Here is a 56,103-nt window from a genome sequence, read left to right on the forward strand (position 1 = left end):
GGCGGAGTAATCCGCGATATCCAGGGGGTCGGTCGCGATCATCGGTCCAGCCTATTCCCCCCCCCCCCCCCCCCACAGCCATGACCAATCGGCGGTTAAGTTAGGGGCGCCGTTTGAATAGCCTGACAGCTGTGAAACGGTAATGGTCGGGCGGGTGGTGGCGATGCCGAATGCAGTGGTACGCCGGGGACGGAATCTCTGGGTGGCCCCCCATATCTGGCGGCGGCGGCTGGTCTTCTGGGGAGGCGGGCTGACGGTCGGCGTCGCGGCCGTCCTGTTCGCCTGGGCCGCTGATGGTGCCAGCCACCTGTTCTCCCGCATCATCGCCGCGTCCCCCTGGGCAGCGCTGCTGCTGACGCCATCGGGCCTTGCCTTTTCCGCCTGGATCACCCGACGGTGGTTTCCCATGGCTGGCGGCAGCGGTATTCCGCAGGCCATCGCCGCACGCGCCACGAAGGTGCAGGACCGGCGCGACCAGCTTGTTTCATTGCGCAGCGGCATCGCGAAAATCCTGCTGACGATTCTGGCACTGGGCGTCGGCGCCTCCGTCGGGCGCGAAGGGCCGTCGGTGCAGGTCGGTGCAGCCATCATGAACCGGCTGGGCGGCTGGGTCGGCGACCGCATGCCGGGCCTGCTGCTGGCCGGTGCCGCCGCGGGTGTCGCTGCCGCCTTCAATACGCCGCTGGCCGGTCTGGTTTTCGCGATTGAGGAAATGGGCAAGGCCTTCCAGGTCCGTTCCGCCCATCTGGTGCTATCGGCCGTTCTGCTGGCGGGCATTTCGTCACTGGCCCTGCAGGGTGACTACACCTATTTCGGCCATTCGACCGATGTGCTGAACGGCTGGCGCGACTGGTCGCTGGTGCTGGCCTGCGGGGTTGCCGGCGGGGTGACCGGCGGTGCCTTCAGCTGGCTGATGGTGGCCTTCGCCTATGGGCTTCCGGGGCGTGTTGGCCGTATCATCAAGGATCATCCCGTCTGGTTCGCCGGGGGGTGCGGCCTGCTGCTGGCCCTGCTGGGTCTGGCCACCGGGGGCGCTACCTATGGCACGGGTTATGAACAATCGCGGGCGCTGCTGAATGGTGACGAGGGCGTCTCCCCCTTCTTCATGGTCTGGAAGTTTGCCGCCACACTTCTTTCCAGCATCACGGGCGTGCCCGGCGGCGTGTTCAGCCCGTCGCTGGCCGTCGGTGCGGGGCTGGGGGCGGCAATGGCTGCCCTGATCCCCACAACGGCAACCGGGGCCGCCGTGCTGTTGGGCATGGCGGGTTATTTCGCCGGGGTTGTGCAGGCGCCGGTCACCACGGTGGTCATCGTGCTGGAAATGACGGCCAACCACGCCATGGCCGCCCCGGTGATGATGGCCAGTCTGATCGGCTTTTCCGTTTCACGGATGATCGGGGCGCCCGCCATCTATCACGCGCTCGCCCACCGTTATCTGCCCAAGCCCGCAGCGGCTGGGTTGTCTGCCTGATCGGAAAGCAAAAGCCCCCTCCCGGCGACCGGGAGGGGGCTTCATTTCCGGCGCTTGCATCCGGGGTTTCGTCAGGCGCGGGCGAGACGATCCATCTCTTCCTTCACGCGCAATTTTTCCATTTTCAGGCGGGTCAGGGTCGTTGAGTCCGGCATGGGACGGCGCGACTCCATTCGCACCTCCCGATCAAGGCTTTCGTGCTTCTGACGCAGGGATTCCACACGCTCGGGGAACAACATACAGCCTCTCCTTCGGTTGGACGATGGAACTACGGACCTGTTTGTCTGAACCTGCAATTACGGCTGGGCCTGTCCTTCACATGGCTCTTGCTGACATGATCGTGACATGGAACCGTCACGACCGTACCTATGCATATGGATAGGGTGATTGGATTTTCCAGAGGGTAGATGCCCTGGACGAAACAGCCCAGTGGCGCTACATCACCTCCATGGCACACATCCTCCCACAGCCGGCCGGTTCATCCGGTCCTGACAGCGACCCGGCCCGCACCGGAGCGGCGCGACGCATGATCGTCGGCATCAGCGGGGCGTCGGGCATCATTTACGGCATACGCCTGCTTCAAACGCTACGCCTGCTCGGGATCGAATCCCACCTCGTTATGAGCAGGTCTGCGGAGGTGACCTCTGCGCACGAGTCGGGGCTGAAGGTGGCCGAGATCAGGGCGCTGGCCGATGTGAATTATGCCATCGCCGATATCGGGGCCGCCATCTCCTCGGGCAGCTTCCGGACCATGGGCATGATCGTGGCTCCCTGTTCGGTACGGTCCCTGTCGGAAATCGCGTCGGGCGTCACAAGTTCGCTGCTGACCCGCGCCGCCGATGTGGTATTGAAGGAACGCCGTCGGCTGGTGCTGATGCTGCGGGAAACGCCGCTGCATCTTGGCCATCTGCGCTCCATGGCTGCCGTGACGGAAATGGGCGCCATTGTCTATCCGCCCGTCCCCGCCTTCTATGCAAGGCCGCAAAGCCTTGACGAGATGGTGGATCACACGATCGGGCGTGTCCTGGATCTGTTCGATATCGACACGGGCCGCGTGCGTCGCTGGGGCGAGGAAGCCTGACGGGAACAAAATCCCGTCCTCCGCTGTTGATCCCTGCCATTCCCGTCAACCGCCTCCGCGAGGTCGATCATGCCCACCCGTTCTATTCACCGACTGATGCTGGCCGCCCTGCTGGCCTTGTCGCCCCTGGCCCTGACCGCCTGCGACAACAAGGGTCCCGCCGAAAAGGCCGGTGAAAAGATTGATGACGCCGCAGAAAAGGCGGCCGACAAGCTGGACGAAGCCGGCCGCGCCGCGCAGGAGAAGATCAAGGAAGGGGCCGACAAGGTGGAAGAAGCCATCGAAAAGGCCAAGGACGAGGAAAAGCACTGATACCAGTGCCAGTAAATTCTGACTCGTCAGAATTTATTGATTACAGCGGCGCGATCCGCCGCGCCGGTCGGCGCGGATACCAAGGTCAAGATTTATTGACCTTGGTATGAATTCATGCGCGGGCGCTAGCCCTCACATCCCCAGCTTCGACCGCACGTCGTAATCCTTGCCCTTCGACCATTTCTCGATAAAGGCGCTCAGTTCCGCATCGGGCTTGGCCGGCAGCATCACCACCAGCTTCACATACTGGTCGCCCGTCACCTTGCGTTCCGGGTTGGCGATGCCCTTGCCCTTCAGGCGGAGCGTAGTGCCGCTGTTGGCGCCGGCCGGCACCTTCACGGCCACCTGGCCGTCCAGGGTCGGCACCTTGATGGCCGCACCCAGCACGGCTTCCTGCAGGGTCACCGGCACCTCAATATGGATGTCATCATCCTTGCGCGTGAACAGCGGATGGCTGTCCACATGCACCTCGATGATGGCATCGCCGGCACCCGCACCACCCAGGCCTGGCAGCCCCTGGCCCTTCAGGCGCAGCTTGCTCTGATCCTTGGTGCCGGGCGGGATGTTGACGTCGATATTCTTGCCCGTGGACAGGGTCAGGCGGCGCTTGGCCCCCAGACAGGCATCAGCGAAGCTGACCGTGACGGAATAGTTGACGTCGCTGCCCTTGGCCTTCACGCCCGATCCGCCGCCCGCCGAATAGCGGCGCTTGCTGGCCCCGAAAATATCGTTGAAGAACTCGTCCGCGAACGGGTCATCCTCGCCGCCACCCGGACGGGTCCCGCCACTGCTGCGCGCGCCACCGGCACTGCCACTGGTGGCGCGGTTGGCATTCTGCCAGGCCCGGCGGAAGGTACGGTCCGGCCGCTCCGCCCCACTGGCATCGATCTCACCCTTGTCGAAGCGGGCCCGCTTGTCCGGGTCGGACAGCAGGCTGTAGGCGCCATTGACCTCCTTGAACTTCTGCTCGATGTCGGGTCGGCCAGGGTTCAGATCGGGATGGTACTGCTTTGCCAGGCGGCGAAAGGCCTGCTTGATGTCGTCGGCGGAGGCGCTTCGCATCACGCCAAGGACAAGGTAGGGATCGCGCATGGTCACCAGGAACAACAGGGGAAAACCTGCCGCATCCTACGCCCCAGCGACCCGGGGTCAAGCACGCCCGACAGTTTGCAGGGGACGCATACGTATAAAAAGGCCGCGCCGAACGGATTGTCCGGCGCGGCCCCAGCCTGATGGTGTCAGAAGTGACCGGTCAGCTGACGATCTTCCAGCTGCCGTCCGGCTGCTGGCAGGCCCGGCCGAAGGCCTGTTCGCTGCGACCGCCGACGATGATCGTCTGCTGGTATTCGCGGCAATAAGCACCGGTACCGGCCTGGCGGCCTTCCTGGGTCGGCGTCACGATGACGCGATTATTGTTCTGCGGGTTGTCCCAGACGATGGGCTGGTTCAGCGGCGCGTTAAAGGAAGCGTAGGTGTTACGCTCCAGCGCGGCCTGGTCGGCCTTATCCAGCGAGGCGCCCACTTCCGAACCGATCAGGGCCCCCAGCACAGCACCGGCACCCGTGGCCCACAGCTTGCCCTTACCGCCGCCAATCTGGCTGCCGGCCAGGCCGCCCATCAGGCCGCCGATGACGGCGCCACCGGTCTGCTTGTTGCCGCCCGTGGTCTGGCATCCGGCCAGCAGGGCCACGCAGGTGGCGGCGACGAGGATCTTGCGAATCATTTCATGACACCTTTCGAAAACATGCGTTCCCCCAATATTTCGCCGCTGGGCTGATCGGCCCGCGGACGGGAGCCATGCGGGGGACGGCATGGACATTCATCCGATGCTCTTTATCTTCGACATTAATTCGGGCGCAACTATGACGAAGATCAAGCCATGACGCTGGAAACCGCCACCGACCCTTTCGCGCTGTTCCGCACCTGGTTCGCCGAAGCCGAAGCAACCGAGGTCAATGACGCCAACGCCATGAATGTGGCGACGGTCGGGCCCGACGGGCGGCCCACCATCCGGGTCGTGCTGCTGAAGACCCTGGATGACCGGGGTTTCGTATTCTACACGAACACCCAGAGCCGCAAGGGCGTGCATCTGGCCGCCCATCAGGTGGCGGGCATCAATTTCCACTGGAAATCGCTGCGCCGGCAGGTGCGGGTCGATGGGACGGTGGAGCCGGTGACCGCACAGGAAGCGGATGAATATTTCGCCAGCCGTCCGCGCGGCAGCCAGGTCGGCGCCTGGGCCAGTCAGCAATCGCGCCCGCTGGACAGCCGCGCCACCCTGGAACAGGCCGTGCGCGATGCCGAAGCGCGGTTCGGTGACGCACCCGTGCCGCGCCCCGGCCATTGGTCGGGTTATCGCATCGTTCCCGACCTGATCGAATTCTGGCAGGATCGGGAGTTCCGGTTGCATGACCGCATCACCTTCACCCGGTCGGGCACCCGGTCGGATGAAGGCTGGGTCAAGGGCCGGCTTTATCCCTGAACAGGCGAAGATCATGGCGATAGTCGACACGGCGGCGGATAACCACAATACCGACCGCTACCGTCGGTTTGCCACCTATGCCAGCGTCACGGTCGCCGTGATCCTGATCGCGACCAAGCTGTTCACCTATATGGCGACGGGCGCCGTCGCCATCCTGTCCTCGCTGATGGACAGTTCGGTGGACCTGCTGGCTTCCATCGTGACCCTGCTGGGCGTGGCGCAGGCATTGCAGCCGGCCGACCACACCCACCGTTTCGGCCATGGCAAGGCGGAACCGCTGGCGGCCATGGCACAGGCTGCCTTCGTCGCCGGATCGGGCGTGTTCCTGGGCTATGAGGCGGTGGGCCGCCTGGTGGAACCGCGCCCCGTGGCGGAGGCGGAGCTGGGCATCGTGGCCATGCTGTTCGCCATCTTCATGACCGGTGTCTTGCTGGGCATCCAGCGCTGGGTCATCGCCCGGACCGGATCCATGGCCATTGCCGCCGACAGCATGCATTACAGCGGCGATCTGCTGATGAATTCAGCCGTCATCGCCGCCCTGGGCCTGACAGCCTGGACGGGCTGGGCCTATTGGGATCCGATTTTCGCCTTGGGCATCGCCGCCTTCCTGGTCTGGGGGGCTGCCAATATCGTCAAGGCGGCCCTGGGCGTGCTGATGGACCGCGAATTGCCGGACGAAGATCGGGACCGGGTGAAAGAGGTCGTGCTGGGCCATGCGCAGTCGCGCGGCATGCATGATCTGCGCACCCGGTCGACCGGGATCGGGCGGCATATCGAATTCCATCTGGAACTGGACCCGCAACTCAGTCTGGCGGCCGCCCACGACATCACGGACGAGATCGAGCGTGATCTGCGCCTCGCCTTCCCCGACGCCGAATTCACCATCCATCAGGAACCGGCGGGGCTGGAGGATGAGCGGCTGGACAACCGGCTGCGCCCCTGAGCCGGTATACAATGGCCCGTCCGGCAACCGGATGGAAGCGTGTCATTCCGGTCACGCCCCGGCCTAATCACGCGCGGCCCCGCAGAAAAGGGGGCCTGGCGCACGGCGGCCATGACGGATTCGTGATGCCTCCTGTGTGCAACATCACAGGATAACCGGCAGTGTCGCCGTTATTTTTCTGGAACCTTCGCCGCATCTGTCGGAATGTGTCCGCCGATGCACGGGGGCGTCGATGGCGGGGCCCAATGCCCGGCCGCAGGGGCGGATCATGGAGTTCAAGGTCAAGTTCTGGGGCGTGCGGGGCACTTTCCCTTGCGCGTACCCTTCCCACCTGGGTTACGGCGGCAATACCAGCTGTGTCGAGGTGACGGTCGGCGACCGCACCCTGATCCTGGATGCCGGCACGGGCCTGCGCGGCCTGGGCAAGCATCTGCTCCGTGACAATATCCGGCACGCCAGCCTGCTGCTCAGCCATGCCCATTGGGACCATATCAACGGCTTCCCGTTCTTCGAGGCGGGTTACCGGCCCGACTTTTCCCTGGATATCTTCGCCCGCGACCTGACGGGCTGCAACTGCATCGGCGAGGTGCTGACCAGCTGCATGGAAAAGCCGCTGTTCCCCGTACCGCTGACCACCATGCGGGCCCGCCTGGGTTTCCAGAACCTGCATGCCGGCGACCAGATCGACCTGGCCCCCGGTCTGGTGATCAAGACGGGTGAATTGAACCATCCGGGTGGTGCCGTCGGCTACCGCATCGAATATGGCGGCAAGGCCTTCTGCTATGTCACGGATACGGAGCATGTGGCCGGCCAGCTGGACCAGAACATCCTGCACCTGATCGATGGTGCCGATATCGTGGCCTATGACAGCTCCTACACCGAGGAGGAATATGCCACCCGTGTCGGCTGGGGCCATTCCACCTGGAACGAGGGCGTGAAGCTGGCGCGGGAAGCCGGGGCCAAGCAGTTCTGCCTGTTCCACCACGATCCGGACCATGATGACACCATCATGGCCGGCATCGAACGCGATGCCCAGCGCGCCTTCCCCGGTGCCTTCGCCGCCCGTGAAGGCGTGACGCTGGACATGCTGAACCTGTCGGCGGATGCGGCGGCGGCCTGAACTCTATCCCGATACCGCCATCAAGGCCCGCTCGGCGCGGTCCATATCCTGTGCATCCACCCAGATATGTGGGGCCAGACGCAGTACCCCCAGCCGGTCACTGGCGTAGAGCCCGTGGCGGTTCAGCCGGGCGATAGTGTCCGGGGCCACGCCGCCCGGCCAGCGCAGGCCCAGAATGTGCGGCACCCGGAAGTGGCGCGGCAGCAGCTGCCAGCCTAGGTCGGCCGCCAGATCGGCCAGCCGTTCCGTCTTCGGCGCCAGATATTCCGCCACCCGCGCCGGCTGCCAGTCGCGCACCAGTTCCAGACAGGTGCCGGCCATGGGCATGGCGATGGGATCATTGCGTTCACCCCGGTCATAGCGGCGGGCGCCGGGCGCGGGTGTGCCATCGGGACAGTTGTTGGAGTTCATCTCCATGGGCAGGCCGCCCTGGCGGTGCGGTGCCGCATAGAGGAAGGCCGTGCTGTAGGGACCGGCCACCCATTTATAGGTGGGAAAGGCCAGGAAATCCGGCTGCCACCGCGCGACATCGACCGGCATGGCCCCCACCGCCTGGGTCGCGTCGATGATCAGGGCGGCCCCGGCGGCATGAACCATCGGCGCGATCCGGTCCAGATCGATCAAGGCGCCGTCGGCCCAGTGCAGCGGCGTCAACGCCGCCAGCGCCAGGGGCGGCGCCCCGGGCCGCTCGATGGCCTCCAGTACCGCCGACGTCCAGTCGCCATCGGCGGGACGTGGCACGATATCCAGCACCAGCCCCTTTTCCCGCGCCAGCCGGTCGACGGTCAGCGCCACGGAGGGGAATTCATCCTGCACCCGCAAGACCCGATGGCCGGGGGCCAGATCCAGATTGCGGACCGCCACGGCCATGGCGCCGCTGACGGCGCTGACGATGGCGATGTCCGTGGCTGTCGCGCCGATCAGGTCGGCGGCGGCGTTCCGCGTCCGGTCGACCCAGTTCTGGTCATGATCGCGCGGGTGGCACCAGGGATGGCTTTTGGCCGCCACGCCCGCCTCTCCGGCCCGGCGCACGGCCATGGGCAGCGGCGCATAGGCCGCGGCCTCGAAATAGGCAATATCGCGCGGGATTTCGAAAAGATGTCGCTGGCTGGTCAAGGCATTCATCGGGGGCACCCTTCAGGTCACCACCAACCTTGCCATGCCCGCGGGCCGGCACCAAGCTAGCGGACGGATATTGCGCCGATGGCGCGACACCCCACCTATGGGGAAGGATCACCAACGGGAGTGCCCCATGCCCTTCATGGACCGGGACAATTTCATCGCGCTGCTGGAACGGCTGGGAGATGGGGACGATGACGTCGCCCTGGATGCTGCCCGCACCATCCACGCGCGCGTCGCCGATTCCGGCTTCGGCTGGACCGACCTGCTGGTGCCGGCGCCCAGCGACGCGGCGGCTGACACGCCGCAGGCCGCCCCGGTGCCGCAGGCCGATCCGCCGCCCGCGCCGACGCTGACCGTGGATGGGGACATCATCGCGGTCCTGGACGGGCTGCTGGCCCATCCGGAGATTTCGACCGACACAAGGCTGGATCTGCAGGCCATGAAGGACGATGCCGAATCCGGCAGGCTTGACCCCGGGGACGAGCGCTACGCCCGTGCCCTGGCCGTGCGGCTGTCGGGCCATCCGTGACCATCAGGCGCCGGGATCACACCAGCTTCTGTGCCTCGGCCGCCGACTTGATGGCCTTTTGCAGCTTCTCAAAGGCCCGCACCTCGATCTGGCGGACCCGTTCGCGGCTGATGCCGTAATGCTGGGACAGGTCCTCCAGCGTCGTCGGCTCGTCCCGCAGGCGGCGTTCGATCAGGATGTGGCGCTCACGCTCGTTCAGGCCCTTCATGGCGGTGGCCAGCAGGGCCTTGCGCTTGCCCAGCTCCTGTTCCTCGCCGATGCGGATTTCCTGGCTTTCGCGCTCATCCACCAGCCAGTCCTGCCACTCGCCCTCGCCATCAATGCGCAGCGGCGCATTCAGCGAATGATCGGCAGCGGCCAACCGCTGGTTCATGGAGACGACATCGGCCTCCGGCACGTCCAGGGTGGTGGCGATCTTGGTCACCACCTCGGCCGGCAGGTCGCCATCATCGATGGCCTGCATCTGGCCCTTCAGCTTGCGCAGATTGAAGAACAGCTTCTTCTGCGCGGCCGTGGTGCCCATCTTCACCAGCGACCAGCTGTGCAGGATATATTCCTGGATGGCGGCACGAATCCACCACATGGCGTAGGTGGCCAGGCGGAAGCCGCGATCAGGCTCGAACCGCTTGACGGCCTGCATCATGCCGACATTGCCTTCGGAGATCAGTTCGGACACGGGCAGGCCATAGCCGCGGTAGCCCATGGCGATCTTGGCCACCAGACGCAGATGGCTGGTCACCAGACGGTGGGCGGCCTTTGTGTCCTCATGCTCGCGCCAGCTTTTGGCCAGCATGTACTCCTCGTCCGGTTCCAGCATGGGGAACTTGCGGATTTCCTGGAGATAGCGGCTGAGGCTGCTTTCGGAACTGACAACAGGAATGGCGGGAACAGAAGCGGCCATGGTTAACCCCCTTGCATAAGGCTGGTCGGCATCACCGGCCCGATTGGCACCGGCAATGATGGAAAGTCCGGACCGGACACGCGGAGCGTCCGTCCAGCTGAGGCCCGGATGTCACACGCGGGACGCATCATAGCACCTCCAGCGCCTGAATTAAGCCCTTGAAATCATCCGGTAACACAGTGGTGAAGCTGACCTTCGCCCCCGTGGCCGGATGGATGAATTCGATCGAAGCGGCGTGCAGGGCCTGACGCGGGAAATTGTCCAGCGCCTGCTTGGCCGCATCCGACGTGCCGCGCGTGCGGCCCTGCCGGATGCGGCCATAGACGGGATCGCCCACCAGCGGATGGCCCACATGGGTCATGTGAACGCGAATCTGGTGGGTGCGGCCCGTCAGCAGCTTGCATTCGATCAGGCAGGCTGCCGGGCCCAGCGGGCGCACGGTGGTGTAGCGGGTGATCGCCACCTTGCCACCCCGGTCCAGCACGGCCATGCGCTTGCGGTCGGTCGGATGGCGGCCGAGATTGGCATTGATCTCTCCGGCGCGCGGATTGGGCACGCCCCAGACCACGGCCTGATAGGTCCTCGACAGCGACCGGTCGGCAAACTGCGCCGAAAGGGCCTGATGCGCGCGGTCGGTCTTGGCGACCACCATCAGGCCGCTTGTATCCTTGTCCAGGCGATGCACGATGCCCGGCCGGCGCACGCCACCAATGCCCGACAGCCGGTCGCCGCAATAATGCAGCAGGGCGTTGACCAGGGTGCCGTCGGCATTGCCGGCGGCCGGATGCACCACCATGCCCGCCGGCTTGTCGATGACCAGCAGGTCCGCATCCTCATGGATGATGGACAGCGGGATGTCCTGCGGCACGGGCAGGGCCGGCGCGCTGGCCGGGACATGCACGTCATAGGTCTGGCCGGCTTTGACCCGGCGGGAGGCGTCGTCTATGGTCAGTCCCGCTTGGGTGACCTGACCCTGGTCGATCAGCGCGCGCAGGCGGGACCGCGACAGGCCCTTATCGGCCAACGCATCCGCCAGCGCCTTGTCCAGCCGATCCCCGTCCTGTCCGGCCGCGATCACGGCCTGATGCTGTGACGGGCCGGCGACATCGGCCGGGGCATCGGGGGCGGCGGACAGGAATTCCTCGTCGCCCAGATCGTCATCCAGGTCGAATTCCAGCCCGGCGGGCGGGGTATCCGTCCGGCCGGTGGCCTTCAACTGGGGATTTGCCGAACGTGCGCGCACTGAAATCCGTCCTTGTCCTGATGGCCGTGGTCATCGCCGCCGGCTTCGCCTTCATCGGGTATGAAGTCTATAAACGCAGCACGGACCCCGATCATCCGCGCACATTTTCCGAACGGTTCGGTACCAGGCCGAAGGCCGAGGCACCGGCCGCCGCTGCGGCACCCGCGGTCGTGACCCGCCCGGGAGTGCCGGCGCCTTTGCCTGCATCACCCGTTGCGCTGCCACCGGGCGCCGTGCTGTTGCCCGGCCTGGCTGCGGTTGATGGCCGCATCGCCGTACAAATCCGCTTGGCCGACGGGCGCACACAGGTGCTTCTCGTCGATCCGGCCACGGGCGACAATGCTGTCCTGGTGACAACCGTGCCGTGATGCCGGTCACATAAAAGCGCAAAACCCGGGTGAAGGGACGTTAAATGAATTTCATGTCCGATAATGTGACCGGTGCCGCCCCGCAGATCCTGGAAGCGCTGGTTGCCGCCAATCAGGGTACGGCCCCCTCCTATGGTGCAGATGAATGGACGCATCGTCTGACCACGCGCCTGTCCACCCTGTTCGAACGCGACGTCGCGGTGTTCCCGGTGGCCACGGGCACGGCGGCCAACGCCCTGTCGCTGGCGGCCCTGACCCCGCCCTGGGGCAGCATCTATTGCCATGCCGAAGCCCATATCCAGGCCGATGAATGCGGCGCGCCGGAAATGTTCACCGGCGGGGCCAAGCTGGTGCCGCTCGCCGGCGACCATGGCAAGATCGCGCCCCAGACCCTGTCGGACGCGCTGGGCCGCGTGCATAAGGGCTTCGTCCATGCTGTGCAGCCGGCGGCCCTGTCCCTGACCCAGGCGACCGAATGCGGCACGGTCTATACGCCCGATGAACTGGCAGCATTGACCGCCATCGCGCGGCGCCACGGGCTTTACGTGCATATGGACGGGGCGCGCTTTGCCAACGCCATGACCACGCTGGGCTGCTGCCCGGCCGACGCCACCTGGCGCGTGGGCATCGACGTGCTGTCCTTCGGCGCCACCAAGAACGGCGCCCTGGGCGCGGAGGCCGTGGTGTTTTTCGACCGCGGCCTGACCGAGAATTTCGGCTATCGGCGCAAGCGGGCGGCGCACCTGTTCTCCAAGATGCGGTTCCTGTCGGCGCAGCTTGAGGCCTATCTGCAAGATGGCCTGTGGCTGCGTCTGGCCGGCCATGCCAACCGCATGGCCCAGCGTCTGGCAGACGGCCTGTCGGCCCTGCCCGGCGCGGCGCTGGCCCATCCTGTCGATGCCAACGAGGTGTTCGTTTCCCTGCCCGAGCCCGTCATCGCGGGCCTGGAAGCAGCAGGCTTCGGCTTTTATCGCTGGGACGGGTCGGTGGTGCGTCTGGTCACGGCCTGGAACAGTCAGGAGGCGGATGTGGACGCGCTTTTGGGGGCGGCAAAAAAACTGGCGGGGCTTTGAAAAAACTTCTTGATCAATCCCATCGCCTCGCCTAAAAAGCGCGCCTCGCACGGCTCTAGTCCCCATCGTCTAGAGGCCTAGGACACCGCCCTCTCACGGCGGTAACAGGGGTTCGAATCCCCTTGGGGACGCCATCTCTTTGACCGTGCGTTAATCCATAGAAATTATGTTGTCCTTTGTGAGCGCGCCTTGGCGTGCCCCCCGCATTTCCCATTGGGGCTGGCGCGACCGAAGTCGCTCAGTGCTGATCCGGCCAGAAGTCGGCATCCATGATCTGGTCAAAGGGCCACGGGCAGTCCACGGGGAAGGTTTCGACCGCAAATCCGGTTTCCGCGGCTGCGCTGTTGCGGGCACGCATATAGGCGGCGGCCAACGTCTCGCCAATCCTCGCTTTCAGGCTGGGATTGTCGGCAAGATGGTCCGTCACGTCCAGGCGTTGGTTGCGGATGGATGCTTCCCAACTGGCGCCACGCCGTGCGGGTTGATGATGCCACTTCAGCAGGTGCAGCAGCAGGACCGTAAGGCGGCTGAGGAGTTCGCGCTTCTCGGTCTTGCCCATGCTCTCGATTTCCTCCGCGATATGCTCAATGTCCGCCACCGAGAGCTTGCCGGCGCGCAGCAATGCCGCCTGTTCGTTGGCCCACGCGTAGAAATCCGTCTCGTAGAGATTTCCGCTCATGCAAACGCCTCCCTCATCTGAAACGAACGGCATTATAGTACATCCGCTGGCGTATTGGACGATCGCTTCAATTGATGCCAGGAGAAGTGCTCACCCCGTCACACCCCACCCAGCACCCCTGTCCGGTACAAAACCACGGGCAGCCCGCCATGCAGGACCGATCCGCCCACCGGCAGGAAGGGCAGTTCGGTGACCTTGGCGAGTGCGGGTTCGTTGGTGATGACGCCCACGCGCCAGCCGCGGAAGCGGTTCAGCAGCACCTTGCCCAAGGTGCCGTAGAGACCATAGAGCTGGCGGGTGTCGCCGATGCGGCCGCCATAGGGCGGGTTGACGATGACCAGGCCGGGGGGACCTTCGGGCGGGTTCAGGTCGCTGATGGCGTGGCACTGGAAATGGGTCAGGGCGGACACGCCGGCCCGCTCCGCGTTGGCCGCGCTCATCTTGATGGCGCCGGCATCGCGGTCGCTGCCGCAGAAGCGCACGCCCGGCGGCGGGGTGGTGCCGGCCCCGGCTGTCCGCATCGCGTCCCAGGCAGCCGGGTCGAAATTGGCCAGAGTCTCGAACGCAAAGGAACGGGCGCGGCCGGGGTTCAGGCCCAAGGCAATCTCGGCGGCCTCAATGACAAAGGTGCCGGACCCGCACATGGGGTCGACCACGGGTTCCGTGCCGGTATAGCCGCACTGGCGCAGGAACATGGCGGCCAGATTCTCCCGCATCGGGGCCTTGTTCACCGCTTCCTTGTAGCCGCGCTTGTGCAGCGCCTCTCCCGATGTGTCGATGCTGAAAATGGCCAGATCATCATCAATGCGCAGCTTGACGACGATCTCCGCCTTGTCGTCGATCGGCGCGCCCAGCGTCTCCTGGATGGCGCGGGTCACGCGCTGGGCGGCGGCACCGGCGTGATAGATGCGGGATTTGTTGCAACTGGCTTCCACCCGCACCGGCTGGTCGGGGCGCAGGAAGTCGGCCCAGGGGAATTTGTGGGCACGCTTGTCCAACTGGGCCAGATGCATCGCCCGGAAGGACCCGATACGCGCCAGCACGCGGGCAGCCCCGCGCAATTGCAGGTTCGCGCGCCAGACATCGGCCCAGGTGCCGCGCGTGGTGACGCCGCCCTTGCCCGGCTTGGGATCGGCAAAGCCCCGTTCCCGCATTTCCGCCGCCAGCGGAATTTCCAGGCCCGGTGTCGTCACCACATAGATTTCAAGATCGTCGGTCTGTTCCATGGCATCTTCATATCCCGGCGGCAGGCCGGGCGGCGACCGCTTTCTTGCCATGCCGGCCCCCGCAATGACGAAGCCCCGCCGGCGGGGGGCGCCAGCGGGGCTTGGGAAAGGGATGCTTGCGTGGCGTCAGGCGGCGCGGATGCCCGCCAGGAAGTCCACGATTTCCTGGCGCAGGGTGGCGGCATTGCGCGACAGGTCGCCCGATGCGCCCAGCACGCTGCCCGCCGCCTCACCCGTCTTCTGGGCGCCGTGGGTGACCTGCGCCAGACCTTCGGAAACGGACTGCGAGCCCTGGGCCGCCTGCTGGACATTGCGGGCGATTTCCGCTGTCGCCACACCCTGTTCCTCCACAGCCGCGGCGATGGTGGTGGCGATCTCGCTGACACGCTCGATGGTGCGTCCCACGCCGGACATGGCCTGGACCACGGCGTTGGTGGCGCCCTGGATTTCCGTGATCTGGCTGGAAATGTCCTCCGTGGCCCGGGCGGTCTGGTTGGCCAGGCCCTTCACCTCCGACGCGACCACGGCGAAGCCCTTGCCGGCCTCTCCGGCACGCGCTGCCTCGATCGTGGCATTCAGCGCCAGAAGGTTGGTCTGACCCGCGATCTGCTGGATCAGGCCGACCACATCGCCGATGCGCCGCGCCGCATCGGCCAGACCGCGCACGGTATTGTCGGCGCGCGCCACCTCGCCCACGGCGGTACCCGCGATGGCGGCACTTTCCGTCACCTGGCGGCCGATCTCCTGGCTGGACGATGCCAGCTCCTCTGCTGCCGCCGCCACCGTCTGCACGTTCGCGGAGGTCTGCTCCGACGCCGCCGCCGACGCCGCCAGTTGCTGGCTGGTGTCGGACGCGATGCCCGACATGCCGTGCGCGGTGCGGTCCAGGTCCTGGGCGGAATGGCCGACCGACGACAGAACGTCGGCCACCTGCCGTTCGAACTGCGCAATCAGTTGCTCAACACGGGCCACGCGCTGCTCGCGGGCCTGCCGCTCCAGCCGCGCCGCCTCCTCCAGACGCTGGCGCTCCAACGCCCCCTCCCGGAACACCGCAAGACCGCGGGCGATATCGCCCACCTCGTCCGTGCGGTCGGCACCGGGAATGGCGACAGCCAGGTCATTGGCGGCCATACGGCCGATAATGTCGGTCAGGCCACCCAGCGGCAGCACGACGCGGCGGGTGAACAGCGCCCCCAGCCCAACGACAGCCGCGGCGACGCCCAAGGTCAGCAGCAGAACGGCGATCAGGTTGTTCCGTGCCGCCGCCATCTCTTCCGTCAGATAGAGATCGGCCTCGCCGAAGGCGGCGTCGCGGATCGACATGATGCTTTGCAGGTAACCCGTCTGCTGCTTGCGGAACGGCACCAGTTCCATCGACTGCTTGCCATCGGCGCGGGCGGCCGCTTCCACATCCTTGAACAGGGCCTGTCCCTTGGTGAAATACTCCTGATCCACCGTGGCCATGGATGCCGCCAGGGCACCGGGATTTTCCGTCTGTGCGGCCTGTTGCTTCAGCCGGCGCCAGATCTCGTCAATGCGCGCGCCGAGATCAACCAGCCTTTCCAGACTGGCGGGTGTGGCCGTCGTCGTGGCCGCAACAAGATTGGTCATGGCCAGCCCCTTGTTGCCGGCCGCCGTGCGCAGATCCATGGCCAGCCGGGCGGTGGAAATGTAGTCGCCGGCCTGGGGACTGCCGGCGGCGATCGCCGTTTCCAGCCGGTCCAGCAATGGGGTGAGTTCGCCCACCATGCGGGCGGCCGTCGTGGCGTAATCTTTCACGAAGGCGGGGTCACGGTCGGCCTTCGGTTTGGCAATCTGCGCCCGCGCCTGGGTGCGCAGGGCCAGCAGCCGCTCCTTCACCGGGGTGTACAAGGACATGTATCTGGCAGCTTCCGGCAGTCCGGCCAGTTCCACATCCATGCGCTTCAGACCCGCCTCGGCCTTGGCTGACAAGGCTTCCAGCTCCTGGCGGGAAGCATCGGACATCGGCAGGTCGCTCTGCAGTGCCACGTTCAAGGGACCACGCTCCAGCGTCAGCCCCTCCAGCGCCAGGGCGACACCCGTCAGGGTTTTGACCTGGTCATGGGCTGCACTGGCATCACGATATCGGCCGAACTGTTCGCCCACCAGGAACAGCCCCATGGCAACCGCGATGGCCCCCGCGACAGACAGACACAATATGAACAGCGATTTAATGCGCATGCCGATCCCCTTTTCTGAGCGGGAAGGCAATATCAGCCAAGAGTTTATTATAGATTAACCGCTAATTACATATGAGAACACCGCCATATTCATTATGCATCCCAATGATGGTTCGAAATTCCGCCATAATATTCCAGACAATTTTAGGCACATTGCATGATACCGGTGTCATTTCGTAAATGGCAACGCACGTCCGACCAGAAGGGTGATTTTATTGCAACTTTCCATTAACGAAAGAAGGATAGTTTCCACCCGGAAATGGGTGGCGTGATCAGGGCCCTTGTCAGAGAAATAACAAACCCCGCCATCCGGAGATGGCGGGGTTGTCGATAAAGCAGCCTTTGACCGGACGTTACTGCGTCGTGGTGGCCGTGCTGGTGGTCGTGCTGGTGGCAACCGGCGGGCCGGCTTCATCATCGCCACCGCCCACGGTCGCGGCGATCACGCCGGCAGCGGCAACGGCGGCCACGCCGGCCATCGGCACCAGATTGCCGGAAGAGAAGAAGCTGGCCTTCTGCGCACCGGCGGCGGAGCCACTGACCTTCGGCGCATTCGACGGGGCGGCCTGACCGGCCGGAGCCGACTGGGCCAGGGCCGTGGCCGGCGCGGCGATCAATGCCGCGGCCAACAGCAGCGTAGTGGTAAGACGGGTCATCGTCATGCATCCATAAAAATCAAAAGGGCGCCCCTAAGGCGTTAACCTAACGCCCGGGCACCCTGAAGGGGAAGAGGAAAGACAGTGGTAATTTCAACGGGTCGGATATGCGCCTCCCGTTGGCGACGCGGGGTGGACAGGGGATAATCCCCATCCACCCCGGGTCATTACCATCAGGTCAGGCGGGCATCCCGGCCAGACGGGTGCAGACGTTGGCCACCAGGATCTGGCGGGCGCGCTCCACAATATCGTCCATGCTGGGCGTGCGGACGAACATCTTCGACGCGCGCTGGCGCAACTCGTCGGTGGTCGGCAGGTGCGGCAGCTGGATATTGGCGACCATGGCCTCCAGCCGGACCTTGGCGTTCTCATGGGCCTGGCGCACGCGCTCCTCAATCTCCGCCATGGTCGGGGTCTGGGCCAGCGCCTCACGCACCTGGGCCGTCAGCTTTTCCACCTGGAAGCTGGCAGCCAGCTGGGCGGCGGCAGCCTCGATCACCTTGGTGCCCAGGCGCTGTTCGTTGCGCACCACCGAGGCCGGCGGCTCGTGCACGTCCCAGACCAGACGCAGACCCTGCATGATCTTGATGATGTAGTAGGAGGTGTCGATCTCCCACCAGCGGAAGCCCTGGCGGGCGGCCGACTGATAATGGTGATGGTTGTTGTGCCAGCCCTCGCCCATGGTGGCGATGGCCAGCAGCCAGTTGTTGCGGCTGTCGTCACCCGTCAGATAGCGCGGGCGGCCCATGACATGGGCCAGCGAATTGATGCAGAAAGTGGCGTGGTAAAGGGCCACCGTGCTCCAGAAGAAGCCGACGATCAGGCCGCCCCAGCCGAACAGGGCCCAGGTGGCAAAGCCCAGGATGATGGCCGGGAAATAATAATGCCGGTCCAGCCAGACCAGTTCGGGATACTTGGTCAGGTCGCCGATGGTGCGGTAATCGGCCTTTTCATGCTTGGCCGTGAACACCCAGCCCAGATGTGCATAGAAGAAGCCCTTGTGACGCGGCGAATGCACGTCCAGTTCCGTGTCGGAATATTTATGGTGGTGGCGATGGGTCGCCGCCCACCACAAGGCCCCGCGCTGGGCCGAGCTTTGCGCCAGGAAGGCCAGCAGGAACTGCACGACGCGGCCGGTCTTGTAGGACCGGTGGGAGAAGTAGCGGTGATAGCCGCCCGTGATCCCGAACATGCGGGCACCGTACAGGACCAGCGCCAGCACCACATGCTGCCACGCCACCCCCGTCCAGATGGCGCCCAGGCAGGCGACATGGACCAGGATGAAGGGGATCATGGTGCCGTACTGAATCTTCTCATCCGCCGGGTTCGGGGCGGGTTCAGCGGAAGCAGCGGGGCGCGAGGCGGGTTCGCGTCCGGGATGGGCAGGCGAGGTCACTGATCGGAGACTCCGTACAGAAAAGACGCGACATCATAGCATGAGGGGCCGGGGCAGCGGTTGAGCAAAATCAATCGGCGGTGCTGAAACCATCTCTTTCGGACGGGTTCTTTCGGTCAGGCCGAGCCATGGTGCGGCGCATCCTTTTCTCTGCCGCAATGCACAGAAATTTGAACGAATTCAAAAACAAAGCTAGCATCCGCCCAGCCGGAACGAACCGCAGGAAAGCGACGCATGACCAGGGACAGCCAGCCCACGACCACCGCCCGCCCGCCGGCGAAGGACACAAGGTCGCGGCGCGGTTTCCTGGGCGTCGCCGCCGCGGCGGCCGTGGGATCGGCAGCCTCCGGCATTTCCATGCCCAATGTGTCGCGGGCCGAAACCGTGACCCTGCGGTTCCAGTCCACCTGGCCCGCCCGTGACATCTTCCACGAATTCGCCGGGGACTATGCCGCCACGGTCAACAGCCTGGCGGGCGGCCGGTTGAAACTGGACATGCTGCCGTCGGGCGCTGTCGTCGGACCGCTGCAATTGCAGGAGGCGGTGCTGTCCGGCGCGCTGGATGGGGGGCACGGCGTCACCGCCTATTGGTACAACCGCCATCCCGCCTTTTCCCTGTTCGGCACGCCGCCTTCGCTGGGCTGGAAGGCCAACCACATGCTGGGCTGGATCAAATATGGCGGCGGGCAGGCGCTGTATGATGAACTGGTGCAGCAGGTGTTGAAACTGGATCTGGTCGGCTTCCTGTCCGGCCCCATGCCCAGCCAGCCCCTGGGCTGGTTCCGACGGGAGGTGAAGGGGCCGGAAGACCTGCAGGGCATGCGCTACCGTACCGTGGGGCTGGCGGCGGATCTGTTCCGGGAAATGGGGGTGGCCGTCACCATCATGGGGCCGGGCGACATCGTGCCGGCGCTGGACCGGGGATTGCTGGACGGGGCGGAATTCAACAATCCCTCCTCCGACCGGGCCTTGGGCTTCCAGAATGTGGCCCCCACCTACATGGTCGGCAGCTATCACCAGTCGGCCGAGATGTTCGAAATCATCTTCAACAAGCGTCGCTTTGACAGTCTGCCCGACGAAATGCGCAACATCCTGCGCGTGGCGGCCGAAAGCGCATCGGCCGACATGTCCTGGAAGGCCATGGATCGCTATTCCAAGGACCTGGAGGCGCTGAAGGCCGAGGGCGTGAATGTGGTGAAGACACCCGACAGCGTGCTGGAGGCCCAGTTGGCCGCCTGGGACCGGGTCATCGAAGCCAAATCGGCCGATCCCTTCTTCAAGAAGGTGCTGGACAGCCAGAAGGATTGGGCCCGGCGCGTGCTGGGTTACGAGAATGCGTTCGAGGTACGCACCGATCTGGCCTTTCGGCATTTCTTCGGCTGATACGGCGGCGACTGCCGCCGCGCGGCAGGTGCCGCGTAGCCAAGCCGTCGGATGGCGGCGCCCGGCGCCTGAGGGAGGAGCATGACGGCGGGATCACCCCGCCTTGACCAGCCCGTGACCGCCCAGCGGCACCGTCTCCGACCGGCTGTCGAAGCCCGCAATCATCGGCCGGCCCTTGGCGATGGCCGCCTGTACGCCCGGCAGCTTCAGGCTGGCCGCGTGGCTGTCGCGGCTGTCCCACACCTCCGTGATCCACAGGGCGTCGGTGTTGGTGGGGTCGGCCGCGATGACATAGGACAGGCAGCCTGGCATGGACCCCGTCCCTTCCAGCAGGATCGCTGCCAACTCGTCGCGCTTGCCTGGAACCGCGATCATGCGGCCGATCAACCCATACATGCCGTTTTCTCCCGCGCCTTGTGCATTTCCGACCAGTGCCATGGCCGCACCCGATGCCAGTACGGTGCGGCGTGTCACATCCAGACCCATGGCTTGCCCCCCAATCCGACCCGATGGCAACCCGCAGATTTCCCGATCCGGGCAAGCCGGGCAAGATGCAATTTCTATCGTTGAAGTTGCATATTCATATTACCTATACTAATTAAATCTGCGATGCTTCTATAACCATACCAGAGGGGATAAGATGGTTCGGCAAGGCGATGATGATAACGCGCAGGATGTCTCGGTGGATCGCTGGTCCTGGCTGGCCGGCACCTACTGGTACGTACCGACGGAATATCTGCTGGCCATCGAACAGAAGAATATAAGCAGCCCCAGTTTCACCCAGGTGCAGGACCAGACGCTCTGGTATTTCACCGAGTTCAATGCCGGCTACCTGATCGGCCAATGCGCGGCCAGCATCAATGGCGGCGATCTGGGATATCAGAGCATTGTCGGGTCGGTGACGCCCGATGGCGATGTGCGCCTGTCCTTCTCCCCCGTGGGCGGGGTCGATCTCAGCCTGACCAAGGGTGTGTCGACAGACAGCTTCATCATCGGCCAGGGCCGCATGACCAGGCATAAGGGCCAATGGGCCTTCCTGATGCAGATGACGGCCGGCAGTGCCGCCGCCAATCTCAGCCACTGGGCCTATATGATGCAGACCAGGCCGGGGGAGCCGTCCTGGACCCACATCCCCGGCCTGCCCGACACCAGCGTGGATCAGGCCTTCGCCGATTGGGGGTGAGGTCAGGCGTCGACCAGTTCGATCCGCAGCCGCTTGCCAACCGCACTGGCCGCACGCTCCAGCGTCAGCAGCGTGACGGAGCCGTTGGCCGGGTCCAGCAACCGGTCCACCGCCGTCCGGCTGGTGCCCATGCGCTCCGACATTTCCGTCTTGGTCAATTGCTTGGCGTCCATGGCCTGGGAAAGCTGCCAGGCGATGACGCGCTTCAGCGCGCGGGCGTTCACACGCTCCAGAATGCCTTCTTCGGCCAGGAAGTCGTCGAAGGACGAGCCGATATAGGTGCGCTTTTCTTCCATAATTCTACCCCTCGCCGACCGACGCGGGGGCATTGGAACCCGCACGTCAGAGTGTCCTCATCCGGTCCCGGGCTAGATCAAGATCCGCCTTGGGCGTCTCCTGGGTCTTCTTGATGAACCCGTGGAGCAGGACCATCCGCCCGTCATGCACGCAAAACAGGACCCGCGCGATGCGGTTCCGGAGATGCGTAGAAAAACTTGGGAAGAAATTATAGAATCAGCCACTCGAACTGGAGGGAAAGACCTTGGCTTCTAAAGATTCCAACTTAACGACCGTGGTCTTGGGCAACGAGTTTGATAGAAATTTGCAGGAAAATCTTTTCCATGTTCTCTCATCATTAGGCGCAAAGAGGCTGGGGGAATACAGTAACGTTGTTGCTGGATCCCAGGAAATTGAGTACATATCAGTTAAAATTGGAGATTATACAGTGCAAATCGAAGCGGAAACATACATTGGCCTATCTATAAGTGGAGAGAAAGATATAGTGCTAAAAATTAAAGGGCTTTTGGGCAGTTCATGATTTTCAGAATATTATATCATACGCACTTCAAACAAGCCTTCCCCTTAAGACCACAGGTCGGCATGTCAATCGGCCAGCCGAATTCGACTATCCTGATATCTTTGCCGATCAGTTCGCTATCAGGTTTCCCCAGCTCACGCAGCCAATCGCGCAAAGGCTCTGGGCCGCTGGCTAACGCATAAAAATGTGCCGGCAGACGTTTCGCGTTTGGTCGCATTTCTATCTCCGCAAATGAGCGGATGTAGAATGAACCAAATTTGGCACACATTCAAACCAAAAAAAACCTAGCGCACCTTAGACGCCCTTTTAGACCTTGAAGGCTGGTTATGTCAACATTTTTTACAAAAAGATTTGTACAAACGGCCTTGTATCAAGCTGAAGCAAACGAAACCCGGTTGACGGCAAACCGTGTACCGACCAGTCACTGACGCCGCCAGCACAGCGAAAGCCCCATCACGCCCGCGCCGCCGCCTTGCTCTCCACGCCCAGCGCCTTCAGGGCCGTGGTGACGATGTCGCGGGCCTGGAGGGCGGCCTGTTCGTACTGTTTCACCGGGCTGTCATGGTCCTGATAGAGGTCGGGCAGGACCATGGGGCGGACCTTGCAGCCGGCATCCAGCAGGCCGCTGGTCGCGAGATGATGCAGGACATGGCTGCCGAAGCCGCCGATGCTGCCTTCCTCGATGGTGATCAGCACCTCATGCCCGCGCACCAGCCGTTCCACCAGCTCCATATCGATGGGCTTGGCGAAGCGGGCATCGGCGACGGTCGTGGACAGGCCCAGCGCCGCCAGATCCTCCGCCGCCTTGGACGCTTCGGCCAGACGCGTACCCAGCGACAGGATGGCAACCTTGCTGCCTTCCCGGATGACACGGCCCTTGCCGATGGGCAGGGGCACGCCCTGTTCGGGCATGTCCACACCCACGCCTTCGCCACGCGGATAGCGCACGGCGATGGGGCCGCCATCATAGGCGGCACAGGTGGCGACCATATGGACCAGTTCGCCCTCATCCGCCGCGGCCATCACCACCATATTGGGCAGGCAGGCCAGATAGGCCACGTCAAAGGCCCCGGCATGGGTGGCGCCGTCCGCCCCGACCAGACCCGCACGGTCGATGGCGAAGCGCACGGGCAGGTTCTGCAAGGCCACGTCATGGACCAACTGGTCATAGCCGCGCTGCAGGAAGGTGGAATAGATGGCGCAGAAGGGCTTGAACCCCTCCGTCGCCATGCCGGCGGCGAAGGTCACGGCATGCTGTTCGGCAATGGCCACGTCGAAGGTGCGCTTGGGGAACTTGGACGCGAACAAGTCCAGCCCCGTGCCCGACGGCATGGCGGCCGTGATGGCGACAATCTTTTCGTCCTTTTCCGCTTCCTTGATCAGGCTGTCAGCAAAGACGCGGGTATAGGAGGGGGCGTTGGCCTTGGGCTTGGCCTGGGTGCCGGTGATGACGTCGAATTTGCCCACCGCATGCAGCTTGTCAGCCGAGGCCTCGGCCGGGGCGTAGCCCTTGCCCTTCTGCGTGACGACATGGACCAGCACGGGACCACCCTGCGGATCGTCGCGGACATTTTCCAGCACGGGCAGCAGATGGTCCAGATTATGCCCGTCGATGGGACCGACATAATAGAAGCCCAGCTCCTCGAACAGGGTGCCGCCCGTGACCATGCCGCGGGCATATTCCTCCGCCCGCCGAGCCGCGTTCAGCAGCGGGCGCGGCAGATGTTCAGCCACCTGCTTGGAGAAGTCACGGAAGCCGCGATAGGATTTGGACGAGATCAGCCGCGACAGATAGCCCGACAGCGCCCCCACGGGCGGGGCGATGGACATGTCATTGTCGTTCAGGATGACAACCAGGCGCGATTGCAGCGCCCCGGCATTGTTCATCGCCTCATAGGCCATGCCGGCGGACAGGGCCCCGTCGCCAATGACGGCCACGACATTGTTGGTCTTGCCAGCCAGATCGCGGGCCACGGCCATGCCCAGCCCGGCGGAGATGGAGGTGGAGCTGTGGGCCGTGCCGAACGGGTCGTACTCGCTTTCCGACCGCTTGGTGAATCCCGACAGGCCACCGCCCATGCGCAGGGTGCGGATACGGTCGCGCCGGCCGGTCAGAATCTTGTGCGGATAGGATTGGTGGCCGACATCCCAGATCAGACGGTCATTCGGCGTGTCGAAGCAGTAATGCAGGGCGACCGTCAGTTCGACCACGCCCAGCCCGGCACCCAGATGCCCACCCGTCACCGACACGGCGTCGATGGTTTCCGTCCGCAGCTCGTCGGCCAACTGGCGCAACTGATTGGGGGCCAAACGGCGCAGATCGGCGGGGGTCTTGACCTGGTCCAGCAACGGCGTCTTCGACTGGGACATCGTCCCTACCTCACTCATTGTTTTTATGCGCGCCGTTCGACGACATAGCGTGCCACCTGGGCCAGCATATCCGCCCGTTCCCCGAAGATGTCCAGGTGCTGCGCCGCCTGATCGGCCAGCCGCCGCGCCTGGTCACGCGCCCTCTCCGCTCCCAATATAGAGACGAATGTGGCTTTTCCAGCGATGTCATCGCGGCCGACCGGCTTGCCCACCTCATCCTGCACGCCTTCCACGTCCAGGAGATCGTCGGCAATCTGGAAGGCCAGGCCCAGATCATGGGCATAGGCCTGCAACGCATGGTGCTGCGGCGCGCCGGCCCGGCCCAGGATGGCGCCCGACACGGCTGAAAAGGCGATCATCTCCCCCGTCTTCAGGCGCTGCAGGCGGGTGATGGCGCCGATATCCAGGGGCGTCGTCTCCGCGATCAGGTCCAGCATCTGACCGCCCACCATGCCGCGCGGGCCCGATGCCTTGGCCAGCGCCGCCACCAGCTTGCAGCGGACCTGCGGGTCCTCGTGCGTTTCGGGGTCGGCCAGGATCTCAAACGCCTGGGTCAGCAGGGCGTCGCCGGCCAGAATGGCCGTCGCCTCGTCAAATTCCAGGTGAACCGTCTTGCGGCCGCGGCGCAGCTCGCTGTCATCCATGGCCGGCAGGTCATCATGGATCAGGCTGTAGCAATGGACGAATTCCACCGCCGCCGCCGTACGCAGGGCACAGGCCGGGCTGACCCCGAACATGCGGGCACTTTCCATGACCAGGAAAGGACGCAGCCGCTTGCCCCCGCCCAGACAGCCATAGCGCATGGCATCGAACAGACGGGCTTCCATCAGATTGGTGTGCGGCAGCAGCACCTCGATGGCAGCCTCCACCTGTTCGACGGTATCCGCCATGGCGGCGGTCAGGGTCTTGGGCAGGGAGGGCATGGCGTCAATCCAGTCGGGCGGGTTCGGCACCAATCGTGCCGTCGGCGGCGATGGTGATGCGGTCCACCTTCGCCTGCGCTTCACGAAGCTTGGCCTCGCAATGCCTCTTCAGCCAGGTACCGCGCTCATAGGACTGGATGGCATCATCCAGTTTGGCCTTGCCTTCCTCCAGCTGGCGGACGATCCGCTCCAGCTCGGCAAGCGCGTCCTCAAAGCTGAGGGCGGCAATATCTTGGGGAAGGGTCTGGTCGGTCATGGCATCGGCACTGTCAATCGGAAGGCGGGACTGTATGTCCCCCGGCCCGCCGGTTCAAGTGCCACGCAGGGGTAGGCAGGACATACCAGCGGCCATTGTTCCGGGCCGCACTATTCGGAACTGCACACGGCTCCGCAGTAAAGTCCCAAGGCCGGCGACTGCCGGCCAGCGCCCGCGTGGGCGCGTGAACCAAGCCGCCGGATGGCGGCGCCCGGCGCCTGAGGGAACATAAATTACGCCACCATCAGCGTCTTCACATGCGCGGCCGTACTGTTGGCCAGGGCCCGCAGGTCGTAGCCGCCCTCCAGCACGGAGACGATGCGACCCTTGGCATGGCGGTCCGCCACCTCGATCAGCTTGCCCGTGATCCAGGCGAAATCATCCTCCGTCAGGTCCAGCCCGCCCACGGGATCGCGCATATGGGCGTCGAAGCCGGCGGAGATCATGACCAGTTGCGGCTTGAACGCATCCAGGGCCGGGATCAGCTGGCTCTGGATGGCGTGGCGGAATTCCGGGCTGCCGGCCATGGGCGGCAGGCAGGCATTGACGATATTGCCAAAATCCCCCTTCTCCTTCACCGACCCGGTGCCGGGATAAAGCGGCCATTGGTGGGTGGAGCCATAGAACAGGTCGGGGTCGTGCTGGCAGAAGGTCTGGGTGCCATTGCCGTGATGCACATCGAAATCGATGATGGCGACCCGGCGCACGCCATGTTCCGCCCGCGCATGCGCCGCCCCCACCGCGACATTGTTGAACAGGCAGAAACCCATGGCCTGATCGGGTTCGGCATGGTGTCCGGGCGGGCGCACGGCACAAAACGCGTTGCGCGCCTCCCCCCCGCAGACGGCATCGACGGCGGCGACCACGGCGCCGGCGGCACGCAGGGCGGCCCGGCCCGTGCCCGGCGACAGCACGGTGTCCGCATCAATGCTGCCATGACCGTCGCTGGGGATGGCATTCAGCAGGGCCGTGACATGGCCGGCCGGATGCACGCGTTCCAGCTGTTCCCGTGTCGCCAGCGGCGCATCCCGCCGGTCCAGGAACATGAAAGCCTCATCCTCCAGCGCCGACAGCACGACACGCAGCCGGTCGGCACATTCGGGATGTCCATAGCCGGTATCGTGGCTGAGGCAGTCGGGATGGGAGAAAAGCAGGGTGTTCATGCGGCGCCAATTCCCCAGGTCATTTCCTCTTACCGTCCATCCGCTTCTTGGGAGCGGCAGGTGCGGTCATGCCATCATGGGCGGCGCCGACCGAACTGTCATTGCGCCAAATCATCTGTCCGGCGCATGACCACCCCGACGGATGCGGAACCGTACCTCTTGCCCGTGGGGCGTGTCACCCACGACGTCCGTCGACAATAGCGTGTGACCGCCTTCACGGCAGAAGGTTTCGAAATCCTTCGGCGCCGCCTTGTCCGTGGCCGTGACCGCCAGCACCTGCCCGTCCTGCATGGCGCGCAGGGCCTTGGCCGCGCGCAGCACCGGCATGGGGCATTTCAAGCCCGAACAGTCCAGCGTGACATCGTCTGCCGCGTCTTGTTCAGCCGACATCGCCACCCCCGCCGCTGCGCAGGCCGGCGACGCCGACACAGAGCCAGCCCAGAATAAAGGACAGCCCGCCCACGGGCGCCACGGCCCCCAGGGCCGACGGCCCGTACCAGCCCAGCAGATAAAGCGCGCCGGGAAACAGCAGGCAGCCAATGGCAAAGCACAGGCCGGCCGCCGTCAGCCAACGCGCCTGCCGCGCCAGCATCCGGCGCAGCGGCACCAGCGCCAGGATGGCCAGCGCATGCACCATCTGATACTGGCTGGCTGTCTTCCACAGATCCACGGCATGGCCGTCGCGCACCACCGCCAGCCCATGGCTGGCATAGGCCCCGGCCGCCACCGCCACCGCCCCGAACAACCCGGCCAGCAACATCAGCCTTGCGGCCACGGGATCGGCGGCGGACGAAATCTCCTGGCTCAAAACGAACATCCTTCGGCTTTTACCCTCACCCTAAGCTGGCATGCCGGACCGGGGGTGCCAAGGGGATGGGTTGTCGCGTGGGGTGGGCCGGGCCGGCGCTAGCCGACCCGGCATCAGCCTTTGCCGGGCTGCGGCCGAAGCCTCCCCTGGTGTCAGCTATGCAGGCCGGGTGCTTCCTGCCCGGTGCGCGCCACATATTCGGTGTAGCCGCCGCCATATTGATGGATGCCGTCCGGCGTCAGTTCCAGCACCCGGTTGGACAGGGCTGCCAGGAAGTGCCGGTCGTGCGACACGAACAGCATGGTCCCTTCATAACCGGCCAGGGCCGTGATCAGCATCTGCTTGGTGTCAAGGTCGAGATGGTTGGTCGGCTCGTCCAGAACCAGGAAATTCGGCGGGTTGTACAGCATGATCGCCATCACCAGCCGCGCCTTCTCCCCACCGGACAGGACCCGGCAGCGCTTTTCCACATCATCACCGGAGAAGCCGAAACAGCCGGCCAGTGCGCGCAGCGATCCCTGGCCCGCCTGTGGAAAGGCGCTCTCCAGCGCCTCGAACACGGTCTGGTCGCCGTCGAGCAGTTCCATCGCGTGCTGGGAGAAATAGCCCATCTTCACGCTGGCACCGACATTGACGGTCCCGGCATCGGGCTGGTCGACACCCGCGATCAGCTTCAGCAGCGTCGACTTGCCGGCACCATTGACGCCCATCACGCACCAGCGTTCCTTGCGGCGGATGGTGAAGTCGAAATCCTGATAGATGGTCCGGCTGCCATAGCCCTTGGACATGTTGCGCAGGACCGCGACATCCTCGCCCGAGCGCGGGGCCGGCGGGAACTCGAACATCACGGTCTGGCGACGTTTGGGCGGTTCGACGCGGTCGATCTTGTCCAGCTTCTTGACCCGGCTCTGCACCTGACTGGCGTGGGAGGCGCGGGCCTTGAACCGCTCGATGAACTTGATCTCCTTGGCCAGCATGGCCTGCTGGCGTTCAAACTGCGCCTGCTGCTGCCGCTCGTTCAGCGCCCGCTGCTGTTCGTAGAAGGTGTAATCGCCGGAATAGCTGGTCAGCGACCCGCCATCGATCTCGATGATCTTGTTGACGATCCGGTTCATGAACTCCCGGTCGTGCGAGGTCATCAGCAGGGCGCCGTCATAGCCCTTCAGGAACCCTTCCAGCCAGATCAGGCTTTCGATGTCGAGATGGTTGCTGGGTTCGTCCAGCAGCATGACATCGGGCTTCATCAGCAGGATGCGGCCCAGCGCCACGCGCATTTTCCAGCCGCCCGACAGCGCGCCGACATCCTTGTCCATCATCTCCTGGCTGAAGCTGAGGCCGGCCAGCACCTCCCGCGCGCGGCCATCCAGCTCATAGCCACCCAACTCATCGAAACGCGCCTGGACCTCGCCATAGCGTTCGATGATGGCGTCCATCCGGTCGGCCTGGTCGGGGTCGGCCATGGCTTCTTCCAGGCTCGCCAGTTCCTTGGCCACTTCGCTGACCGGTCCGGCGCCGTCCATCACCTCCGCGACGGCACTGCGCCCGGACATTTCGCCGACATCCTGGCTGAAATAGCCGATGGAAACCTGCTTTTCCACCGACACCTGACCGGTGTCCGGCTGTTCCTCCCCCGTGATCATGCGGAACAGAGTGGTCTTGCCGGCACCGTTGGGACCGACCAGCCCCACCTTCTCCCCCCGGTTCAGCGCTGCCGAGGATTCCAGGAAAAGGATGCGATGACCATTGTGCTTGCTGATATTTTCAAGACGAATCATGGGAGGCCGGGTTCCAGGGGCAGGATCGGCCCCCTTATGCCACAAGATGCGGCACACGCCAGTGCCCTGATCGGCCCCCGGCCCTGTATGTTGGTTCTGGCCCGGCTCCCTTCATTCCAGGCAGCGCAGCCGAGGACCCATTGCGTGCCGGTGGGCTGCCTTCATCTGCCCCGCGGGTTCCGATGATGGCCGATCGGTCGTGAACATGAAAAGGGCGGCGTCCCCATGATGGGAACGCCGCCCTGAACCGGAACCGGGCTTGGGGGGGGGAGGGTACGCCCGGTGCCGGGATCTGTGGCGGATCAGGCCGCGCGGGGCAGGTCGGCCAGGACCAGTTCGGCTTCTTCAAGCACCTCGATCGTCAGGACGGGTTCATCCTTCACGGCCGCACCGTCGCGGGCTTCCAGCACAACGCCATTGACCTTCACCTTGCCGCGCGCCGGGACCAGATAGGCCAGGCGGTCACCCAGCGCGTGGGTCAGCACCGTGCCCGCCGGCAGAACGCCGCCCAGCAGGGCCGCATCCTGATGGATAAACAGCGCACCGCTATCCTTGTCCTGTTCCCGGCCGGACGCCAGGACGCGCAGCTTGCCTGCTTCATCCGTGCCCTTGGGGAACCTGGCCTGTTCCCAGCGGGGCTTCACGCCGCGCTTGTTGGGGATGATCCAGATCTGGAACAGCGTCGTCTCACCCGGTTCCCGGTTATATTCGGCGTGGACGATGCCGGTGCCGGCGGACATGACCTGCACGTCGCCCGCCTCGGTCCGGCCCTCGTTGCCTAAGAAATCCTGGTGGGTGATGGCGCCTTTGCGGACATAGGTGATGATTTCCATGTCCTGGTGCGGGTGCGGGTCGAAGCCCGTATTGCTGTCGATGGTGTCGTCATTCCACACCCGCAGCGGTCCCCAATGGACCCGCGAGGGATTGTGGTAACCGGCGAAGCTGAAGTGGAAATTGGCGCGCAGCCAACCATGGTTGGCCTTGCCCAGGCCGGCGAAGGGGCGATGTTCGATCATGACACTTCTCCTGTGCGGCTCCCGACGCGCCGTCCCGGAATGGCGACGGCGCGGGGACCATGGGTCATGGAAAGAGTACCGAAGGTCATCCGAAGATGACCTTCATAGGCCGGCGACCGCCGGCCCGGCGCATGAGATACGGCGTTACGCCGACAGCTTGGCGGCCAGACGGGCGACGTGGGCGCCCTGGAAGCGCGCACCGTCCAGTTCATTGGCCGACGGCTGACGCGAACCATCGGAATTGGCGATGGTGGTGGCGCCATAGGGGCTGCCGCCGGTGATTTCGTCCATGCGGCCCTGGGCACCGAAGCTGTAGGGCAGACCGGCGATGACCATGCCGTGATGCAGCAGCGTCGTGTGGAAGGACAGCAGGGTCGATTCCTGGCCGCCATGCTGGGTGGCCGTCGACACGAACACCGAGCCGACCTTGCCGATCAAGGCACCCTTGGCCCACAGACCGCCGGTCTGGTCCAGGAAGTTGCGCATCTGGCTGGCCATCATGCCGAAACGGGTCGGCGTGCCGAAGATGATGGCGTCATACTGGGGCAGTTCGTCCACGATGGCGACCGCGGCGTCCTGGTTCAGCTTGATGCCGGCGCGCTGGGCGACCTCGTCGGGCATCAGTTCGGGAACGCGCTTCACCACCACTTCGGTGCCCGGAACGGACGCCGCACCCTCAGCCACGGCCTTGGCCATCGTCTCGATATGGCCGTAGGAGGAATAATAGAGGACCAGGATCTTGCTCATGTTCCGCGCTCCATTGTCTGGCGGTTGCGTTGTTTGCTGAGGGGAAGATAGGCCGTTGCGGACAGTCCGATAATGACGCAAATTCGGATAGCTTTGTTCCGCCCAGCGGGACAATGGAGGGGTAAGCAAGGGGGACCGGATTGGACCGGCTGGAAGATCTGCGGCTGTTCACGCTGGTGGCCGACGGCAAGAGCTTCACCAAGGCAGCGGAAAAGCTGGGCCTGTCGAAATCGGCCGCCAGTCGCCGCATCGGGGAACTGGAGGCCCGGCTGGGGGCCCGCCTGTTCAACCGCACCACCCGCCACATCAGCCTGACCCAGGTGGGCGAAGGCTTCCACGCGCGCGTGGCCCAGGCGCTGGAAGCGCTGGAGGAGGCGGAACGGTCGGTGGCCAGCCAGCACCAGGCCCCGCGCGGCACGCTGAAACTGGCCGCCCCCATGTCCTTTGGCTTCGTCCACCTGTCGGGTGCCATTGCGGATTTCATGGCGCTTTACCCGGAGGTGGCCGTCGATATGGACCTGTCCGACCGCTATGTCGATCTGGTGGAGGAAGGGTATGATCTGGCCGTGCGCGTGGGCCGGTTGAAGGACAGTTCGCTGGTGGCCCGCCGGCTGTGCCCGGCCCGCGCCGTCATCTGCGCCAGCCCCGCCTATCTGGCCCGGCGCGGCACGCCGCAGGACCCCGCCGATCTGGCCGATCATGACTGCCTGATCTACACCAACGTGCCCAATCCGGAACAATGGACCTTCCGGACGGCGCCGGGGTCGGAAACACCCCGCACCGTGCGCATCACCGGCCGCCTGCGCGCCAATAATGGCGATGCCCTGCGCGAGGCGGCGATCCATGGTCAGGGGCTGGCGCTGTTGCCCACCTTCATCGTGGGGGACGCGCTGTCGGCAGGGCGGCTGGTGCCGGTGCTGGATGCCTTCCTGATGCCATCCGGGGCCGTTCACGCCGTCTATCCCGCCAATCGCCATCTGAGCCCCAAGGTCCGGGCCTTTGTCGACTTTCTGGCCGGGCGGTTCGGGCCCGTCCCCTACTGGGATGCAAGTCTGACCATCTTCAAGGGCGGGTGAGTCGGGGATGATTGCTTCACAAAACCTTCACGGCTTTCTGTCATCCCTTTGCCACCAAACCTTCCGAATGGGACGTTAGCTTGGATCGGCACCAGTCATCCGCATCGCCCGTCGGCGGTGTGAACGACGACGCAGCCTGGACGGCCGCGCGCCTGTGCCGTACCGTCCCCGCGGTCCGGCCCGATGCCAGTTGCGGTTCCGTGGCGGAGATGTTCCAGCGCGACCCGGGTCTGCCGGGCGTTGTCGTCCTGGGACCGGATGGCTGTCCGCTGGCCCTGGCCGACCGCGCCACCTTTCTGCTGCATTTTTCCCAGCGCTATGGCCGTGACCTTTACGCCAAGCGGCCGGTGACCCATCTGGCCGACCGGCAGCCGCTGCTGGTCCCGCAGGTCACGGGTCTGTCCGACCTGAATGCCCTGATCGCCGAACGCAAGCCAGACGCCCTGCATCGCGGTTTCGTGCTGATCGACGCTGATGGGGTCTGTGCCGGCATGGGGCTGGGCATCGACGTCATGCGCCTGACGGCCGAACAGATGGCCCTGACCCTGGAACGGCTGCGCGCCACGCAGCGCGACCTGATCCAGGCGGAAAAGATGGCAGCCCTGGGCGGGCTGGTCGCCGGCGTGGCGCATGAGATCAACACACCCCTGGGCGTGGCCGTCACCGCCGCCAGTGCCTTTGCCCATGACACGACCCGCTTCGCCGACGCCTACCGCACCGGCAAGCTGAAACGATCGGAGCTGGAGGATTATGTGGCATCAGCCACGGAGGCGATGGATTTCGTGATGGGCAACATCACGCGCGCCGCCGATCTGGTCCATGCCTTCAAGCAGGTGGCCGTCGACCAGACCACCGACCAGGTCCGCCGTTTCGACCTGGGCGACTATCTGGGGGAGGTGCTGCGCAGCCTGCTGCCGCAGCTGCGCCGCCTGCCCCACCGGCTGGAATCCGATCTGGCCGACAATATCAGCGTCGACAGCACGCCCGGCGCCATCGCCCAGATCGTCACCAATCTGGTGATGAACGCCCTGACCCATGCCTTTGCCGGGCGCAGCGGGGCCGGCACGATCCATGTCGGCCTGCGCCTGTCGCCCACCACATCCGGATGGGTGGAACTGACCGTCAGTGATGATGGGGCCGGCATCGATGCCGCCATCCTGCCCCGCATCTTCGACCCCTTCTTCACGACAAGGCGCGATGCCGGGGGGACGGGCCTGGGCCTGCATCTGGTCTATAACCTGGTCACCCAGCGCCTGGGCGGTCGCATCGACGTGACCAGCCAGCCGGGCCAGGGCAGCCGCTTCACCATCGCCTTTCCGCGCAAGTCACCCGCCTGACGAACCGCCGGCGCGGTTCCCGCCGCGTCAATAGCGTCGACGACGGCACGCCCGTCAGCCCACCCCGATCAGCCGTCCCGCCATCTGCGCCGGCATGGGGCGACCGTAGAGATAGCCCTGCAGGAAACCGCAGCCCAGACGCGACAGTTCGTCGGCCTGTTCCTGGGTTTCCACGCCTTCGGCCACCACTTCCAGGGCCAGTTGCTGGGCCAGCGCCAGCATGGTGCGCAGGATGGTCCGGCTTTCGAACCGTTCGATCATGCTGGCCACAAAGGCGCGGTCGACCTTCAGGAAGTCGAACGGCAGGGTCTGAAGGTAGGAAAGGTTGGAATAGCCGGTACCGAAATCATCCATGCACAGGCGGATGCCCAGATCGCGCAGGCCAGACAGGATCTGCGCGGCATAGACGGGATCACCGATGATGATGCTTTCCGTCACTTCCAGCTTCAAAAGCGTGGGGTCGACGCCGCTGTCGCTGATCACCTGGCGTACATGGTCCAGGAAGCCCGGTTCGGACAATTGCGCGGCGGAGATATTGACACTGACCCAGACGGGCCGGCCGGCGGTACGGGTCCAGCGCGCCGTCTGCAAGGCGGCCTCGCGCATGACCCAGGTGCCGATGGGCACGATCATGCCCGTTTCTTCCGCCGTGGGAATGAAAGCGGCGGGGATGACCACACCGCGCGTCGGATGGTTCCAGCGCACCAGTGCCTCGAACGCCACCACTTCCCGCGTGGCGGCATCCACGATGGGCTGGTAATGCAGTTCGAATTGCCCCTGCTTCAGCGCCGTGCCCAGTTCCATGGACAGGCCCAGGCGGCGGCCATCGCTCGTTTCCGCGCCGATCACCACTTCCTGCAAGCGGCCATAGGCGCGCTTGGACGCCTGCATGCTGGCCTCTGCCCTTGCCAGCAGTTCCTCCCCATGGCGGCCCGTGCAGTTGCACCAGGAAAGGCCCGGCGACGACATCGGGTGCATCTCCCGCCCCGTCAGCATCAGCGGTTCGGCCACCGCCGCGACCGCCCCCTGCACCAGCATCCGCGCCGCCGGCAGTGCTGGCGAGCCGGGCAGCAGGACCGCAAACTGGTCGCCGCCTGTGCGGGCGCAGACGGCATCGGGCCCCAGCGCCACCGTCAGACGCTGTGCCGTGGTCACCAGCAGCCGGTCGCCGGCCGCCACGCCCAGTTCATGGTTGATGTCGCGGAAATGGCGCAGGTCGATGATGCCGACAGCGACACTTTCCACCCCGCCACGCTGCAACCGGCCCAGCCGTTCATCCACGGCCTGGACAAAGCCGATGCGGTTCAGCAGGCCCGTGGCCCGGTCATGGGTGCGGTCGCGCGACAGCTGCGCCACCAGCCGTGCATTTTCCAGCGCCACGGCCACCGTGCGGGCGAACAGGGCCATCATCCCGGCATCAGGCGCGCGGCCTGCCGACAGCTGCGACAGGTACAGCACGATGGCGGCATCGGCCGACAGGGCCGTGGCGATGGCCTGCCAGTCGCCGGCGCCGATGGCGCCGTCCTGCGTCAGGGCACGGGCCACGCGCTGCCCCACCTCCGCCGGCACCAGACTGGACAGGCTGCCGGGTGACATCACGGCCCCGCCCTCCCCCACCCCGGCCAGCAGGCGCGGTTCGCCCACCGGTTCCCCTTGGCGCATGTCGCTGCGTACCAGCAGGGCAGCCGTACCGGCACCGGCCAGACCATGCAGCGCCTCCACCACCGAGGCGGCCAGACTGTCGCCGTCACGCTCGCCGAACAGGCGGGTGGTCGCGTCAAGGATATGGGTCAGGCCGGCACGGTGGGCCTCCAGCGCGCGTATCTGTTCATAGGCGCGCAGCGCCGTATAGACCGATGTCCACAGGCGCCGGGCCGTCAGTTCATCCTTGGCGCGGTAATCGTTGATATCGTAACGCTCTACCACCTCCCGCTCCGGCGCCTGGCCGGGCTGGCCGGTGCGCAGGATGATGCGGACATGGGTGTTGCGCATCTCCTCCCGCACGGCGCGGGCCAGATGCAGGCCGGAATCATCCGTCTCCATCACCACATCCAGCAGAATCAGGGCGATGTCGGGATATACGGCCAGCATCTGCCGCGCCTCCGCCGCAGAATAGGCGGACAGGAACAGCAGCCGCCGGCCCGAGTGTTCCATGTCGCGCAGCGCCAGCTTGGTGACATTGTGGACCGATGGATCATCATCGACGATCAGGACCAGCCAGGGCTGCAAGATGGGTGTTGACGGCGCCGGTTCCGGCTCCGCCGCGAAATCAAGCAGATCGTCCACCATCCGATCGCCCCCCAACCGGCCTTGGGCCGTCCATCCACCGGACCGCCTGTTCCGTGCCCGGAACAACCGTCACTTATCATTGTGATCCATATGTCTGGGAAGCTACGCCAACGCTGTGCGGGCGGCAAGCCCGGCGCAGGGGCGCCCTTCGTCGAATGCCGGGCAGCCCCACTGGCATCTCGGCTGGCATCCATGCCATGGTGTCGGCGCCTGAACCTTCTGCCGATGGCCGCCCCGTTCCATGGATGCCTTGATCAACACGCTGCTGGCCGTTGCCGGACTGCTGGGTCTGGTCAGCCTGCTGCCGCCGCTGGCCAAGCGGCTGGGCCTGCCCTACACCGTCACGCTGGCAGCACTGGGCGTGGGCATCGGCCTGCTGCTGCATGTGGGCGGGCCCATGATCAATGGTACCGGCCCCATCACTGCCTTCATCCGCGCCGTGGGCGACGTCGAACTGACATCCGCGGCCTTTCTTTACATCTTCCTGCCCGTGCTGCTGTTCGAAACGGCGCTGGGCGTGGATGTGCGGCGCATGATGGACGATATCGGTCCCATCCTGCTGCTGGCCATCGTCGCCGTGCTGGTCTGTACAGTGATCGCCGGTTTTGCCATGTGGTGGGTCTGGGGCCTGTGGCACGGCATGCCCACACAGAAGGCGCTGATCATCTGTCTGCTGCTGGCCAGCATCATCGCCACCACCGACCCGGCCGCCGTCGTCGGCATCTTCCGCGACCTGGGCGCGCCGCGGCGCCTGACCATCCTGGTCGAAGGCGAAAGCCTGTTCAATGATGCGGCCGCCATCGTGCTGTTCACCCTGCTGCTGGGCATGTTGACCCAGGGCGGCGAACCGAACCTGGGGGCAGCCGCCGTCGATTTCATCTTCAAATTCGCAGGCGGCATCGCCGTCGGCTGGGGCCTGGGCTGGCTGACGGCCCTGGTGGTGACGCCCCTGCGCAACCAGCCTTTGTCGGAAATCACCCTGACGCTGAGCCTGGCCTACCTCTCCTTCATCCTGGGCGAACATTACCTGCATGTGTCGGGCGTGGTGGCCGTGGTGGTGGCTGGCCTGGTGACGGCGTCCGCGGGGCGCACCCGCATCAGCCCGGAAAGCTGGTCGGGACTGGAGAAAGTGTGGAGCCAGCTGGGTTTCTGGGCCAATTCCCTGATCTTCCTGTTCGCCTCCATGCTGGTTCCCCCGACGCTGATGAATGCGAAATGGAGCCATTTCGCGCTTCTGGGGGCCCTGATCGTGGCGGCGCTGGTGGCGCGCGCCCTGGTCATCTTCGGCATCCTGCCGGCCCTGGCCTGGATGGGAGCCAGCGACCGGATCAGCCATAAATTCCGCATCGTCATGACCTGGGGCGGATTGCGCGGGGCCGTGTCGCTGGCCCTGGCCCTGGCCGTGACTGAACATAACCAGCTTGAAGACTATATCCAGGAGCATGTGGCCGTCGTTGTAACCGGCTTCGTGCTGTTCACGCTGTTCGTGCAGGGCACGACCCTGCGGCCGCTGATCCGTGTGCTGGGCCTGCACAAGCTGTCGCCCGTGGAACAGCATCTGCGCAACCGCGCCGTGGGTCTGTCACTCAGCAATGTTCGCCGCGACCTGGAAAGTGTCGCGAAAAGCTTCGGCTTCGACGTGGCCCATGCCGTGGAGCCGCTGCTGGAACGTGGTGCCGAACTGGCACAGGAACAGCTGGATCTGGACAGCCGCTATGGTGCCTTGTCACTGGAGGATCAGGTCTATATCGGCCTGTCGACCCTGGCCCGGCATGAGGAGCAGCGGTTCCTGGCCTATTTCCGCGACGGGATCATTTCCCGCCTGTCGGTGCAGACCCTGATCGTGGCCGCCGGACGCCTGCAGGACGCCCTGAAGACTGGCGGCGCAGAAGCCTATGACCGGGCGGCCGCCAAGCAACTGCGCCCCGACCGTGCATTGCGGCTGGCCTTGTGGATGCACCGGCGCTTCGGCCTGGAACGGCCCGTGTCGGCCCGCCTGTCAGAACGATATGCCATGCTGACGGTGCTGCGCTTCTGCCTGAAGGAACTGGGCCAGTTCACCGACGACCGGCTGGTCCCCATGCTGGGCAAGCAGGCGGGCGAGGCCGTGCGCCGGCGCCTGAGCATGCGGCTGACCATCGTGGAGGAAGCGCTGGACAGTATCCGGCTGCAATATCCAGCATATCTGGATTCCGTGCAGTCGCAGTACCTGATCCGTGCCGGCCTGCGCATGGAGGAACGGTCGACCCAGACGCTGTTCGACGAGGCGCTGATCAGCCGCGAGATCCTGAACGATCTGGAGCGCGACCTGAAGGAGCGCTGGCAGGACGTCAGCAGCCCGCCGCAACTGGACTTGGGCTTGGCCACGCACGAACTGGTGGGGCGCGTGCCGCTGTTCAATGGCTTGGCGCCCGACCGGCTGGCCCGTATCGAAAAGCTGCTGAAGCCCCGGCTGTACTTTCCCGGAGAGGTCATCGTGCGCCGGGGGGAACGGGGCGACACCGTCTATTTCATCTCATCGGGTGCCGTGGCCGTAGCCGTGCCGGGGCTGGAAACGCCGATCCGCCTGGGCACGGGCGACTTCTTCGGGGAAATCGCCCTGGTCCTGGAACAGCCGCGCAATGCCGATGTCCGCGCCATCGCCTATTGCCAGTTGCTGCTGCTGGACAAGCGTGACTTCAACCGGCTGTACAGCACCGATCCGGACCTGAAAGCCCATATTGACAGCGCCATCGAACGCCGCCTGTCGGCCTGACCACCCTGCACCGCCGCCGGTGCCATCATTCCAGATGGCCATAGCGCAGCGCCCGGGCCCAGTTGGCCGACCCGCGCGAGGCCGCCTGCACCGCCGCTGCCTCCCAGTCATAGGGCAGCGCCACCATCCGGGCCTGCCAGCGCCCGTCGCCATCCCGTTCCAGCAGGGCATAACGGGCGTGCGGGCTTCGCGTCTGATGGACATGGCCGAAAAGATGATCGTCATAATAGGCCTGCAACCCCACGGACCCGGGATTGACCACCAACCGCCCGTCATCCAGCCACAGGGCGCGGGGCAAATGACTATGACCGCACAGAATGGCACGCGCCGGCCCATCCCCCGCCAGGGCCGCCACCCGATCGGGCGATGCCGGCCGGCTGCCCCATTCCCTCACCTCTTCCAGCAGATAGGTGATGTCTGTCGAAGGCGTGCCGTGGCAGAGCCGCACCTCGCCGTCCAGCAGCACTGCGCCCGCCGGCAGTCCCGCCAGCCAGGCCCGGTGCGCATCGGTCAGCACCTCGTGGGCATAGCGATCCGATGGCCCCATACGGCCCGGCGGCAGGGTCAGCAGCTGCCGTTCATGATTGCCGGCAATGTGCAGGATGTCGCGCGACGTCAGCATGTCCGCTGTTTCTGCGGGCCAGAGCGGTCCTGAGAGCTTGTCGCCCAGGTCGACGATCAGATCGGCCCCACGCGCGTCAATATCGTCCAGCACGGCGCGGAGGGCGGGCAGATTGCCATGGATGTCCGACATGACGGCGATACGCACGGGATAGGGTCCCCCTGACGGTGGCAGGCCATCTTCAAGTCAACCGCGCCGGCTGCCGAGCCCTGCCGGGCCGCCCCTCAGCGGATGGAGCGGAAGAAACGCAGCAGGTTCTGCATTTCCGTGCGCAGCGCCTCATCCTCGCGCAGGCGGGCCTGCAGAGCAACGTCGCGCTTGGCCAGGAACACCACCTGTTCCTTGGGCGGCAATTGTCGATAAGAGGGCTTGGGCGCGATGGTACCGTCATCCTGGATGGTGGAGATGAAGAAGCAGGCGCGCATGAATTTGGAAAACAGCTTGCTGCTGCTTTCCGGCGGCTCACGCGACAGGATGGCGAAGATGTAATGGGCGCGGAAAAAATAGTAGCTGTTATAGATGCGCTGGACCATGGCGAACTGTTCGGCGGGCGCACTGGCCTTGGACAGAAGCTGCTGATCCTTGAACCCGGCAAAGAAATGGTTCGTCGCTTCCTTCGCGAACATCATGGGCCGTTCGCGCGTAGCGCTGATGCGCTTGCGATATTCGATCAGGAACCGGCCGATCAGCGTGTGGATCAGCCGCCGCTCCGCCTCCAGTTCCCCTGGCAGGGTCATCAGGAATTCGATTGAGGACATCAGTTGCAGGGGATGGCTGATCGAGCCGCGCTTGCCGCGGCCGCGGGCCAGCAACGAGTTCTGCAGGTTTTCAATCACCTCATGCGCTTGCCAGCGCAGCCGCACGGAGGTGGGAATGGACGTCAGGCCGCTGGCCTGCAGGAACAGACGTATATGATCGCGCCAACCCTTTTGCGGAAGCTGAACATATTCGACATCGGCCAGTTTGATCGGCGATCCCAACACTTCCGGGTCGGGCGGCTGCGGCCTGAAGTCCAGGCTGCGCCCGTAGACGACCCCCCTCAACTTGCTCTCCCGTGCCGGCTCCATGGCCTAGATGAACCCGCTGTGTCCGGCAGCCATCTCTGGACATGGCCATGCGGAACAACATTAACGCATTGTTATTATCACTAATCCAAAAGGAATACATCAATTTCCAGCACGCGATGATTTCATCGATGCAGGGACTTTCCCCGTGGCGCGTATCAACAATGAAGGCGGCTGAACGAGCGCATGGACGCTCCGGCCTCCTCTTCCCGACGCTGGTTCCAGCCGGCGTTCCACCGCCCTGACGGAGTTGAAACATGTCCTTGAACACACGCGCCCTGGCCGCCCTGTCGCTGGCCACCCTGCTGGCCGGCACCAGCTTTGCCTTCGCCCAGCCCATGGGCCCGGGCGGCCCCGGCGACGGTCCGCGTGGCCCCATGTTCCAGGAAATGCTGGATAAGTACGACACCAACAAGGATGGCAAGCTGGATGACAAGGAACGCGCTGCCATCCGCGCCGATCACTTCAAGAAGCTGGACAAGGATGGTGATGGCAAGGTGACCCGCGCCGAATTCCCCGCCGCCATGGAAGCCGCCCGCGAACAGCAGAAGCAGGACCATATGCTGGCCATGTTCGACCAGATGGACGCGAACAAGGACGGCACCGTCACCCAGGCGGAATTCGATGCCTTCAAGCCGCCGCGCGGCGGCGACCACCCGTTCATGGAGCGGATGCGCGATCGCAAGGGCGACAAGTAAGCGGTCGCGGCAATGACCATGACGGCCGGCCTGCCGCAACGTAGAGTGGGGACGGTGGACGGGCTTCCGGGCGAGGCCCGGACCCGGACGTACGACAGGCGGGACGACACGGTGGAGAACTGGACGGACGAGGCGCTGGTGACGCGTGTGGCGGCCGGGGACCGGCGGGCCTATGGCCTGCTGGTCGACCGGCACCTGGACCGCACTGTCACCATTGCCCGCCGCATCCTGGGCAACCAGGCCGATGCGGAGGATGTGGCGCAGGAGGCGTTTCTGCGGCTCTGGCGCCACGCCGACCGTTTCGATGAACGCGCGGCGAAATTCGCCACCTGGTTCTACCGGGTAACGACCAACCTGTGCCTGGACCGGACGCGACGGGCGCCGATGGCACCGCTGGACGCGGCGGGCGATCCTGCCGACACCACGCCAGGGCAGGAGGACGCGCTGGCCGACCGGCGCACCCGCGCCGCGGTGGCGGGCGCCGTCGCCGACCTGCCGGACCGGCTGCGCGCGGCGGTGACCCTGACTTATGAAGCGGGCCTGTCTAACGCCGAGGCGGCCAAGGCGCTGGATATCAGTGTCAAGGCCCTGGAGAGCCTGCTGGTCCGCGCCCGCCGGACCTTGCGGGAGAAACTGGCGGGATGGGCCGGACGGGAGACGGGACGATGACAGAGATGAGCCACAGGACAGATCGGGGGTGCCAGCCATGACACCAGACCAATTCCAGACCCTGCTGGACCGCCACGGCGCCCGGCCGGAAGACTGGCCCGACACAATGCGCCGCAAGGCCACAGCCGCCCTGGCACAGGATGCGCAGCTGCGCGCGATGCTGACGGCCGAACAGGTGCTGGCCGAGGCCCTGGCCAGCCTGCCGCCCGTCACCGCATCGGCCGACCTGCGCCGGGCGGTCCTGGACATTCCCATCGACAATCCGCGCCCGGCGGGCCGCGCCGGTCTCTGGCGCAGCATGGCGCTGGCCTGGCGTCGCTGGACGGCCGGCATGGCCACGGCCACCGCCGCCGGCCTTCTGGGTTTTTTCCTTGGGTATGGCCAGCTGGTCGCCCTGCCGGCCACGGCCGGTGAACAGGTTGCCAGTGACGATCTGCTGTCGCTGCTGAACCAGCAGACGGCGGAGATCGATACGGCTGAGTTGGAGAGCGCGCCATGAGACGATCCACCCTGATCCTGTCGATCCTGCTGGTGGCCTCGCTATCGGTCAATCTGGCCGTCGCCGGCCTGATGATCGGCCACCGCCTGCGGGGCGGCGGTCCGCCGGGCGGCATGCCTGACCGGCTGCTGGGCCTGGTGCCGGAAGGGCTGCGCCCCGGCATCCATGAAGCCATGCACCCGCGCGACCCCGCAGTACGCCAGCAGATGGACGCCTTGCGTCAGGCGCGGCGGGATGCCGTGGAGGCGCTGCGGGCCCGCCCCTTTGACCGTGCCGCGGCCGTGAACGCCTTCGCGTCCCTGCGGGAGGAGACTTCACGGGCGCAGGAGAAGCTGCACCAGACCATCATCGACCGGATGGACAAGGCCCAGGCTGAAGGCAAGCTGCCCCCGCCGCCCGGCCGGGGTGATCGTCGGGGCGGGGAGCCGCCCGAGCCGATGGATGGACCGCCGGACGCGGCACCGCCCCCGCCCCCGCCGCCGCCGGAACGCTGACCCGCCCGCCGGGATCGGCAGACAGGAGGAATGCCCATGGCCGCAACCTTCGCCCCCCGCGTCCTGGCCGCGCATGCGCTGTCCCGCTTCGGTCAGGGAGCCGGACCAGAAGAGTTGGACCGGGTGGCCGCCGATCCCCGTGGCTGGGCAGAGGCGCAACTGACGCCCCGCCCGCTGCCGCCATCCCTGGCCGAACAGGAGGGATCGGCCATCCGTGTCGCGGAATTCCTGGCCGCCCGCAAGGCTGGCGCCGCGGCGCAGGAGGAACTGGCCAAGACCAGGGGGCGCGAGCGCTACCGCGCCGATGCCGTGCTGCGCACCCGGCTGGCGGCGACGTCTGAGGCGCCGTTGCAGGAACGGCTGGTGCATTTCTGGTCCAACCATTTCACCGTTTCCAACAAGCGGGCGGGCGTCGGCCCCATGGGACTGCCGTTCGAGACGGAGGCCATCCGCCCCCATATCCTGGGCCGGTTCCGCGACATGGCGCGGGCGGCCATCCTGCATCCGGCCATGCTGATCTATCTGGACAATGCCAGGTCCGTCGGTCCCGACAGCAAGGCCGGCCAGCGCCGCGACAAGGGGCTGAACGAGAATCTGGGCCGGGAAGCGCTGGAACTGCATCTGCTGGGCGTCGACGGCGGCTATGGTCAGGCCGATGTCCAGGCCATGGCCATGATCCTGACCGGATGGGCCGTGGATGGCGATGGCGGCGCCTCCCATTTCAATCCCAACCGGCACCAGCCGGGCGACAATATCCTGCTGGGCAACCGCATCGTCGAAGGCGGTGTGCAGGAAGCGGCGATCGCCATCGATCTTTTGTGCGCACAGCCGGCCACGGCCCGGCATGTGGCCGTCAAGCTGGCCCGCCATTTCGTCGCCGACGATCCGCCCGCGGACGCCGTGGCGGCGCTGGAACGCGCCTTTCGCGACAGCCATGGCGATCTGGCCCATGTCACCCGCACCCTGCTGCGCCTGGATGCCGCCTGGGCCCAGCCGCTGGGCAAGGTCCGGTCGCCCAATGACTTCGTCATCGCCACCCTGCGCGGCACGGGCATGGAGGTGCCGGATCAGCAGGTGCTGAACAGCCTGTCGGTGCTGGGCCAGTTGCCCTTTGCCGCTCCCTCCCCGGCCGGATGGCCGGACAGTGCCGCCGACTGGACCGGGCCGGACGCCGTGCTGCGTCGCATCGACTGGTCGCTGGCCTTCGCACAGCGCGCGGTCGGGCGCGTGGATGCCAGGGTGCTGGTCGATACGGCCCTTGGCGGACTGGCCGACGACGGGTTGCGCCGCGCCGTCGCCAATGCCCCCAGTGCCGCAGAGGCCCTGGCACTGGCGCTGTCATCCCCCGCCTTCCAACGGAGATAGGTCATGCTGAACCGACGTCATCTCCTGGCCCTGGGCAGCGCCGGCCTGTTGAGCGCCACGTCCCCCCGTCTGTCGCTGGCAGCGGCCGGGACCGACCGCCGACTGGTGCTGATCGTGCTGCGCGGCGCCATGGACGGTCTGGGCGCAATCGCCCCCTATGCCGATCCGGATTACAAGGCGGCGCGCGGTGCCCTGGCCCTGGCCGAGCCGGGCCAGGCGGACGGGCTGCTGGATCTGGATGGCCGCTTCGGCCTGCACCCAGCCCTGGCACCACTGCAGGGCTGGTGGCGGGAAGGCCGGATGCTGGCCGTCCACGCCATTGCCACACCCTATCGCGAGCGCAGCCATTTCGATGCCCAGGACCTGCTGGACAATGGCGGCACGCAGGCCGGCGGCCGCAGCGGCTGGCTGAACCGGGCGCTGGCCCGGCTGGATGGCGGCGGCCAGGGGCTGGGTCTGGCGCTGGGCCAGGGTGTGCCGCTGGTGCTGCGCGGGTCCGTGCCCGTCGCCAGCTGGGCACCGTCTCCCCTGCCCGAAGGCGGGCCCGACTTTATGGAGCGCGTGGCCGCCCTTTATCATGCCGACCCCGTGCTGGGGCCGGCCCTGGCGGCCGGTCAGGGGGTGACGCAGATGGTGGATGGCATGGAAGGCGGCCGCCCCCGCGACAACAAGGACCGCATGGCGCTGGCCACCACGGCCGGGCGCATGTTGTCCGATGCAGACGGGCCGCGCGTGGCCACGCTGGAACTGCCGGGCTGGGACACGCATGTTGCCCAGGGCACGGCCAAGGGCCGTCTGGCCAATGCGCTGGGCGATCTGGCGGAAACCATGGTGGCCTTGCGCGGGGCCATGCAGCCCGTCTGGGACCGGACGATCATGGCCGTGGTGACCGAATTCGGCCGGACCGTGCGCATCAACGGGTCCGGCGGCACCGATCATGGCACGGCCGGTGTGGCCCTGCTGGCCGGCGGGTCAGTGCAGGGTGGACGCGTGCTGGGCGACTGGCCCGGCCTGCGTCAGGACAAGCTGTATCAGGGCCGCGATCTGGCCCCGACCACCGACATGCGCGCGCTGCTGAAGGGAATGCTGTCTGCCCATCTGGGCCTGTCAGCCAGGGACCTGGACGCCGCGATCTTCCCCGATGCGCGGGACGTGCCGGCACTGCCGGACCTGATCCACGCGTAGCGCTGGTATTTTCACAGTCATGATCAATATTTGTGCATTCTGATTACACATGAACGTCCTTTCAGTTGATACTGCATGGCTTGTATCGGCACTTATGAAATAATGTGTATATATTCATCTCAAATTTAATTCAAAACTCATCCCCATGCCGGACAGGGGCCCCCTACCGGGTGTTTGCGCCACCCGAAAGGGGAACCGCATGTCTGCAATACTACGTCGTAGTGATCGGAGCCGATCACCGGGCTTCAATCGCCAGCGCCGCCATCCGGCGGCTTGGCCGCGCCTCCTTACCGCCGCACTTCCTCTGCTGGCCGCCCTGCTGACGAGCGGTTGTACGAAGATCGTGATCTCCGACGCCGTTTCGCTTGAGGAGAGCCACGCGTCTTACAGCAGCCACTATGTCTTCCTGCGCCCGGTTGTCTTGGCGCCCGGGGCCGCCACGTCCCCGGTCAGCGCCCGGATTGAAGGGTTTGGTCTGGTCAGCGGCGGACTGGCCGGCAGCGGCATCACACTCGGCTGGCGGCGAGAGCAGACCGTCTTGCTGGGCAATGCCGAGGATTGCCGTGTCGTCATCTTCGTCGATGACGCCAATGCCGCCAACGCCGTGACAAGTGCACTTGCAGCCTGCGGTCATCCGGCCGGGGCTGTCTGCATCAACAAAAATACAGGCAGATGGAGAGCAGAATGAAAATTGTCGGGAAATATTCATGTCTGGTTTTGCTCATGCCGCCGCTGATCCTGGCCGGCTGCGCGCCGAAAAATGAATCGGCGCTGATCTATTCCTCTGCCATGTCCGGCGGGTTGAACCTGCAGACACCGAACATGACTGATGGACAGGTCAAGATCACCCTGGGCTACGCCACCAACGATTTCGCCTATGTTCCCGTCGCCGCAGGCTATGGCTGTGAAATTCCGGAGGAGGGGGAGGAGCCCGACAAGGACAAATATAGGGGATCAGGAAAATGCAAAGGTCTTGAGCGCTTGCACGGCGACAAGACCGATGAGAAATCGGATGAAGTCGGAAAGAAGATGCACGAGGATGCCTTGAAAGAGGCACGGCTGCGCGCGGAAAAGCTTAAAGAGGCCGAAACAAAATACGGCCGCGCAAGAACGGACCAAGATACAGCAAAAGAAGCACTTTCAGGTATTCTATTAGATACAGATCAATATCAATCAAATTCTGAATACATATCGTCAAAGCTTCCGATATATAACAACATACTCAAATGGCTTAACGAAAAATACGGAGTATCCGCAGACTGCAGAAAATTAATAAAGCCAGATGAAAAAATTACGATTCCCGAAAATCAGATAACGAATATTGCAAAAACCCGAATCAACATCTCCAAATCTCAGCTTGATGAAAATGAACATGATAAGGAAGTATACAATCTTGTCTATGTATGTGCAAAAAACAACCTGGATGAAAGTACGAAAACCGCCAGCTCATTGAAATTCGATATGCAAAAGGCGGAAGAAGAACAGAAAGCCAGCGAGAACTATGTCAAGAACATCGCAGCCACAACAGATAGCAACAGTAAGCGGAAGGACGCCTATTCGGTTTTTGGCACATTCGAGCATAATGGAAGCGCAAGCCCGCCTAGCGGCGAGAACAAGAATGGCGCCGCGGCGAGCCTGACGGCAGGCAAGATCTTCGCCACAGGCGTTGCAGCGCAGAACTTGACTGAAGGCATCCAGGCACATCTGCAACATGCCTGCGTGGAACAGGTTCGCTCCGTCGCACCGATGATCAAAGACGACAAGGTACGGTCGGACTTCGTTTTGTCGCTGGTCACCCAATGCCTGTCGAAAACACCCCCAGCGGCCACACCGACACCTATCGCGTCAACACCCACTGTGCCGACACCCACTGTGCCGACGCCTGTCGCGCCACAACCCGCGGGCTAGAGCGAAATGAAAAGCGCTGGATCGGCTGCCTGATCCCGGCGTTCCGCGTCGGGCATCGCCAGCCGGTTTGCCTCGAAACGGTCAGCCGGCATATGATGGTGGCGACACCCACCATCATATGCCGGCCATGCCCATCACGCCCCCCGCCGCCGACGCCATCTCCGCCTGGACTGACGTCTATTTTCAGCGCACCCGAGCGATTGTGGAGAGGTTCGGTGACAAGCCTGTCACCTATGCCATCTTCATGCGCCGGCCCGTGGTCTTTGCGCCCCGGCTGGCGCTGGACTGGTTGCGCGCCGTGGCGGCCGAACGCGGCTTCGCGCCGGACATCCAGCTGAATTATGAAGAGACGAAGTGGGTCGGCGCGGGCGAGCCGATGATGTGGATCACCGGCCCCTTCAGCCAGATGGCGGAGCTGGAGACCCTGTTCCTGATGAAGCTGGGTCCCGCCTGTGTCGCCGCCTACAACGCTTATATGATGTGCGCGGGCCTGCCCAAGGTGGCGTTCCTGGCCATGGATGCCCGCCATTGTGCGGGCACGGAGATGGCGGAGATCATGGCCTATGCCGCGTCGGTCGGGTCCGCCCGCGCGCGGCGGCGCGACGGGGCTGTGGGCTTTGTCGGCAATGCCACCGATGCCACGGCCCATTATTTCGGCCGCGACAAGGGCCTGGGCACCATGCCCCATGCCCTGATCGGCTATGCCGGCTCCACCGTGCGCGCGGCGGAGATGTATCACGAGACCTTCCCCGGCCAGCCCATGACTGTACTGGTCGATTATTTCGGGCAGGAGGTGACGGATGCGCTGTCCGTCTGCCGCCGCTTTCCCGATCTGGCGGCGCGCGGGGAACTGTCCTTGCGCATCGACACGCCGGGCGGGCGCTTCCTGGAAGGGCTGGATCCGCCGAAATCCTATGCCGTGCTGGACCGGCATGCGCCCGACGCCATCCGCGGCTATCGTGACGAAAGCGAACTGCGCCACCTGATCGGGGCTGGCGTGTCGGCGGCGGCCATCCATTACCTGCGTGAACAGCTGGATCAGGCGGGCTTCACGGGTGTGAAGATTGTGGCCTCCAGCGGCTTTTCCCCGGAGAAATGCCGGGTCATGGCCGACGCCCAGGCCCCCATCGATGTCGTTGGCACCGGCAGCTACCTGCCCGACAAATGGTCGGAGACCTATGCCACGGCCGATATCGTGGAATATGACGGGGTGAAGCGGGTGAAGGTGGGACGGGAATTCCTGCTGCGGCGGTGAACCGGGCAGCAAAAAGGGGGACGGTCGCCCGCCCCCCTTTCACGTCAACGCGATGATCGGACGGATCAGAACCCGACGCGCAGGCCAGCGCCGACCGTGTAATCGGGCTTGTCATCCTCGGCAAACAGCGTGTCGCCATTGATGAACAAAACCGTGGTCGGCGACAGCGAGACGCTGAGACCCAGACCGGCGCGCACCCCGTCGGCCTTGGGGTCCGGCAGGATGGCGCTGACCACGCCCAGCGGACTGTTGCGGCGGTTGGACAGCACCGTCGTATAGCGCTGGCCCTCATCCTTGATCAGGTCTTCCTGATAAGACAGCCGCAGTTCCGGGACGGCCACGGTGCCATTGCCCAGATCGACGCGGGTGGAGACATGACCGCCGACCGACAGCAGGAACTGCTGTTCGGTAAACTCCGGATGGTCCAGGTTCAGGTGCAGGGCGCCGGCCTCGTTCCAGGCATCCAGCGTCACCCGGTCATAGATCATCGACACGATGGGGCCATAGCGCCAGTCACCGGCCGTGGCCACGGAGCCGAATTCCACCGCGGCATGATGGCCTTCGCCCTTGGTGTCGCCCGTGGCGGTCAGGCCATAGGCGAAGGTGTTGCGGCGGACATCATCGACGGACAGATCGACATAGCGATAGCTGGCATCGACGAACAGGCCCGACGGCGTGGACAGCGTGGCATAGGGACCGACGGCCCAGGCCTTGGTCTTGGCCCCGCCCAGCGTGCCGAACTTGCCATCCGTATCGGCATAGCCCAGCGCCAGACCGACGCGGACCGTATCCGACACGGCATAATCGCCGCCGACACCGACGGACCAGCTTTCCGGCTTGGACAGGCGGTCGCCGCCCTGATCGTCACGGGCCAGCGCCCCCCAATTGCCGCCGGCGGCCAGTTCAAAGCTGCCTTCGGCGCGGGCGGCCAGACCGGCACGGATGGCCTGGGTACGGCCCGTCTGGTCGGCAGCGGCGGCCCCCTGTGCGGCCAGCCCGCTTTCGCCCAGCGCCTGGCCGATGGCGGCACCAGTCAGCCGCTGGCTTTCGCTGGCCAGCGGATCGACATAGGTCGGCAGGGTCAGACGGTAGGCCAGCAGCATCGTGTCATTTTCGACACTCGAGGCGTCCTTGTAGGCAGCGCCCACCTGATAGCCGTTCTGGGTCACGAAGTCGTTGTCATTGCCGACGAACAGGAAGAAATCATCCAGCTTGGCGGCGTCCAGGGCGGGCACCAGGGCCAGCGCCTCCCACTTTTCCGACAGGCACTGGGTGGCGCAGTTGGGATTATTCTTGCCACCATTGACCAGACCGAACTTGGACAATTGCGACGCGTCGTTGATGTCCACGAAGCTGGCGAACTGCACCGGCTTGATATCGGCCACCAGCACACCCTTGGGCGCGATGGAGGTGTTGTTGTCATAGGCCGTGCCGGCAATGTTGGTGGCACCGGTGATGTCGATCAGGTCGATGCGGCGGTAATAGCTGGTCGGGCTGCTGTCCGGCGTCGCGCCGGAGCCAAAACCATTGCCGTCGCGCGACAGCAGCAGGAACTGGGTATTGTTCAGCGCCAGCAGTTCCGACTGCGCGGCCACCCGGTTCAGCGCCCCCGTCGGGTTGCCGTCCTTGTTGTACATGGGCAGTTGGATGACATATTCGCCCTTCAGCACCGGGCTGCCGCTGCTGGAAATGTCATAGGACAGCAGGCGGGTGTTGCGGCGGGTGGTGTTGGTGCTGCTGATATCCAGGTCCTGCACGGCAGCCGATTGCAGCGCCACCCACAGGGTCTTGCCATCGGCGGCCAGTGAAAGACCTTCCAGGCCCTGGTTGTTCTGCCGACCCGTTGTCGGGTTGGCAGGCGTACCCTCGGCAGCGGCGAAATTCAGGCTGCCATTGCGGGTGGGCAGCAGGCTGGCCGGCGGGGCGATGGCAGAGATCAGCTTGCCGTCGGCCGTGAAGTGATAAATGTAGGGGCCATATTCATCGCTGATCCACAGCGTGCCATCGGGGGCGCGCACGAACCCTTCCGGGTCCAGCGCCAGCCGGCCGGTGCCGGTCAGCGGCAGGTTGGGCAGGCCGCCGGACGCCGGGCGATAGGTCGAAGCCTTGCCCGTGGTCGCCGGGTCCAGGCCGCTGAACGGCGTACCGGCATTGTCCACGAGCTGGATCGTATCGACCAGTTTCAGGCCGATCTGGTTCTGCGGCGCCGCCGCCGTGCCCGTATAGGGATTGAAGGTCAGCGACAGGATATTGTAGCGGGGAATGTAATTCGTGGTGCTGGCGACATTGTAGCCACGATCCGGCAGGGCATAGAGCGTGCCGGCATAGGAACCGTCGGCATTGCGGTGCCAGGTGTGCAGGTCGATCTGCATCGACGACACCGACCCGAACGTTTCCCCGAACTTGTCCCGCAGGGACGCCGACAGTCGGCCCACACCCTGCAGACCCTGGTTCGTGAAGGTGGTGCCGTTCAGTGTGACGTTCGTCGCCGTCTGCGCCATCGCCGGCGCGGTCAGGCAGAAGGCGCTGGCCAGCAGTGCCGTGCGGAAGGAATTCTTCATTATGAGTGCCCCCTGGTATGAAAACTTGTCCCCAGGGGGGGATATCCGCCGCCCATGACAGAGCGGTGCCAGTCACGCGACAGAATTGTTACCAACCCGCTGAACCACACGAGAATCCGTTGATTTCCGCGGACTTGCGCCGTCGTAGCGGTTCAGTGCTGCACCATGGGCATGACTGCTCACCCATCCGGCGCCCGTATCAGAATTTCAGCTTCGTGCCGAAGGTCAGCTTGGTACCGGTATCTTCCTGCCAGCTCATATCGGCGGACAGGCGCATGCGGTCGATGCGGATCAGCGGCATGGGTGCCTCCAGCCCCACGGAGCCGCTGGTTTCCCCCACCTGCGCCTTCATGGAGGACAGGCCCGTCAGGCCGGCAATGACGCTGCCGGCGGCAGGCCGGTATTCCATGCCCAGATTGGGCAGGGGCCGGGCCGTGCCCAGATCGGTCATGCCGGCGGTCAGGCGCCACCCGGTCTGGCCGCTGGCACAGACGCTGCCCCAACTGCCCTGGACGCTGCCCTTCATGGCGCCGAAACCACCGCTGACATCGCCGGCAATGCTGTTGGGCAGCCAGTTCTGGTCGCAGCCGCGCGACAGACGCAGGGTCTGCTTCACCTCTTCGGTACCCAGGCGCATGCCGACCTTCGAATTCAGGCCCAGCGCCGACAATTGCGCATCAGCCTTCAACCCCGCCGCCTGATAGGCGCGTGGGTCAGCCGCCAGCTTCACCGGCGTGGCCGCCGCCACGGCGGACACGACCGGAACCTCCGGCACTTCCCCCGACAGCCGCGCCAGCGCACCGTCATAGATCCGGCCCAGCCATTCGCTCAGCGTCGCCATCATGGCCTTGCGGCCTTCGGCATGTTCCGTGACGGGCGCCGGCTCCGGGACAGCGCTATCGAATCCAGGGACCTGATAGGCACCGGGCAACAGGGGGCCGTTATATTGGGTGGATGGTGGGGTCACGCCGTTGAAGCGCACGGCGAAAATGGTCGGCGCCTCCATCGGGGCCACCGGCACGGCATTCTTCGTACTGGATGTCGTCGTCGCCAGGACAGGGCCAGCGGACAGGATCGCGGTGACAAGGATCAGACCAGCCCTGATACGCATCATCCCTCCTCCCGACCGCTGAAGACCCGCGCAATCTAACCGATCATCCGGGTGGCGGGTTGTGACCTTCGTACCCTGCCGCCTGGAAGATTGATTGATATGATAATACGGCACGATGATGGCGGCGCAACCCTTTACGCCAGCTTTACGGAATGAAATTACCAATCGCAGGGCCAGAAAATGGAAAGGGCGGACCAAATGGCCCGCCCTTTCCCCATTCCCGTCCCGTTGAACAGGCGGTCAGTTGTCGCCCATCTTCAGGGCGGCGATGAAGGCGCTCTGCGGGATTTCCACCTCGCCGAACTGGCGCATGCGCTTCTTGCCTTCCTTCTGCTTGTCCAGAAGTTTGCGCTTGCGGCTGATATCGCCGCCATAGCACTTGGCCAGCACGTCCTTGCGCATGGCGGCGATGGTTTCGCGCGCCACCACCTTGGCGCCGATGGCCGCCTGGATGGGGATCTTGAACAGGTGGCGGGGGATCAGGTCCTTCAGCCGCTCGCACAGCTGGCGGCCGCGATATTCCGCCTGGCTGCGGTGGACGATCATGGACAGGGCGTCCACAGCCTCCCCGTTGACCAGGATCGACATCTTGACCAGATCACCCTCGCGATATTCTTCCAGCTGATAATCAAAGCTGGCGTAACCGCGACTGATGCTCTTCAGCCGGTCATAGAAGTCGAACACCACTTCGTTCAACGGCAGCTCATAGACGATCATCGCCCGGCCGCCGACATAGGTCAGGTCCTTCTGCACGCCGCGCCGTTCGGTGCAGAGATGCAGCACGCCGCCCAGATATTCATCGGGCAGCATGATCGTGGCCTTGATCCACGGCTCTTCGATATGGTCGATCTTCACCACGTCCGGCATGTCAGCCGGATTGTGCATTTCGATCACATCGCCATTGGTCATGTGCATCTTGTACACGACCGACGGGGCCGTGGTGATCAGGTCCAGGTCGAATTCGCGTTCCAGACGCTCCTGGATGATTTCCAGATGCAGCAGGCCCAGGAAACCGCAGCGGAAGCCGAAGCCCAGCGCCGCCGAGCTTTCGGTTTCATACTGGAAGCTGGCATCGTTCAGGGCCAGCTTGCCCAGGCTGTCACGCAGATGCTCGAATTCCGCCGCATCCGACGGGAACAGGCCGCAGAACACGACGGGGATGGACGGCTTGAACCCGGCCAAGGCCGTGGGCGCCAGCCGGCGCTCCTCCGTGATCGTGTCGCCGACCTTGGTGTCGCGGATATCCTTGATAGCGGCCGTGACGAAGCCCATCTCGCCCGGCCCCAGCTTCTCCATCGCCACCTTCTTGGGCGTAAAGATACCGACGCGGTCGATGTCGCGCGTGGCGCCGGTCGCCATGAAGCGCACCTTCTGGCCCAGCTTCAGCTCGCCGGCGAACACGCGGACCAGGATGATGACGCCCAGATAGGCATCGTACCAGCTATCCACGATCAGGGCCTGCAGGGGCGCGTCCTTGTCACCCTTGGGCGGTGGCAGGCGGGTGACGATGGCCTCCAGCACGCCTTCGATATTCAGACCGGTCTTGGCCGAAATCTCCACCGCGTCCGACGCATCCAGGCCGATCACATCCTCGATCTGCGCCTTCACGCGCGGCACATCGGCGGCCGGCAGGTCGACCTTGTTCAGAACGGGCACGATCTCGTGATTGGCATCCAGCGCCTGATAGACATTGGCCAGCGTCTGCGCCTCCACCCCCTGGGACGCGTCAACCACCAGCAGCGAGCCCTCACAGGCAGCCAGCGAGCGCGAGACCTCATAGGCGAAGTCGACATGGCCCGGCGTGTCCATCAGGTTCAACTGATAGGTCTCGCCATCCTTGGCCTTATATTCCAAGCGCACGGTCTGCGCCTTGATGGTGATGCCGCGCTCCCGCTCGATATCCATATTGTCGAGCAGCTGTTCCTTCATATCGCGCGCCTCAATGGCGCCGCAGAATTCGATCAGACGGTCCGCCAGCGTCGACTTGCCATGGTCGATATGGGCGATGATGGAGAAATTACGGATCTTCGACAGGTCGGTCATGGACTCTAAGCGCCAGGATAGAGGGTTGGGCGCGAAGATAGGGGGACAGGGGGCGGAAGGCAATGATTGCCGTGACTCCAGGCGGACAGGGGTGGTGTGCGGGGGCAGAAACCTAACGCGGGGCCCCTCGCCCGGCGTTTTTTCAGGCGGCACGTCTGTCATCGCCGCCGCCATTGTCACACGCCCGATAGGGTGTAATAATTTGATGAATTACAGCCAAATGAAAAACTTGACCCAAGATCGGGACGCAGATTGATGATTCTTTTCAGGTACAGTAACGAAGACCTGATATCCTTGCTTCACCCGACCTATCGGTTGAGCTTTGTAAAGCATGTGCCGGCGATCAAGGTGGCGGGCAGGCGCGTTCTGGCGGCCATGTGCCTGCTTAATCTGCTCGGTACGGCCTTGGCCCTTGTCCTGGCGGCGGATGAAGGCGGTTTGGAAGCGGCGGGCCTGGATATCCTGCTGGCCGCTCTCTACCTCGCCATCATGAATGGTAATGTCGGCCTGTTGGTGCTGCGCACGCGCCAGATTCCACTGCATATGCGCATTCAGGTTCTGCCGATACCCCGCCTGATCCTACTCTATCAGGCCACGGTCCCTGCGGCCTTCATGGCGGGCGCGGTGACGTTGATTTTCGCCGCTGATGGCTTGGTTTGGCAATTGCTGGCGGCAGCACCCGCCCTGTTGATAGCGACGATCACGGTTCTCACTGTGAAGAACCATCGTCGGGCCTACCAGGGCGGGCGCTGACAGCCCCTACTTCCCCTGCCCCCTCAGCATCGCCTTGCGCTTCTCCGCCAGCGGCGAGACATAGCCCGGCACTTCCGGCGGCACATCCTCGGCATAGGCTTCCAGGGTGCCGCGCACGCCTTCATCCGGGCCGTCGGTGGGCTGTTCCAACAGGTCGGGGCGGTCGCGTTCCACGCGCTTCAGCACGGATTTGGGGATATCCTCCACCGTGCCGGTGATCTTGTAGCTGTGCATGCGGCCCATCAACACGCCGTTCACCCCGCTCTGCCCCATGCGCATCCAGGGCCACCAGGGGGCCTGGCGCATGAAGCCGGCATGGAAGCGCGCACTTTCCACAGAGCGGTCGTCGATCTCCGCCGTAGCTGTGAAGATGGTGAAATGTTCGGACGGGTTGACGCGCCGGCCCGTCGATGCCTTGGGCCAGCCTTCCGGCGTCACCGGGTTGGTATATTCATGGGCGTAATCCCAGCTCAACAGATACTGGTCGCCGATGCGCTGCCAGGGCAGCAGGAAGGGCTTGCCCTTCTGGGCCTTGGCGTCGCCCTTGCTGCCCTTGTCATTATTGACCGTCTCGCTGTCGCCGACCTTGAACACCTTCTGTTCCAGGGTCAGGGTGCCGCGCCAGCGGTCGTTCAGGAAGGGGAAGACCTCCACCCGCTCTCCCGTCCAGGGATTGTCCCAATGGTCCAGGATTTCACCCGTCGCCAGGTCGGTGAAATAGCCGCATTCCTTGCCCAGCACCTTCAGCGACCCGTCGGGCTGGACGATGTTGCGGTTATTACCGAAGCCGCAATAGCCGAACAGGGGCACGGCGCGCTTGTCGCCGACAATGGCGTATTGCACGCCCTGATAGCCCGACAGCACCGATTTCGGGCCCAGCGTGCCCCACATCTTGCCAAAGCCGTACAGGTTCTCCCGCGGGTCGGTGATGTCCAGGGGGCGGATATCGCCCTTGGCCCTGGCCGTGGCGCCCAAGGCCGGCATCGGTGCCGCCATGGCCGCCGCCCCCGCCAGCCCGCCGAACATCGACCGGCGCGACAGGGATCTGAACATCATTTCCTGGATCATCGCTGTACCCGTTTATTGGTTATCGACAAGGGTTGAGGAAACCTTCGGGCCGATGGTTCAGGGAACGAAGCGTCGGGTGGGCTCCTATCCGCAGGGCGGGGAAAGGG

The 56,103-nt window shown here is 64.8% G+C and carries 54 protein-coding genes, 1 tRNA gene and 1 pseudogene; 26 read left to right on the plus strand and 30 right to left on the minus strand.

Features of this window, described 5'->3' with window-relative positions; all coding sequences use genetic code 11:
* Positions 1-202: 202 nt before the first annotated feature.
* Positions 203-1,471 carry a chloride channel protein gene (locus ACODTW_RS17820; RefSeq protein ID WP_488947407.1) on the plus strand — a complete coding sequence of 423 codons (1,269 nt, stop codon included), beginning with the start codon at positions 203-205 and terminating at the stop codon, positions 1,469-1,471.
* Between the two features lie 71 nt (positions 1,472-1,542).
* Here ACODTW_RS17820 and ACODTW_RS17825 read toward each other — a convergent pair whose 3' ends face one another.
* Positions 1,543-1,710: a YdcH family protein gene (locus ACODTW_RS17825; protein WP_488947408.1), complete on the minus strand. Its 168-nt coding sequence runs from the start codon at positions 1,708-1,710 to the stop codon at positions 1,543-1,545.
* Positions 1,711-1,997: 287 nt separating this feature from the next.
* On the opposite strand from ACODTW_RS17825, the gene ACODTW_RS17830 reads away from it, so the two are divergent.
* Both ACODTW_RS17830 and ACODTW_RS17835 read left to right on the plus strand, forming a co-directional pair.
* The gene (locus tag ACODTW_RS17830) at positions 1,998-2,552 is read left to right on the plus strand and encodes a UbiX family flavin prenyltransferase (RefSeq protein WP_488947409.1); all 555 of its coding nucleotides are present in this window, start codon (positions 1,998-2,000) and stop codon (positions 2,550-2,552) included.
* A gap of 69 nt (positions 2,553-2,621) precedes the next feature.
* Positions 2,622-2,864 (plus strand): hypothetical protein, encoded by a 243-nt coding sequence (locus ACODTW_RS17835; RefSeq protein ID WP_488947410.1) that lies wholly within the window; start codon positions 2,622-2,624, stop codon positions 2,862-2,864.
* Positions 2,865-2,996: 132 nt separating this feature from the next.
* On the opposite strand, the gene ACODTW_RS17840 is transcribed toward ACODTW_RS17835, so the two are convergent.
* Together ACODTW_RS17840 and ACODTW_RS17845 are read right to left on the minus strand one after the other, a co-directional pair.
* The gene (locus ACODTW_RS17840) at positions 2,997-3,962 is read right to left on the minus strand and encodes a DnaJ C-terminal domain-containing protein (RefSeq protein WP_488947513.1); all 966 of its coding nucleotides are present in this window, start codon (positions 3,960-3,962) and stop codon (positions 2,997-2,999) included.
* Positions 3,963-4,116: 154 nt separating this feature from the next.
* Positions 4,117-4,587 carry an RT0821/Lpp0805 family surface protein gene (locus ACODTW_RS17845; RefSeq protein WP_488947411.1) on the minus strand — a complete coding sequence of 157 codons (471 nt, stop codon included), beginning with the start codon at positions 4,585-4,587 and terminating at the stop codon, positions 4,117-4,119.
* A gap of 156 nt (positions 4,588-4,743) precedes the next feature.
* Here ACODTW_RS17845 and pdxH point away from each other — a divergent pair, with 156 nt between their 5' ends.
* The 3 genes from pdxH (at position 4,744) to ACODTW_RS17860 (ending at position 7,409) form a co-directional block, all read left to right on the plus strand.
* Positions 4,744-5,346, plus strand: a complete 603-nt coding sequence (gene pdxH / locus ACODTW_RS17850; RefSeq protein WP_488947412.1) for a pyridoxamine 5'-phosphate oxidase — start codon at positions 4,744-4,746, stop codon at positions 5,344-5,346.
* Between the two features lie 13 nt (positions 5,347-5,359).
* The gene (locus tag ACODTW_RS17855; protein ID WP_488947413.1) at positions 5,360-6,289 is read left to right on the plus strand and encodes a cation diffusion facilitator family transporter; all 930 of its coding nucleotides are present in this window, start codon (positions 5,360-5,362) and stop codon (positions 6,287-6,289) included.
* A 268-nt stretch (positions 6,290-6,557) separates the two neighbouring features.
* Entirely contained in the window at positions 6,558-7,409 is an 852-nt protein-coding gene (locus ACODTW_RS17860; RefSeq protein WP_488947414.1) for an MBL fold metallo-hydrolase, read from the plus strand.
* Between the two features lie 3 nt (positions 7,410-7,412).
* On the opposite strand, the gene ACODTW_RS17865 is transcribed toward ACODTW_RS17860, so the two are convergent.
* Positions 7,413-8,534 carry an aminotransferase class V-fold PLP-dependent enzyme gene (locus ACODTW_RS17865; RefSeq protein ID WP_488947415.1) on the minus strand — a complete coding sequence of 374 codons (1,122 nt, stop codon included), beginning with the start codon at positions 8,532-8,534 and terminating at the stop codon, positions 7,413-7,415.
* Positions 8,535-8,661: 127 nt separating this feature from the next.
* Here ACODTW_RS17865 and ACODTW_RS17870 point away from each other — a divergent pair, with 127 nt between their 5' ends.
* Positions 8,662-9,060: a hypothetical protein gene (locus ACODTW_RS17870; RefSeq protein ID WP_488947416.1), complete on the plus strand. Its 399-nt coding sequence runs from the start codon at positions 8,662-8,664 to the stop codon at positions 9,058-9,060.
* 16 nt (positions 9,061-9,076) lie between these two features.
* Here the strand turns inward: ACODTW_RS17870 and rpoH are convergent, their stop codons facing one another.
* Positions 9,077-9,961, minus strand: coding sequence for an RNA polymerase sigma factor RpoH (gene rpoH / locus ACODTW_RS17875; protein WP_488947417.1), 885 nt, complete (start codon positions 9,959-9,961; stop codon positions 9,077-9,079).
* 127 nt (positions 9,962-10,088) lie between these two features.
* Positions 10,089-11,204 carry an RluA family pseudouridine synthase gene (locus ACODTW_RS17880; RefSeq protein WP_488947418.1) on the minus strand — a complete coding sequence of 372 codons (1,116 nt, stop codon included), beginning with the start codon at positions 11,202-11,204 and terminating at the stop codon, positions 10,089-10,091.
* Between ACODTW_RS17880 and ACODTW_RS17885 the strand changes: the two genes are divergently transcribed.
* From ACODTW_RS17885 to ACODTW_RS17895, 3 genes are all read left to right on the plus strand, one after another.
* The gene (locus ACODTW_RS17885; protein WP_488947419.1) at positions 11,195-11,572 is read left to right on the plus strand and encodes a hypothetical protein; all 378 of its coding nucleotides are present in this window, start codon (positions 11,195-11,197) and stop codon (positions 11,570-11,572) included. The genes ACODTW_RS17880 and ACODTW_RS17885 overlap by 10 nt on opposite strands.
* A 44-nt stretch (positions 11,573-11,616) precedes the next feature.
* Complete coding sequence (locus ACODTW_RS17890) at positions 11,617-12,645, plus strand: threonine aldolase family protein (RefSeq protein WP_488947420.1); 1,029 nt, start codon at positions 11,617-11,619, stop codon at positions 12,643-12,645.
* 58 nt (positions 12,646-12,703) lie between these two features.
* Positions 12,704-12,779: transfer RNA gene (locus ACODTW_RS17895), tRNA-Glu, on the plus strand.
* A gap of 104 nt (positions 12,780-12,883) precedes the next feature.
* On the opposite strand, the gene ACODTW_RS17900 is transcribed toward ACODTW_RS17895, so the two are convergent.
* The 5 genes from ACODTW_RS17900 to ACODTW_RS17920 form a co-directional block, all read right to left on the minus strand.
* Positions 12,884-13,324, minus strand: coding sequence for a DUF29 domain-containing protein (locus ACODTW_RS17900; protein ID WP_488947421.1), 441 nt, complete (start codon positions 13,322-13,324; stop codon positions 12,884-12,886).
* A gap of 98 nt (positions 13,325-13,422) precedes the next feature.
* A complete protein-coding gene (locus ACODTW_RS17905; RefSeq protein WP_488947422.1) occupies positions 13,423-14,601 on the minus strand; it encodes a THUMP domain-containing class I SAM-dependent RNA methyltransferase in 1,179 nt (392 codons plus the stop codon).
* Between the two features lie 75 nt (positions 14,602-14,676).
* Complete coding sequence (locus tag ACODTW_RS17910; protein ID WP_488947423.1) at positions 14,677-16,752, minus strand: methyl-accepting chemotaxis protein; 2,076 nt, start codon at positions 16,750-16,752, stop codon at positions 14,677-14,679.
* 352 nt (positions 16,753-17,104) lie between these two features.
* Positions 17,105-17,407: a hypothetical protein gene (locus ACODTW_RS17915; protein ID WP_488947424.1), complete on the minus strand. Its 303-nt coding sequence runs from the start codon at positions 17,405-17,407 to the stop codon at positions 17,105-17,107.
* Between the two features lie 178 nt (positions 17,408-17,585).
* On the minus strand, positions 17,586-18,803 hold the full coding sequence (locus tag ACODTW_RS17920; RefSeq protein ID WP_488947425.1) for an acyl-CoA desaturase: 1,218 nt from the start codon (positions 18,801-18,803) through the stop codon (positions 17,586-17,588).
* A gap of 234 nt (positions 18,804-19,037) precedes the next feature.
* Between ACODTW_RS17920 and ACODTW_RS17925 the strand changes: the two genes are divergently transcribed.
* Positions 19,038-20,186: a TRAP transporter substrate-binding protein gene (locus ACODTW_RS17925; protein WP_488947426.1), complete on the plus strand. Its 1,149-nt coding sequence runs from the start codon at positions 19,038-19,040 to the stop codon at positions 20,184-20,186.
* A gap of 93 nt (positions 20,187-20,279) precedes the next feature.
* On the opposite strand, the gene ACODTW_RS17930 is transcribed toward ACODTW_RS17925, so the two are convergent.
* A complete protein-coding gene (locus tag ACODTW_RS17930) occupies positions 20,280-20,672 on the minus strand; it encodes a putative quinol monooxygenase (RefSeq protein ID WP_488947427.1) in 393 nt (130 codons plus the stop codon).
* A 154-nt stretch (positions 20,673-20,826) separates the two neighbouring features.
* Between ACODTW_RS17930 and ACODTW_RS17935 the strand changes: the two genes are divergently transcribed.
* A complete protein-coding gene (locus tag ACODTW_RS17935; protein ID WP_488947428.1) occupies positions 20,827-21,369 on the plus strand; it encodes a hypothetical protein in 543 nt (180 codons plus the stop codon).
* Positions 21,370-21,371: 2 nt separating this feature from the next.
* Here ACODTW_RS17935 and ACODTW_RS17940 read toward each other — a convergent pair whose 3' ends face one another.
* The gene (locus tag ACODTW_RS17940; RefSeq protein WP_488947429.1) at positions 21,372-21,665 is read right to left on the minus strand and encodes a helix-turn-helix domain-containing protein; all 294 of its coding nucleotides are present in this window, start codon (positions 21,663-21,665) and stop codon (positions 21,372-21,374) included.
* Positions 21,666-21,711: 46 nt separating this feature from the next.
* A pseudogene (locus ACODTW_RS17945) lies at positions 21,712-21,840 on the minus strand (type II toxin-antitoxin system RelE/ParE family toxin); the annotation flags it as partial.
* A gap of 70 nt (positions 21,841-21,910) precedes the next feature.
* Between ACODTW_RS17945 and ACODTW_RS17950 the strand changes: the two are divergent.
* Positions 21,911-22,186, plus strand: a complete 276-nt coding sequence (locus tag ACODTW_RS17950; RefSeq protein ID WP_488947430.1) for a hypothetical protein — start codon at positions 21,911-21,913, stop codon at positions 22,184-22,186.
* A gap of 453 nt (positions 22,187-22,639) precedes the next feature.
* Here the strand turns inward: ACODTW_RS17950 and dxs are convergent, their stop codons facing one another.
* From dxs to wrbA, 9 genes are all read right to left on the minus strand, one after another.
* Complete coding sequence (dxs, locus tag ACODTW_RS17955; protein ID WP_488947431.1) at positions 22,640-24,556, minus strand: 1-deoxy-D-xylulose-5-phosphate synthase; 1,917 nt, start codon at positions 24,554-24,556, stop codon at positions 22,640-22,642.
* Positions 24,557-24,579: 23 nt separating this feature from the next.
* A complete protein-coding gene (locus ACODTW_RS17960) occupies positions 24,580-25,479 on the minus strand; it encodes a polyprenyl synthetase family protein (RefSeq protein WP_488947432.1) in 900 nt (299 codons plus the stop codon).
* Between the two features lie 4 nt (positions 25,480-25,483).
* A complete protein-coding gene (locus tag ACODTW_RS17965) occupies positions 25,484-25,735 on the minus strand; it encodes an exodeoxyribonuclease VII small subunit (protein WP_488947433.1) in 252 nt (83 codons plus the stop codon).
* 233 nt (positions 25,736-25,968) lie between these two features.
* Positions 25,969-26,898, minus strand: coding sequence for a histone deacetylase family protein (locus tag ACODTW_RS17970; protein WP_488947434.1), 930 nt, complete (start codon positions 26,896-26,898; stop codon positions 25,969-25,971).
* A gap of 111 nt (positions 26,899-27,009) precedes the next feature.
* A complete protein-coding gene (locus ACODTW_RS17975; protein WP_488947435.1) occupies positions 27,010-27,288 on the minus strand; it encodes a sulfurtransferase TusA family protein in 279 nt (92 codons plus the stop codon).
* The gene (locus tag ACODTW_RS17980) at positions 27,278-27,706 is read right to left on the minus strand and encodes a DUF423 domain-containing protein (protein ID WP_488947436.1); all 429 of its coding nucleotides are present in this window, start codon (positions 27,704-27,706) and stop codon (positions 27,278-27,280) included. The genes ACODTW_RS17975 and ACODTW_RS17980 overlap by 11 nt, the downstream gene beginning before the upstream one ends.
* A 152-nt stretch (positions 27,707-27,858) precedes the next feature.
* The gene (locus tag ACODTW_RS17985) at positions 27,859-29,481 is read right to left on the minus strand and encodes an ABC-F family ATP-binding cassette domain-containing protein (RefSeq protein ID WP_488947437.1); all 1,623 of its coding nucleotides are present in this window, start codon (positions 29,479-29,481) and stop codon (positions 27,859-27,861) included.
* Positions 29,482-29,783: 302 nt separating this feature from the next.
* A complete protein-coding gene (locus ACODTW_RS17990; RefSeq protein WP_488947438.1) occupies positions 29,784-30,497 on the minus strand; it encodes a pirin family protein in 714 nt (237 codons plus the stop codon).
* Between the two features lie 144 nt (positions 30,498-30,641).
* Entirely contained in the window at positions 30,642-31,244 is a 603-nt protein-coding gene (wrbA, locus tag ACODTW_RS17995) for an NAD(P)H:quinone oxidoreductase (protein ID WP_488947439.1), read from the minus strand.
* A gap of 140 nt (positions 31,245-31,384) precedes the next feature.
* On the opposite strand from wrbA, the gene ACODTW_RS18000 reads away from it, so the two are divergent.
* A complete protein-coding gene (locus ACODTW_RS18000) occupies positions 31,385-32,320 on the plus strand; it encodes a LysR family transcriptional regulator (RefSeq protein WP_488947440.1) in 936 nt (311 codons plus the stop codon).
* Positions 32,321-32,400: 80 nt separating this feature from the next.
* Positions 32,401-33,657: a sensor histidine kinase gene (locus ACODTW_RS18005; protein WP_488947441.1), complete on the plus strand. Its 1,257-nt coding sequence runs from the start codon at positions 32,401-32,403 to the stop codon at positions 33,655-33,657.
* Positions 33,658-33,711: 54 nt separating this feature from the next.
* Here ACODTW_RS18005 and ACODTW_RS18010 read toward each other — a convergent pair whose 3' ends face one another.
* Positions 33,712-35,946: an EAL domain-containing response regulator gene (locus ACODTW_RS18010; protein WP_488947442.1), complete on the minus strand. Its 2,235-nt coding sequence runs from the start codon at positions 35,944-35,946 to the stop codon at positions 33,712-33,714.
* Positions 35,947-36,187: 241 nt separating this feature from the next.
* Here ACODTW_RS18010 and ACODTW_RS18015 point away from each other — a divergent pair, with 241 nt between their 5' ends.
* On the plus strand, positions 36,188-38,701 hold the full coding sequence (locus ACODTW_RS18015) for a cation:proton antiporter (protein ID WP_488947443.1): 2,514 nt from the start codon (positions 36,188-36,190) through the stop codon (positions 38,699-38,701).
* Between the two features lie 25 nt (positions 38,702-38,726).
* Here ACODTW_RS18015 and ACODTW_RS18020 read toward each other — a convergent pair whose 3' ends face one another.
* Complete coding sequence (locus tag ACODTW_RS18020; protein ID WP_488947444.1) at positions 38,727-39,470, minus strand: metallophosphoesterase family protein; 744 nt, start codon at positions 39,468-39,470, stop codon at positions 38,727-38,729.
* Positions 39,471-39,547: 77 nt separating this feature from the next.
* The gene (locus ACODTW_RS18025; RefSeq protein WP_488947445.1) at positions 39,548-40,366 is read right to left on the minus strand and encodes a hypothetical protein; all 819 of its coding nucleotides are present in this window, start codon (positions 40,364-40,366) and stop codon (positions 39,548-39,550) included.
* A gap of 278 nt (positions 40,367-40,644) precedes the next feature.
* On the opposite strand from ACODTW_RS18025, the gene ACODTW_RS18030 reads away from it, so the two are divergent.
* The 9 genes from ACODTW_RS18030 to ACODTW_RS18070 all read left to right on the plus strand — a co-directional run bounded on the left by ACODTW_RS18030 (position 40,645) and on the right by ACODTW_RS18070 (position 48,460).
* Positions 40,645-41,085, plus strand: a complete 441-nt coding sequence (locus tag ACODTW_RS18030) for an EF-hand domain-containing protein (RefSeq protein ID WP_488947446.1) — start codon at positions 40,645-40,647, stop codon at positions 41,083-41,085.
* A gap of 12 nt (positions 41,086-41,097) precedes the next feature.
* Positions 41,098-41,754: an RNA polymerase sigma factor gene (locus tag ACODTW_RS18035; RefSeq protein ID WP_488947447.1), complete on the plus strand. Its 657-nt coding sequence runs from the start codon at positions 41,098-41,100 to the stop codon at positions 41,752-41,754.
* Positions 41,755-41,791: 37 nt separating this feature from the next.
* Positions 41,792-42,253, plus strand: a complete 462-nt coding sequence (locus ACODTW_RS18040) for a hypothetical protein (RefSeq protein ID WP_488947448.1) — start codon at positions 41,792-41,794, stop codon at positions 42,251-42,253.
* Positions 42,250-42,747 (plus strand): periplasmic heavy metal sensor, encoded by a 498-nt coding sequence (locus tag ACODTW_RS18045; protein ID WP_488947449.1) that lies wholly within the window; start codon positions 42,250-42,252, stop codon positions 42,745-42,747. The genes ACODTW_RS18040 and ACODTW_RS18045 overlap by 4 nt, the downstream gene beginning before the upstream one ends.
* A 36-nt stretch (positions 42,748-42,783) precedes the next feature.
* Entirely contained in the window at positions 42,784-44,112 is a 1,329-nt protein-coding gene (locus tag ACODTW_RS18050) for a DUF1800 domain-containing protein (RefSeq protein ID WP_488947450.1), read from the plus strand.
* Positions 44,113-44,115: 3 nt separating this feature from the next.
* Positions 44,116-45,297, plus strand: a complete 1,182-nt coding sequence (locus ACODTW_RS18055; protein ID WP_488947451.1) for a DUF1501 domain-containing protein — start codon at positions 44,116-44,118, stop codon at positions 45,295-45,297.
* A 199-nt stretch (positions 45,298-45,496) separates the two neighbouring features.
* Positions 45,497-45,985 (plus strand): hypothetical protein, encoded by a 489-nt coding sequence (locus ACODTW_RS18060; protein ID WP_488947452.1) that lies wholly within the window; start codon positions 45,497-45,499, stop codon positions 45,983-45,985.
* Positions 45,982-47,205 (plus strand): hypothetical protein, encoded by a 1,224-nt coding sequence (locus ACODTW_RS18065; RefSeq protein WP_488947453.1) that lies wholly within the window; start codon positions 45,982-45,984, stop codon positions 47,203-47,205. The genes ACODTW_RS18060 and ACODTW_RS18065 overlap by 4 nt, the downstream gene beginning before the upstream one ends.
* Before the next feature lie 127 nt (positions 47,206-47,332).
* Positions 47,333-48,460 (plus strand): beta/alpha barrel domain-containing protein, encoded by a 1,128-nt coding sequence (locus ACODTW_RS18070; protein WP_488947454.1) that lies wholly within the window; start codon positions 47,333-47,335, stop codon positions 48,458-48,460.
* Positions 48,461-48,525: 65 nt separating this feature from the next.
* On the opposite strand, the gene ACODTW_RS18075 is transcribed toward ACODTW_RS18070, so the two are convergent.
* The 3 genes from ACODTW_RS18075 to lepA form a co-directional block, all read right to left on the minus strand.
* Entirely contained in the window at positions 48,526-51,021 is a 2,496-nt protein-coding gene (locus tag ACODTW_RS18075) for an esterase-like activity of phytase family protein (protein WP_488947455.1), read from the minus strand.
* A gap of 199 nt (positions 51,022-51,220) precedes the next feature.
* Entirely contained in the window at positions 51,221-52,135 is a 915-nt protein-coding gene (locus ACODTW_RS18080) for a hypothetical protein (RefSeq protein ID WP_488947456.1), read from the minus strand.
* 237 nt (positions 52,136-52,372) lie between these two features.
* Complete coding sequence (gene lepA / locus ACODTW_RS18085; protein ID WP_488947457.1) at positions 52,373-54,175, minus strand: translation elongation factor 4; 1,803 nt, start codon at positions 54,173-54,175, stop codon at positions 52,373-52,375.
* 255 nt (positions 54,176-54,430) lie between these two features.
* On the opposite strand from lepA, the gene ACODTW_RS18090 reads away from it, so the two are divergent.
* Positions 54,431-54,928 (plus strand): hypothetical protein, encoded by a 498-nt coding sequence (locus tag ACODTW_RS18090; RefSeq protein ID WP_488947458.1) that lies wholly within the window; start codon positions 54,431-54,433, stop codon positions 54,926-54,928.
* Positions 54,929-54,934: 6 nt separating this feature from the next.
* On the opposite strand, the gene ACODTW_RS18095 is transcribed toward ACODTW_RS18090, so the two are convergent.
* A complete protein-coding gene (locus tag ACODTW_RS18095; RefSeq protein WP_488947459.1) occupies positions 54,935-55,984 on the minus strand; it encodes a DUF1838 family protein in 1,050 nt (349 codons plus the stop codon).
* Positions 55,985-56,103 lie beyond the last annotated feature (119 nt).

The sequence above is a fragment of the Niveispirillum sp. FG148 genome, assembly GCF_057809655.1.

What these genes read in the sequence shown, in the direction of transcription:
- ACODTW_RS17825 (WP_488947408.1), bottom strand. Translation starts at nt 1,710, where the DNA reads ATGTTGTTCCCCGAGCGTGTGGAATCCCTGCGTCAGAAGCACGAAAGC.
- ACODTW_RS17830 (WP_488947409.1), top strand. Translation starts at nt 1,998, where the DNA reads ATGATCGTCGGCATCAGCGGGGCGTCGGGCATCATTTACGGCATACGC.
- ACODTW_RS17835 (WP_488947410.1), top strand. Translation starts at nt 2,622, where the DNA reads ATGCCCACCCGTTCTATTCACCGACTGATGCTGGCCGCCCTGCTGGCC.
- ACODTW_RS17845 (WP_488947411.1), bottom strand. Translation starts at nt 4,587, where the DNA reads ATGATTCGCAAGATCCTCGTCGCCGCCACCTGCGTGGCCCTGCTGGCC.
- pdxH (WP_488947412.1), top strand. Translation starts at nt 4,744, where the DNA reads ATGACGCTGGAAACCGCCACCGACCCTTTCGCGCTGTTCCGCACCTGG.
- ACODTW_RS17855 (WP_488947413.1), top strand. Translation starts at nt 5,360, where the DNA reads ATGGCGATAGTCGACACGGCGGCGGATAACCACAATACCGACCGCTAC.
- ACODTW_RS17860 (WP_488947414.1), top strand. Translation starts at nt 6,558, where the DNA reads ATGGAGTTCAAGGTCAAGTTCTGGGGCGTGCGGGGCACTTTCCCTTGC.
- ACODTW_RS17865 (WP_488947415.1), bottom strand. Translation starts at nt 8,534, where the DNA reads ATGAATGCCTTGACCAGCCAGCGACATCTTTTCGAAATCCCGCGCGAT.
- ACODTW_RS17870 (WP_488947416.1), top strand. Translation starts at nt 8,662, where the DNA reads ATGCCCTTCATGGACCGGGACAATTTCATCGCGCTGCTGGAACGGCTG.
- rpoH (WP_488947417.1), bottom strand. Translation starts at nt 9,961, where the DNA reads ATGGCCGCTTCTGTTCCCGCCATTCCTGTTGTCAGTTCCGAAAGCAGC.
- ACODTW_RS17890 (WP_488947420.1), top strand. Translation starts at nt 11,617, where the DNA reads ATGAATTTCATGTCCGATAATGTGACCGGTGCCGCCCCGCAGATCCTG.
- ACODTW_RS17900 (WP_488947421.1), bottom strand. Translation starts at nt 13,324, where the DNA reads ATGAGCGGAAATCTCTACGAGACGGATTTCTACGCGTGGGCCAACGAA.
- ACODTW_RS17905 (WP_488947422.1), bottom strand. Translation starts at nt 14,601, where the DNA reads ATGGCAAGAAAGCGGTCGCCGCCCGGCCTGCCGCCGGGATATGAAGAT.
- ACODTW_RS17910 (WP_488947423.1), bottom strand. Translation starts at nt 16,752, where the DNA reads ATGCGCATTAAATCGCTGTTCATATTGTGTCTGTCTGTCGCGGGGGCC.
- ACODTW_RS17915 (WP_488947424.1), bottom strand. Translation starts at nt 17,407, where the DNA reads ATGACCCGTCTTACCACTACGCTGCTGTTGGCCGCGGCATTGATCGCC.
- ACODTW_RS17925 (WP_488947426.1), top strand. Translation starts at nt 19,038, where the DNA reads ATGACCAGGGACAGCCAGCCCACGACCACCGCCCGCCCGCCGGCGAAG.
- ACODTW_RS17930 (WP_488947427.1), bottom strand. Translation starts at nt 20,672, where the DNA reads ATGGGTCTGGATGTGACACGCCGCACCGTACTGGCATCGGGTGCGGCC.
- ACODTW_RS17935 (WP_488947428.1), top strand. Translation starts at nt 20,827, where the DNA reads ATGGTTCGGCAAGGCGATGATGATAACGCGCAGGATGTCTCGGTGGAT.
- ACODTW_RS17940 (WP_488947429.1), bottom strand. Translation starts at nt 21,665, where the DNA reads ATGGAAGAAAAGCGCACCTATATCGGCTCGTCCTTCGACGACTTCCTG.
- dxs (WP_488947431.1), bottom strand. Translation starts at nt 24,556, where the DNA reads ATGTCCCAGTCGAAGACGCCGTTGCTGGACCAGGTCAAGACCCCCGCC.
- ACODTW_RS17960 (WP_488947432.1), bottom strand. Translation starts at nt 25,479, where the DNA reads ATGCCCTCCCTGCCCAAGACCCTGACCGCCGCCATGGCGGATACCGTC.
- ACODTW_RS17965 (WP_488947433.1), bottom strand. Translation starts at nt 25,735, where the DNA reads ATGACCGACCAGACCCTTCCCCAAGATATTGCCGCCCTCAGCTTTGAG.
- ACODTW_RS17970 (WP_488947434.1), bottom strand. Translation starts at nt 26,898, where the DNA reads ATGAACACCCTGCTTTTCTCCCATCCCGACTGCCTCAGCCACGATACC.
- ACODTW_RS17975 (WP_488947435.1), bottom strand. Translation starts at nt 27,288, where the DNA reads ATGTCGGCTGAACAAGACGCGGCAGACGATGTCACGCTGGACTGTTCG.
- ACODTW_RS17985 (WP_488947437.1), bottom strand. Translation starts at nt 29,481, where the DNA reads ATGATTCGTCTTGAAAATATCAGCAAGCACAATGGTCATCGCATCCTT.
- ACODTW_RS17990 (WP_488947438.1), bottom strand. Translation starts at nt 30,497, where the DNA reads ATGATCGAACATCGCCCCTTCGCCGGCCTGGGCAAGGCCAACCATGGT.
- wrbA (WP_488947439.1), bottom strand. Translation starts at nt 31,244, where the DNA reads ATGAGCAAGATCCTGGTCCTCTATTATTCCTCCTACGGCCATATCGAG.
- ACODTW_RS18010 (WP_488947442.1), bottom strand. Translation starts at nt 35,946, where the DNA reads ATGGTGGACGATCTGCTTGATTTCGCGGCGGAGCCGGAACCGGCGCCG.
- ACODTW_RS18015 (WP_488947443.1), top strand. Translation starts at nt 36,188, where the DNA reads ATGGATGCCTTGATCAACACGCTGCTGGCCGTTGCCGGACTGCTGGGT.
- ACODTW_RS18030 (WP_488947446.1), top strand. Translation starts at nt 40,645, where the DNA reads ATGTCCTTGAACACACGCGCCCTGGCCGCCCTGTCGCTGGCCACCCTG.
- ACODTW_RS18035 (WP_488947447.1), top strand. Translation starts at nt 41,098, where the DNA reads ATGACCATGACGGCCGGCCTGCCGCAACGTAGAGTGGGGACGGTGGAC.
- ACODTW_RS18040 (WP_488947448.1), top strand. Translation starts at nt 41,792, where the DNA reads ATGACACCAGACCAATTCCAGACCCTGCTGGACCGCCACGGCGCCCGG.
- ACODTW_RS18045 (WP_488947449.1), top strand. Translation starts at nt 42,250, where the DNA reads ATGAGACGATCCACCCTGATCCTGTCGATCCTGCTGGTGGCCTCGCTA.
- ACODTW_RS18050 (WP_488947450.1), top strand. Translation starts at nt 42,784, where the DNA reads ATGGCCGCAACCTTCGCCCCCCGCGTCCTGGCCGCGCATGCGCTGTCC.
- ACODTW_RS18055 (WP_488947451.1), top strand. Translation starts at nt 44,116, where the DNA reads ATGCTGAACCGACGTCATCTCCTGGCCCTGGGCAGCGCCGGCCTGTTG.
- ACODTW_RS18060 (WP_488947452.1), top strand. Translation starts at nt 45,497, where the DNA reads ATGTCTGCAATACTACGTCGTAGTGATCGGAGCCGATCACCGGGCTTC.
- ACODTW_RS18065 (WP_488947453.1), top strand. Translation starts at nt 45,982, where the DNA reads ATGAAAATTGTCGGGAAATATTCATGTCTGGTTTTGCTCATGCCGCCG.
- ACODTW_RS18070 (WP_488947454.1), top strand. Translation starts at nt 47,333, where the DNA reads ATGCCCATCACGCCCCCCGCCGCCGACGCCATCTCCGCCTGGACTGAC.
- ACODTW_RS18075 (WP_488947455.1), bottom strand. Translation starts at nt 51,021, where the DNA reads ATGAAGAATTCCTTCCGCACGGCACTGCTGGCCAGCGCCTTCTGCCTG.
- ACODTW_RS18080 (WP_488947456.1), bottom strand. Translation starts at nt 52,135, where the DNA reads ATGATGCGTATCAGGGCTGGTCTGATCCTTGTCACCGCGATCCTGTCC.
- lepA (WP_488947457.1), bottom strand. Translation starts at nt 54,175, where the DNA reads ATGACCGACCTGTCGAAGATCCGTAATTTCTCCATCATCGCCCATATC.
- ACODTW_RS18090 (WP_488947458.1), top strand. Translation starts at nt 54,431, where the DNA reads ATGATTCTTTTCAGGTACAGTAACGAAGACCTGATATCCTTGCTTCAC.
- ACODTW_RS18095 (WP_488947459.1), bottom strand. Translation starts at nt 55,984, where the DNA reads ATGATGTTCAGATCCCTGTCGCGCCGGTCGATGTTCGGCGGGCTGGCG.